The organism is Streptomyces sp. CBMA156 (assembly GCF_014596515.1).
Lineage (GTDB): Bacteria > Actinomycetota > Actinomycetes > Streptomycetales > Streptomycetaceae > Kitasatospora.
In genome coordinates this window covers 1-56,236 of sequence record NZ_MSJQ01000283.1, presented here as the reverse complement: position 1 = coordinate 56,236, position 56,236 = coordinate 1, and the positions used below count along the sequence as shown (strand labels likewise).

Genomic DNA, 56,236 nt, shown 5'->3' with positions numbered 1-56,236 from the left:
ACCGACCCGCCCCGACCGCATGCCCGGCGGTCTGCCGGCCGGCATGCGGTCGGGGCGGGTCGGTGCCCGGTGGCCCCCCGGCCTGCGGCCGGACCGGCCGCTGGTCCGGTCACCGGCGGCCCGCGGCCGGTACGGCCCGTCGCCGCCGGCCCCGGTCGTCACACCGCCCGCGAGCAGACGGGCCGCCACCCGGACGAGGCCCTGCCCGCGCCCGGAAAAGCGCTCGTCGCGGCGCGCGGGCACCGGCACCGCACCGGACAGGAGCCGCGAGGCCCGGGGACCTCGGCAGCCCGGGGGCTTCAGCGGCCCGCAGGGACGTCGGATCCGGTGCGGGCCGGCCCGGCCGCCTCGGGGCGCCGCTGCTCCCCGCAGCGAAGACGCCCGGGGATCCGAACACGAAAACGCGCGTGCGCACGTCGGAGAGCCTCCTGTACGGTGGCCTCCGTTCGTGTCCGACCAGGAGTTGGAGAAGCAGGGGAGGTGAGGTCGATGACCGTACCCAGGGCCACCGTGCGCAGCGTCCGGGTCTGCCTCGCGTCCCGGGCCGTGGCCTGACTTCGCCCTGCCCTGCCCTGCCCTGCCCTGCCCTGCCCTGCCCTGCCGGGAGCGTGAGCTCGCGGGGCGCCCACACGAACACCGTCCTGAACGGATCTTCATCCAGCATGAGCACCACCTGGACCACGCGCGCCGAGACCCGCGCCGACATTCCCGCCATCCGTGACATCAACCTCGCCGCCTTCGGTACCGAGGCGGAGGCCGATCTCGTCGACGCCCTGCGCGCCGACGCGGACGCATGGATCGACGGCCTCTCCCTCGTCGCGGCAGACGGGAACGGCGCCATCGCCGGCCACGCCCTGCTGACCCGCTGCCACATCGGCGACACCCCGGCGCTGTGCCTGGCACCGTGCGCCGTCAGGCCCGGGCAGCAGAGGAGCGGCGCCGGCTCCGCCGTCATCCGCGCCGCACTCAAGGCGGCCAAGGACACGGGCGAGCACCACGTCGTCGTCCTGGGACACCCGGCCTACTACCCCCGGTTCGGCTTCACCCGTGCCGGCGTCCACGGCATCGGACTGAGCATCGACGTCCCGGACGAGGCCCTGATGGCCCTCACCCTCGACGCCGGCCACCCGCTGCCCGGCGGAACCGTCCGCTACGCCGCACCGTTCGGCATCTGACCCGCCCCGCGGTGCGGGGCGCACGGCCGCGCCCCGCACCGCGGCCGCCGGCTGCGGTGCCCGCTGTGTCTCCTGTGGAGAGCGCCGCCCTCAAGGCCGTGCGCTCCCGGAGTCACCGGGCGCCGCCGCCGAACCGGGCGGCCCGCACCACGCGGACACCGCCCTCCCCGGGCCTACCGGGCCTCCCCGGGCCTGCCGGGGCCTGCCGGGTCGGCCCGGGTGCCGGGGCGGGCGTCACACCGCTGTGAACCGGCCGCTCACGTTGCCGACCCGGTCGGGCTCGGCCACCGGGTCGAGCCTGCGCTCCGGGCCGCCCGCCGCGAAGTCCAGCTGCGACAGCTCGGTCCACACCACGTTCGGGCTCGTGGTGGACTCGAAGAAGTACCGCCGCTCGGTCAGGTCGGCGACGGTGCGCCGGCGGGTGGTCGAGATGTTCGGCCGGTACTCGTCCGCCGTGCCGAACGGGGCCGAGGCGTCACGGATCACGCTGAACGCGTACGCCGTGGCCTCGCGCGCGTCCGAGGTGTCCGGAAGCCGTACGCAGTAGTACGCGGCGCGGGCGAAACGGTCCGGCGAGTCGACGCCTCCGGGCAGCGGCTGGTCGCCGCCGTGCGCCGGGTACCGCTGCTGCGGCTCCAACTGCTCGTCGTACACGGGCGAGTTCGCCATCACCGTGTACTGGGGACCGTGGTGCACACAGGTCCTGCCGTCGAGGAACTCCACGACGGCCGAGTCACCGCCCGGGTGAAAGCGCCGGGGTCACCGGGGTCGTGCGGGATGCTCTCGCGGGTCACACCGCGCGGACGCACCGCCAGAACCGTCCCGGTGTCCTGGTACCAGTCCATGCTCCGGCCCACCAGCAGGTTGCCCCGGCCGGGACTGCCCAGCGACGACCACAGGAATCGTGTGCACATGCCCCACAGCCTGATCGCCCCGCCACGAACCGGCCCCCGGACACCCGCCGGCTCACCCGTTCGGCCCGCGCGACACTCCCCGCAACCCCCACAATCCCAACACCCCGCAGCCCGCAGCCCGCTCCACGCACCACCGGGACCGCAGACGCCCCGGCACCGCGGTCCGGGTGTTCCCGGCACGGCGCACCGCAGCCACCCCGGCAACGCGTTCCGAAGCCGCCTCGTCCGGGCTCGTCCGGGCTCGTCCCGGTCCTGTGCGGGTACTGACAGCGGCGGCTGATACCACTGCCGCATGACCGACGACGAGATCATCGACCGGATCCGTGGACAGGCCCGGCCCGCACCGCTGCCGCCGCCCGCCCCGCCGCAGGCCGTCGCCGATCTGGAAGCCGCGGTGGGGCACCCCATGCCCGCGTTGCTCAGACGGATCTACCTCGACGTCGCAAACGGCGGGTTCGGACGGTGGGACAGCGCCCTGTCCCTCACCGAGGACGGGGACGAACCGCCCGTGCTGGAGGCGTACCTCGCCTGGCGCGAGGGATACGGCCAGGACTACCCGACGCCGGTGGTGCCGCTGCTGACCTGGGGCTGCGCGATCTGGTCACTCGTCGACTTCAGCACCCCCGAGGGACGGATGTGGGGCTGGGACCCGCACGGCGCGTGCGCGCGCCATCGCCTCTTTCCCGAACGGTTCACCCTGGCCGAGCGCCTCACCGGCTGGCTCGACGGCCGGGAGGACTTCCCGCAGCCGCCCGTCCCCACCGACTGCCCGCACTGCTGACCCAACACCCCTGCCGCCATGCCGCAACCACCGCCCGGCGCCACGCCCGTCCGGGTCGAGGCAGCCGAGACAGCCGAACCCGCCCGGACACCGAAGACCGGCTTCGGCGCACCCCCGCCCGCACGACACGACAGGACCGCCCCGGACACCCGGCAGGCACGACAAGGCCCGCCCCGCCCGGCACCCCTCAGACACGGGCGATCAGCGCGTACCGCTCGTCATCGACCGGGCCGCCCCACAGATCCGCGTCCGCACTCAGCGGCTCGATCCGCACACCCGCGACAAGCGGCAGCACCGCGTGCGCCAGGTCCTCGGCGCCCACCCCGCCCATCCACGGCAGCACCAACTGCCGCGCCCCGTCGGCATACGGCACACCGCTGCTCCCGCCCCACCGGCCCTCGACCAGCACCAGCCGGCCGCCGGGCCGAAGCCCGGCCACCCACTGCCGCAACGCGGCCACAGGGTCAGGCAGCGTCCACACCAGGTGCCGCGACAACACGACGTCGAACGCCTGCCCGCCGGTCGGCGGCGCCGCGGCGTCACCCACCAGGAAACGGCCCGGCACACCCGCGGCCGCCAGCTTCCCCTGCGCCTGACGGACCATCCCCGGCGACAGGTCCACACCCGTCACCCGATGCCCGGCCTGCGCCAGGAGCAGGGACAGCGAACCGGTCCCGCACCCGGCATCCAGAACATCGAGACCGCCGCCCACCGGACCCGCCGGCACCCACCCCCGAAGCCGCCGCGCCCACGCCGCACGCGTCGGCCCGGCCCTCAGCCCGTGATCGGGCCCGTCGTCGAAGGACGACGCGACCGCATCCCAGTACGCGGCGATGACATCGCCATGGGCACCCATGGCCGGCATCCTCCCAGCCACCACCGACACACCACCACCCCCGGCCCCGTCACCTCGACCCCCACACCCGGACCGGGCCGGCGTGGGCATGGGCCCGGCCGGCACCGGACACACCACCGCCCCCGCTGCCGTCACCTCGACTCCCCCACGCCCGGACCCGCCGCACTGCCCGCGCCCGGCCCGAACCGTCCCCCGCCACACCCGGCAGCCCGGCCGTGCGCCGCCACCACACCCGGGCCCACCGCCGTCGCCGCGGGCCCCCTACAGTGCAGCGCATGACGCACGCCCTTCCCCCCGACGTGGCCGGCATGCTCGACGCCCTGCTCCACGCCGACGACCCGGACCACCAGGCGCTGCGCGCACAACTGCCCCACCTGCGCATACAGGAACGCTGCGGCTGCGGATGCGGCACGGCCTCCCTCGAACTCGAACCGGACACCACCACCACGGTCACCGCCACCGCCACCGCCACGGCGCCGGCGGGCCCGGCAAAGGCCGTCATCGCGGCCGAAGCGGAACTGACCGGCCAGGACGGCCAGTGCGCAGGCGGGGTCCTGCTCTTCACCCACGGCGGCCGCCTGTCCCTGCTGGAGGTCTACTCCTGGACCGACGACAAGGTGACACTCGCCCAGGCCCGGCAGATGCTGCCCCGCCCCGCACCCGCCGACGACCACACACCCCGCTCCCCCGACTGACGCACACTGCCCGGGCCGGCCCCGGCGCCGCCCGCACCACCGGCCACACACCGTGCGGCACACCGGCCACCCGCGTCCCCCGGTACACCGCACGGCCCTACGATCGTCCGTCATGGCCTCCGCACTGATCCTCATCGACCTGATGCCACGCATCATCGCCCTCCCCCTCGCCCCGCACACCGGCGGCCAAGTACTCGCGCGCTGCCGCGCGTTGGCCGAAGCGTTCCGGGCCGGCGGCCGGCCGGTGGTGCAGGTCCGGGTGGAACGCCCGAACGTCGCCGAGCAGCCGCCCGGCAGCGACTTCGCCGACGGCCTCGTCCACGACGGCGACACCATCGTGGTCAAACACACCATCGGCGCGTTCCACGACACCGGCCTCGACGCGCAGTTGCGCACACTGGGCGCGGACACCCTGGTCATCGCCGGACTGGTCACCACGATGGGCGTCGAGTCCACCGCACGGGCCGCCGCCGACCACGGCTACCGACTGGAGTTCGTCACCGACGCGATGTCCGCACCGACCGCGGACGAACACGACTTCACCATCGAACGGATCTTCCCCCGCTTCGGCGAGGTACGGAATACCGCCGACTACACCTGACACCCACCCGGCGAACCGGCCCCGACAGGTACCGACCCGACACGGGACACCACAACGGTCCCTGCACGACCCCCCCTTGGGGGAATCGTGACCGCGAGGCCGGACACGTCCATGACGCCGATCACCCGGCTCACCGGAACGCCACGAGAGCGCCGACACCACCGGCTGAACACCGGAACAACGGGGCCCGCCCACAACCGGACCCCGCACACCCCACCGCCGAGACCCGCACAACCCGCTCCCGGCACACCACCGGAACGACAGCCCGCGACCGCACCGCACAACCGGCCCCCACACCCCGACAGACAACGGACACGACAGACCCACAGACGGGCGAGCGGACGCTCCGGCCCACCGGCCGGTGGGCGCGCCGGGCCCGCGGTCCGGCGGTCCGGCGGTCCGTGCAGCGGCGGCACAGGAAGAACCCGCCCCGCCCCACCCCGGGACCCGTCCCCCGGAGCCCGTCCCCCGAGGCCGTCCCGGGGCCCCGTCCCCCCGGGGGTGCGGCCCGCGGCGGGGACGGGACGGGAGCGGGCAGTAGGATCGGCGGCGTTGCATCCCGTACACCGCCGCTAGGAGGCTTTTCATGGCTCAGGTCACGCTGAAGGGGAACCCGGTGCAGGTCGGTGGCGCGCTGCCCACCGCCGGCAGCCAGGCGCCGGCGTTCACGCTCGTCGGCGAAGGACTCGCGGACGTGTCCCTGAAGGACTTCGCGGGCAAGCGCAAGGTCCTGAACATCTTCCCCAGCATCGACACCCCGACCTGCGCGACCTCGGTGCGCACCTTCAACACCCAGGCCGGCTCCCTCGACAACACCGTGGTGCTGTGCGTGTCCGCCGACCTGCCGTTCGCCCAGGCCCGGTTCTGCGGATCCGAGGGCCTGGAGAACGTCAAGACCCTCTCCACCCTGCGCGGCCGGGACTTCCACGACACCTACGGCGTGGCGATCGCCGACGGCCCGCTGGCCGGCCTGACCGCCCGCGCCGTCGTCGTCCTCGACGAGAACGACACCGTCCTGCACACCGAACTCGTCGCCGAGATCGCCGACGAGCCGAACTACGAGGCCGCACTCGCCGTCCTCAACTGACCCACCCGGCACCACCCCTGACCGGTGCCACCCCGTGTTCCCACGACGGCCCGCCCCTGCCACGATCCCCTTCCGAGGACACGGCCCAGGAGGCGGGCCGCCGCACACCCAGACCAGCCCGACGCACCCCGGACGGCCGCACCACCCCCGGAGGAAGACCCGCCCCCGGAGGAAGACCCGCCACCACCAGGACGACCATCCCCACGGACCGTCCACCCACCGACGTCCACAGGCCCGTACGGCGAACCCGCCCACCACCATGCCACCCGCCACCTGCCACCCACCGGCGTGACCACCGCAACACCACGCGCGGGACGCACACCCCGTACAACGGCCGAAGCCCCACACCACGCGACCGTGGAAGGCAAACAGCACCCGCAGCCGCGGCTGCGCGGCCTCGACCAGGTCACGGTCCACATACGGCGCCGGCCTGCGCCGGCAGGACTCCCCCCACGCACCCGAGCGCCCTCCCGCGCTCGTGAGCGCGAGAGCCGGCCGCCCGTGCCAATGCCTGCTACACGCCCCGCAGCGCGGGCCAGTACCCCTGCGTGGTGACAGGGGCGACATCGTACTTGAGGGTGTCGCCACTGGAATCGGTCTTCAAAGCCCTGCCGCCCTTGAAGAACCAGAAACCCCCGCCGGCCGCCGTGGCAGCATCGACACCGTCCTCGAACCCGGTCCCCCGCAGAGCAGGCCAGTACCCCTGCGCAGTGATGCTGTCAGGGTTGAACTTGAGAGTGTCGCCACTGGAATCGGTCTTCAAAGCCTTGCCACCCTTGAAGAACCAGAAACCCCCGCCGGCCTCAAGGACAGCGTCGACCCCGTCCTCGAACCCGGTCCCCCGCAGCGCGGGCCAGTACCCCTTCGTGGTGACAGGGGCGACTTCGTACTTGAGGGTGTCGCCACTGGAATCGGTCTTCAAAGCCCTGCCGCCCTTGAAGAACCAGAAACCCCCACCGGCCGCCGTGGCAGCATCGACACCGTCCTCGAACCCGGTCCCCCGCAGAGCAGGCCAGTACCCCTGCGCAGTGATGCTGTCAGGGTTGAACTTGAGAGTGTCGCCACTGGAATCGGTCTTCAGAGCCTTGCCACCCTTGAAGAACCAGAAACCCCCGCCGGCCTCAAGAGCAGCGTCGACCCCGTCTTCGAACTTTCCCATACCGCGCCTCACTTCTCCCGGTGCAACCCATAGTGCGCCCGATGGATCCCCGGTACACAACAGCAGAGGCCGCGACAAAACAGCAGCCCCCGGCTACGGCACCCGGCCGATTCCACCGGCCTGAAGCACATGGGCGGATGAGTGTTGAATACAGCCGGACCGGCCGCGGCAACACGATTCCACGCCCATCAGGCCGCCCCGCCAAGGACACGCCATGGATCGAGTACCAACTTTCACGGGAAGTGCCACCCCACGCCCAGGGGATGCCGCACACCGGCAATCACCACATCACCCAGGACCCGGACTCCCCGCCCCAGGACACGGCGCCCAGACCCCGGCGACCGGGCCGGCGACCGCTGGTTCGGCAGCAACCGCAAACGGCCACGCTCCCCCGGACTCACCAGATGAGGCGCCCGGCACGTGACCGCGGTTCGGCAACAACCCCACCAAGGGCATCCGCTCCCCGAACAGGCCGAACGGCAGGGCATTCGGCCCTCGACCGGCCGGTTCCCGCAGTGACCGACGAGACGTGCCCGACGCGCCCGCGGTCCTCCCGCCCCATCCCCAGACGCCCGCCTCCCGCCCCCGCACACCGGTCACTGCCGCGCCTGCGCCCCCATACCGCCCGCACACCTCCCACAGCGGCACGCCACAGGCCCGACACCGCGCACACCCTCCCCCGAACGACCCTCACCCGCTCCTGCCCCGGCCCGGCCCGGCATGTCCGTTCCCTCCCCGCCATGCTGACGCAACGCCAGGACCGGAGGCTCCCGCAACCACCCGACACCGACCACCAAGGCGATGCACCCGGCCACCCCACCCCGGCCACCCCACCCCGGCCACCGCCCTCGCAGGACCCGCCCCTGCCCGCAACCGCGATGCCACCGAAAGCCATGCCGCCCGGAACACCCCGCGCAATCCGGCATACCGGCATCACACGTATGCGAGCAGCTTCATCGTCCACTCCCGCTGCTCGGCCGTGTCCGGGACGGCGAGCCCGCGAGCGCGCTCGATCCGCTCCCAGGCGATGCCGGGATCGATGCCGTTGAGGATCAGGAGCGATGCGGCGAGCAGGGACGAGCGTCCGATGCCGGCCCGGCAGTGGGTGACGACGTGTGCGCCGTCGCGCAGCTGCCCCGCGAGCCCGCGAAGGACGGGCAGGACCGTGGCAAGGTCGGGAACCGTGCGGTCGGGGACGGGAATCGCGACGAACCGCAACCCGGCGGCGAGAGCCTGCCGGGGCTCGTCCACGAGACCGAGTTCGCCGGCTTCGGGACCGGTCAGCGCACTGACCAGGATGTCGACACCGTGGCCGCCCAGCGCGGCCATCTCGTCTTCGAGCCAGTCGAAACCACGAGGTCTGGCCATGGTGCTCAGCCGCCCCGGACCGGGGACGTCAACAGTGAAAAAGCCGGGTCGCATGTCAGCAGCACTTCCGGTCGATGGAATCAGACGGTGTCCGGACAACAGGGACAGAGGCCCGCCGGGCCCGGCACAAAACCCGCCCAAGCCCGGGACAGGGGGACGGCCGCCTCACACAAAACGCCGGAGAACCCGGCCGAGAACACCCTGACCGCCCACGGCGGCGGCACGTTCCTCCCCCGTGGCCACCAAGCCCACGAACACGCGCCGCAATCCGGCCCCGGACACGGCCAGCGGGCCTTCACAGAACCCCCGAGAGTGCACAAGCCGCAGCAGACGCACGCCATCCCGCACCGGCACCGCCCCAAGAACAGGCAGGAACACAACCCCCACCGGGATCGTAATACCATCCCGGTCCGCCACCGGCCACACCCCCGAAAACAACGACACCACAGGCGAAAACACCCGCACCACCGCCCCACCGACCCACCCCGCCGACCCACCCCGCCGACCCGCCCCGCGAAGACACCACAGCCCCGGACGGCGAACAACACACCGACACCCCACCCCCACCGCAACCGATGCGGCAGCCGGTGCGACGGCCCGCACGGAGACCGGTACGACGGCCCGTACGGAGACCGGTACAGCGACCGGTACGAGGGCCCGTACGGCAGCCCGTACGGTTCCACCACTCCACCGGCGACGACACCGCGCCGGACCACCGGCCGGCGACGACCCGGCCGCCGCCCTCCCGCGCGCCACCGCATCCGCCCCCCGCCCGGGAACCGGCCACGGCCCGGGACGTACACCCCCCGACCACACCCGCACCGGCCACACCCCCACGCGAAACCCCACCTGCGCGCCCACCCGCCCCCAGGCCGCCAACCGGCAACCGGCAACCACCACCGGCCACCGGCACCACCCTCACCCGGCCCCGGACGGCCTCGTGATCACACCACCGCCCGGACACCGGCACCCCCCGGGGGCGCGGAACACGGAAATGCCCCTTCCTCGTCCCGCCGGCACACGCCGGAACGAAGAAGGGGCACACCGGGGACAACCCGCGGACCGCGAACCCCACGGACCGGCGGACCGCACCGCACCGGCCGGCACCCGACCCCTGGCCGTGGCCGGGGCCGGGCCTTGGGACAGGCCGGGGGCCGGGCCGGTCAGGTGATGGAGGCGCCGGAGTCGATGCTGATGACCTGCCCCGTCATGCAGTCCTGGTCGAGGAACAGACCGATCGAACGGGCGACCTCACGCGGGGTCACGAACCGCGGCACCGGGACCTTCTCCCGCATCCCCGCCACCACATGCTCCGGCAGCGTGTCCGTCATCCCCGTGATCATGAACCCCGGCGACAGGGCGTTGACCGTCACCCCCCGCCGCCCGCACTCCGCCGCCAGCGTACGGGTCAGCCCGATCAGCCCCGCCTTGGACGCCGAGTACGCGGTCTGCCCCGCCGTGGCGATCAACGCGGACGGCGACACGACGTTCACCACCCGACCCCACCGCGCACGCAGCATCGCCGGCACACACACCCGCGCCGTGTGGAAGGAACCCACCAGGTTCGTGTCGATCACCTCCCGCCACTGCACCGGATCCTGCATCGCCATCAGCGAATCCCGGCGGATCGCCCCGTTGTTGACGAGCACGTCCACCGGCCCCAGCGCCGCCTCCACCTGCCCGTACATCTGCGTCACCGCATCCCAGTGCGCGACCGAGCCCGTGACCAGCACATGCTCGTTCACCAACCGGGCGGCGACCTTCTCCGCACCCTCACGGGAACTGTTGTAGTGCACCGCGACCCGGCAGCCCGCCGCGTCCAACGCCAGCGCCAGCTCACCGCCCAGCCCCCCGGACGCGCCCGTCACCAGCGCCACCGGCGCCTGCGGACGCACCCCGAACACGCCCCTGGCGCTCACCGGCCCGCACCTCCCCACGTCAGCAGCACCGAACCCCACGTCATCCCCGCACCGAACCCGGCCAGCAACACCGTGTCACCGTCCCTGATCCGCCCCGCGTCCAACGCCTCCGCCAACGCGATCGGGATCGACCCCGACGCCGTGTTGCCGTACCGCTCCAGATTCGTCACCAGCCGGTCCGCCGGAATACCCGTATGCGACAGCACCGAGTTGATGATCCGGATGTTCGCCTGATGCGGCACCACATGATCCACCTCCGCCGGCGTGATCTTCGCCTGCTCCAGCGTCTCGCGGATCGTACGCACCGTGTACCGCACCGCGTTCAGATAGATCTCGTTACCGTTGATCTGCGCGTAATGCAGACCCGCCGCGACGGTCTCCGCAGTCGTCGGCATCCGCGCACCCCCCGCCAGGACCTTCAGACTGTCCTTGCACGAGCCGTCCGCACCCAGGTTCCACGCCCGCACCCGCTCCACCGCACCCGGCACCAGGACCACCGCACCCGCCCCGTCCCCCACCAGGATCGACAGATCCCGGTCCGCCGGATTCGCGGTCAGCGTATGCGTGTCCGAACCGATCACCAGGATCGGACGCGGATCCATCCGCAACAGACCCACCGCCGTCACCAGCGCATACACGAACCCCGCACACTCCGAGTTCACATCATGCGCACTGCCCGCGATCCCCAGCCCGTCATGCACGAACGCCGACGTCGCCGGCGAAGGCTGCTCCGGAGTCGCCGTCGCCACGATCAGATGCGCGATATCCGCACCCGACAGACCCGCACGCTCCAACGCCCGACGCCCCGCCTCAACCGCCATCGACGCCGTGGTCTGCCCCACACCCACCGCCCGACGCTCACGGATCCCGCACCGCGACACGATCCAGTGCTCATCCACACCGAAACGCTCCGCGAGCTCCGCACTCGTCACCACCCGCTCGGGCACCGACATCCCCCAACCGGCGACATCGAAACCACTCATCACCCCACCCCTCTCCCCGACCCCCACCCCCCTCTCAGCGACCCGCCGACGGCACCAACGCCAGGATCCGCTCGTGCACCACCCGCAACGTCGTCGTGTCGTCGATGTCCGCGAACAACGACTCGTCCGCCGGAATGTGCGGATAGTCGTTCTGGAACCCGTACAACCACTCCATCAGATCCAGCGAATCCACATCCGCGATGTGCTGCAACGCCGCGTCCGCATCAATCTCCCGCGCACCCGACACCGCCTGAAGCTGCTCCGCCAGGTCCTCGATCGTGGGAATCCGAGACATCAGTGATCGTTCCTCTCCACGCCCACCTCCGTGAGCGCCGTCAACGCGCCGAAAGAACAGGTCAGGACGAACCCCCCAACACCCACACCCACCCAGCCCACCAACCGGCCAAACCGACCGGCGGGCCGACCAGGCCAACCGGCCAAGCCGACCGGCCAAGCCGGCCCGCGGGCCGACCAGGCCAAGCCGACCGGCGAACCGGCGAAGCCAACCGGCCCGCGGGCCGACCGGCCAAGCCGGCCGGGCCCACCGGCCGGCGAAGCCGACCCGGCAGGGACTGAACCACCGACAACCGGCAGAAACCGGCCAGCAGACGTTCAGGCGAGCAGGCGTTCAGGCGGACGAGTGCACGTCCTGGCAACACCCCGGGAACAACCAGGCACCCCGCACCCCGGGAACAACGGACAACACCACCCGGGAACCGAAGCACCCCCCGGGAAGGCCGTGGGGGCCGCGTGTCTTGCCGAAACCGCATGAAACCCGCCCCCACGCAACCAGCCCGCAACCCGCAACCCCCACACCCCCTTGCGGACCGCTTGCGAGACACACGCTTACCTGACCCCACAACACACCGCACCCGCCCGCACACCACCCCCACCCCGGCCCCGGCCCGCACAACCCACGCAACAACCCGCACCACCAGCCACCACCAAGCCACACCGGACACCCAACCCGGCACGGCACACACCAACGGAACGGGACGGCACGGGCCACGCCAACGCAGCGGCCCCGCAAGGCCGTTCACGCCGGACAGCATCCGCCGGGCAGCCAGCCCGGACCGGCAAGCCCAGGGCCACCGGCGGCCAGGCCGTCCACCCCGAACAGCACCACGCACCAACACGGCATCTCCGCAAAGCCGTTCGCTCCAGGACGGAAAGCCGCCGGGCATCCAGCCCGGCACAGCCCGGAGAAGGGAAGCTTCAACGGCCCTGGCCGCCCACACCACACGGCAACCCGCCGAGCACCCCGCCCGCCGGCACAGACCGCCCGACCGCACCACCCGGCACCACCCGCGGCTTCAGGCCACACCGGGCACCCAACCCGACACCGCACGGCAGGCGCACGCCAACGCAGCGTCCCCGCAAGGCCGTTCACACCGCGACGGGCACCCAGCCCGGACCGGCAAGCCCAGGGCCACCGGCGGCCAGGCCGTCCACCCCGAACAGCACCACGCACCAACACGGCACCTCTGCAAAGCCGTTCGCTCCAGGACGGAAAGCCGCCGGGCATCCAGCCCGGCACAGCCCGGAAAAGGGAAGCTTCAACGGCCCTGGCCGCCCACACCACACGGCACCCGCCGAGCACCCCGCCCGCCGGCACAGACAACCCGACCGCACCACCCGGCACCACCCGCGGCTTCAGGCCACACCGAGCACCCAACCCGGCACGGCACGGCAGGCACACGCCAACGCAGCATCCCCGCAAGGCCGTTCACACCGCGACGGGCACCCGCCACCCACACGGCGGCGGCCAGGCCCGACCCACAGCCCGGCCCGGACACCGCGCCACCCGCGGCTTCAGACCCGCCGCGATACGGGCCGCACCGGCACACAGCCCGCAGCCCGACCCACACCGTCCACCACCATCAACCGAGGGGCCCCATCCCATGACCACCGTCGAAGCCCGCTCCATCAACCCCGACGTCGAGGCCATCCGCCACCACTACGAGGTCCCCAACGAGCTCTACCGGCTCATCCTGGGCCCCACCATGATGTACTCCGGCGGCTACTGGGAGGACGGCGAAGACCTCGTCACCGTCCTCGACGAAGCCCAGGAACGCAAACTCGACGCCTTCACCGACCTCGCCCGCGCCGCCCACACCGACACCGTCCTGGACATCGGCTGCGGCTGGGGCACCATGCTCAACCGCCTCACCACCGTCCACGGCGTCAAAAAAGCCGTCGGCGTCACCCTCTCCCGCACCCAGGCCGACTTCGTCGACGCCCTCAACAACCCCGCCATCGAAGCCCGCGTCGAAAGCTGGGAAGACCACCGCCTCCCCGAAGGCCACGCCCCCTACGACGCCGCGTTCTGCATCAACGCCCTCGAACACTTCGTCCTCTCCTCCCTCACCCCCAAAGAGCGCACCCAGCGCTACCGCGTCTTCTTCAAGCAGGTCCACTCCCTCCTCAAGCCCGGCGCCCGCTTCGTCCTGCACACCATGACCGTCGAAAACCCCCCACTGCGCCGCCGGCTCCTCGACGACCTCAAATTCCTCCAGCGCGAAGAATTCGAAGGCTGCCACATCCCCCGCCTCCCCGAACTCGCCACCGGCCTCGACGGCCTCTTCGAAGTCACCGAAATCCGCAACGAACCCGAATCCTTCGCCCGCGCCTGCCGCGCCTGGCTCCAACTCCTCGCCACCCGCCGCGACGAAGCCGTCACCATGACCGACGAAACCACCGTCGCCCGCTTCGAGCGCTACCTCGACATCTTCGCCTACACCCTCGAAGACCACATCTTCAACAACTTCCGCGTCACCCTCACCCGCCGCGCCTGACCCCCAAGACCCACCGCGCACACCCGAAAAGAGGACACCGACGCATGACCACCACCCCCGCCCCCAACCCCACCACCACGGCCACCACCACACCGGCCACCACCACAACCCCAACGGCGGGGGTGACCCCCACCCCCCACACCAACACCACCAGTGCGAACACCACCCACACGGACACCGCAGACACCGCCACGAACACCACCCGCACGGGCACCACGGGCACGAGCACCACACACACCGACACCACCACGGGCGCGAGCACCGCGAGCGCGACGGGCACCACCACCGCCACCACCACCGGCGCGACCACCGCGGACAACACCACCACGGCCGCCACGGCCACGAACACCGCCACCACCGGCACGGGCACGGGTACCGCGGTCGCCGCGGGCACGAACACCGCGGGCACCATCACCCCGGACACCGCCACCGCCACGGGCACCGCCACGGGCACGGCCACCGCCACCGCCACGGGCACCGCGGGCGCCCGTCAGGACACCACCGCCACCACCTCAGCCGGCGACCTCGCCGTACGCCACCTCAAAGTCGCCGTCATCGGCGCCGGCATCTCCGGCCTCGGCACCGCCATCAACCTCCTCAAAGCCGGCATCGACGACTTCCTCGTCTTCGAACGCGCCGACGACATCGGCGGCACCTGGCGCGACAACACCTACCCCGGCTGCGCCTGCGACGTCCAGGCCCACCTCTACTCCTTCTCCTTCGCCCGCAACCCCGACTGGAAATCCACCTTCGCCACCCAGAACGAAGTCCACACCTACCTACGCGACTGCGCGAAGCGCTACGGCGTCGAACCCCACCTGCGCCACAACCACGAACTCCACAACGCCACCTGGGACGACACCCACCAGCACTGGAACATCCACACCACCCACGGCCACTACACCGCCCAGATCCTCGTCACCGGCACCGGCTACCTCTCCGACCCCCACACCCCCGACATCCCCGGCCTCGACACCTTCACCGGCACCGTCTTCCACTCCTCCCGCTGGCGCCACGACCACGACCTCACCGGCCGCACCACCGCCGTCATCGGCACCGGCGCCTCCGCCATCCAGTTCGTCCCCGCCATCCAACCCCACACCACCCGACTCCACCTCTACCAGCGCACACCCCCCTGGATCGCCGCCAAACCCGACAAACCCAACACCCCCCGCCACACCTGGATGCTGCGCCACCTCCCCGGCTACCAACACCTACGCCGCAACCTCAACAAACACGGCCGCGAAATCGTCGCGTTCTTCATGTCCCGCCCCACCCGCACCACCGGCATGAAGAACATGGCCGCCGGCCACCTCAAAAAATCCGTCCCCGACCCCACCCTGCGCAAACTCCTCACCCCCGACTACACCGTCGGCTGCAAACGCCTCCTCTTCTCCAACACCTGGTACCCCGCCATCCAACAACCCAACGTCGACATCATCACCGACACCATCACCCACATCGGCCCCACCCACATCACCACCGCCGACGGCACCCGACGCCACACCGACACCATCATCCTCGCCACCGGCTTCAACGCCACCGACCGCCCCATCGCCCACCTCATCCACGGACAACACGGCACCACCCTCGCCGACACCTGGAACCACCACGGCATGACCGCCCACCGCGGCACCACCATCCACGGCTTCCCCAACCTCTTCATGCTCCTCGGCCCCAACACCACCCTCGGCCACTCCTCACAAACCGTCATGATCGAAGCCCAGATCACCTACATCCTCGCCGCCATCAAAACCCTCGACACCCACCACCTCACCAGCGTCAACGTCCACCCCCACGCCCAGACCACCTACAACCACACCCTCCAGAACCGCCTCAAAAACACCGTCTGGAACACCGGCGGCTGCCACAGCTGGTACACCGACAACCACGGCAACAACCCCTCCATCTGGCCCACCTACACCTGGCGCTACCGCCAACAAACCCACACCTTCGACCTCACCAACTACCAAACCACCACCCACACCAACCACACCCCCTAACACCACCCCACCACCCCACCACCCCACCAGCCGGCCCGCCGGCACGCCGGCCCCAACACACAACACCAGGACACAACACCGGAAACGAGGCACAGCACAGGGCGAACACAACACCGGGGCACAACACCGGGAACGAGGCACAGCACAGGGCGGGCACCGCACACCGCAGGCACAACCCCGGGCACAGGACGAGCACCCCACAAGGCGGGCACGGCACACCACAGGCACAGCACCGGGCGGGCACCGCACAGCCCGGGAACCCCGGACACCGCGCCGGACACCACGCCGGCCCAGGACAACACAGACCAAGCCCACCACGGGAACCCCCGAGCCCGGCACAGAACCCAGCGAAACCCACAACGCCATACGCGGCCACGCCCAGCCCCACAACAGAACCCGGCCCACAACCACACGACACGACACGGGGCTCAGTACAGGACCGCACCAACACGGCACGAAAGCCCCGAACACAACGACGCCGGACACCAGACAGTCACACCACCGGCCAGAACGCACACGACACCACAACACAACAGACAAACCCGCACAACAACCAACAACACCAACACAGAACAGAAACCCCGGACACCACCCAACCCCCCCCCGGCCGGGGCCGCTTCACCCCCGCGACACCACAACCACCCCGAAACACACCGGACTTACAACACCACCCCACCCAGGACCACCGTCCCGCGCAGACCCGGCCACACCACCCCGCCCACGCCACCCACCAGGAGACCCCACCATGAACCACCGACCCACACCAACCAGGCGCACCATCCTCACCGGCGCCACCGCCACCGTCATCGGCTTCAACACCACCACCCGCACCTGGGCCACCACCACCGACACCCCCACCCCCGGACGCATCACCCCCCTGCCCCCCATCCAGGGCACCCTCACCACCGACACCACCACCCGCGACACCCACGCCCACGACTTCGGACGCCTCACCACCACCACCCCCTACGCCGTCCTCACCCCCACCGGCCCCGCCGACATCGCCACCATCATCAACTACGCCCGCCGCAACAACCTCAAAGTCGCCATGAACGGCCAAAGCGGCACCGGCACCGAACTCGAATCACACTCCAACTACGGCCAAGCCGGCGTCGCCGGCGGCATCAGCATCAACGCCCGCGCCCTCAACCGCATCCACGCCATCACCCCCACCAACGCCACCGTCGACGCCGGCGTCACCTGGGCCCAACTCACCGACGCCACCCTCACCCACAACCTCACACCCCCCTGCCTCACCGACTACCTCCACCTCTCCATCGGCGGCACCATCAGCGTCGGCGGCATCGGCTCCACCGTCCACAAACACGGCCTCCAAGCCGACACCGTCGAATCCATCGAAATCGTCACCGGCACCGGCCGCATCCTCACCGCCTCCCCCACCCACAACCCCACCCTCTTCCACACCGCCCTCGCCGGCGCCGGCCAAGTCGGCATCATCACCCGCGCCACCCTCAAACTCATCCCCGCCCCCAAAAACGCCCGCGTCTTCACCCTCACCTACAACGACCAACACACCTTCCTCACCGACCAACAAACCATCCTCAACGACGGCCGCTTCCCCTCCCAAATCGGCGAAATCCTCATCCAACCCAACGGACAACCCCCCCGCTACAAAATCGAAGCCGTCGCCCACTACAACACCACCACCCCCAACCCCACACCCCTCCTCACCAACCTCAACCCCACCACCACCGACATCACCGACCAGACCTACCACGACTACACCCACCGCGCCGACACCTTCGCCGACACCATCAAAAACCTCGGCTACTGGAACGCCCCCAAACCCTGGCTCTCCCTCTTCCTCCCCGCCACCACCACCCCCCAATTCCTCAACCACGCCCTCCCCCAAATCACCCCCCAAGACATCGGCGCCGGCCTCCTCCTCTGCTACCCCTTCCACACCAACAAACTCACCCACCCCCTCGCCATCACCCCCAACGAACCCACCACCTACCTCTTCGACCTCCTCACCTTCCCCCACCCCGACACCAACCCCCAACCCGCCCTCCAACGCAACCGCACCCTCTACAACACCGCCACCCAACTCGGCGCAAAACGCTACCTCGTCGGCGCCATCCCCCACATGACCCCCCACGACTGGCAAACCCACTACGGCCCCCACTGGACCACCCTCACCACCGCCAAAAACACCTACGACCCCACCCACACCCTCACCCCCGGCCAAAACATCTTCCCCTAACCAACCATTCTCTTTTCGTGAATGACGGGTGCTTTTCCTTAGTCGGAAATAGGAGTGGTGTTCTATCGTGCGCGCCCACCAGAACGCGGCCGGGGCCCGTCAAAAGGAGCCCCGGCCGACGAGCCCGGCCACCACGCCACCGGACGCTCCCGCGGCGGGCTGACCACCAGGATCCACCTGGCAGCGGACGGCCGGTGCCGGCCGCGCACCCGGCCCCTCGTGGCCCTGGCCGACCGGGCCTACTCGTCTCGGGCCATCCGCAAGCACCTGCGCAGAAGCGGAATCCAGGCGGTGATCCCACAGCCCGCCGACCAGATCGCCAACCGCAAGCGCTTTGCCGACGGCAAGCCGGGCAGTATGCCAAACCTCGGCCTGTCATGGCGCCAAACGTCCTGCCACAGCCACAAACGGGTCAAACCAGTGTCTTCGCGGCTGGATGTACGGCACCATCGAAGCCCACACGCAGGAGCAGTCTCCTGGGGGAAACGCATGACCACCACGCCGCCGAACGCGTCAGATGGATCCAGCCCCGGGGTGACGCCGGGGCAGCCCCCGGTTCCGCCGGTGCCCCCGGCATCGCCGTCATCCACGAACCTCCCCGATCCTGGTGCTGTCGCAGGGCCTGTCCTCCCGCCGACCGCCCAGCCGTTGTCGGCTCCCCCTGCCTTCCCGCCCCCCGTGCCGATCTCGGCCGCTTCCACGGCAGGGCGCCTTCTGGACGACGTGACCAGCGTGCTCGCCCCGGATGGGGCTGCACACCGTGGCGGCAGACGTGTCCGGTTCGTCGCCTTGACCGTGGCCGTCGCCCTGGTGAGCAGCACCGGAGGATGGTGGCTGGCCCACGAGCTCGACAACATGGGATCGGTAGACACCGCCCGTCATCAGGACGCGGCTCAGCAGGAAGTGGACGGCGCACGACCGCCGATCGACGTCACGGTGACCCAGGACACGTTCGAGGAGTACGACCCCGTCAGCTTCCCGAACACGTGGTACATCGTCCTCGACAAGCCGCTCTCCGCCCAGGCGCAGCAGGCACTGACCTCGATCCCGGTCAACCCGCGCGACTTCCGAGAACACGTCCGGAAGGTATGGGAGTTGTTGAGACCGATGGGCGGTCGGCTGCTGACCGACCAGCCAACGCTGGTCCGGGCGCCCGAGAACTTCACGTACAACGGCACTGCCACCTCCTTTCGACTGGGCTTGGAGAGCCGGAAGACGGCTCCCGTCAACATCGACAACATCACCGCCGACGACGTCAACTGCGTTCCCGCCGATGCCGCGGCGGTCGTGCGCTACCCCCCGGCGGGGGAATCCCCCATGAGGAATCTCGCGCTGGATCTCTCCGGACGCAGCAAGGTCCTGGTGGTCGAGGACGAGGGCGGCCAACAGGGCAAGCCGTACTTCCAGGGGGCGTCGATCGCCCTGGGCCAGAACCAGACCGGGACCAACCTCAAGATCGACGCGATCACCAAGAACGAGACCTGCACGTTCAAGCTCAAGGCCGCCTACCGCGTTGCCGGTGAGGCCGCGCCTGGCGCTCCACTGGAGATCCTTGCCCAGGGCAAGCCCTTCAAGGCCGAGGGTGTCCCGGCACGCGCCGTCCAGTACTTCGAACGCGGTTACGGGGATGTCCCCTGGTACTGCGCCGGTACGGTCGAACCGGGCATCTGCGACACCCCCGGATGGCTTCAGGCGCACGTCAAGTAGGGCTTGAGCACGCGGCTCGACCCGGACGTGGCACGTGTGGGGACGAAGGAGCCGCCCGGTACGCCGCCGTGAGGAGGCGGGCCCACCGGGTCAGGAGGCAGACGATGCGGGCGACTTGGTGGGGTCCGAGCCGCTGCGGGGCCCCGGCACCCCTGTCGAGCGGCGGTGCCGAGGCTCTGTCACGCGGTCACGCGACGTCAGCTGCCGATCGCGCCGCCGCGCACGGCGGTGGTGCGGGCCGGGCACTGCAGGGCGAAGTTGTGCTGGCCGCCGTAGTAGGTCTTGGAGATGTAGCGGTAGCCGTTCGAACAGTCGACGAACGGCTTGTACTTCTTGCCGTTACACGTCTCGTAGAACCAGCCGCCGTCGACGCGGGCGTTCCAGCAGCTGAGGGCCAGCGTCTGGCTGGGGCTCGCGCCGGCGACCGCTGCCGCGGACGAGTCGGCGTCCGCTGCGCCGGCCGACGTGCTCGAGAGGTCCTCGGCGGCGACGGTGACCACCGGCTCCGCCGCGTTCGCGACCGGGGCCATCCCGCCGACGGCCGCGAACCCGATCATCACCGTGGTGCCGAGCGCACCCACTGGCTTCGGGCCCGGTCCCGGGCGTCCCGTCCGAGGGCCTGGACGAACGGAGCGGGTGCCGGCGGGCGGCGATCGGATGCCGCCAGGGCAGGTGCGCGTCACAGGAGACGGCGGTGTTCCGGCCGACGACCGTATCGATGCGCAGTTCAGGAACGGCCGTTACTCCAGCCACGTCCCGTCGCGCATGATGACTCTGCCCCGCAGTTCCGGCTCGCCACGCCAGGCGCGCACATTCGTCGGCGCCACGCGCAGGTACAGGAAGGAACCCTCCTCCGTACGCGGGTCCCAGCCGAACTTGGCGGCGAACGCCTCCGCCGCGTCTCCGGGGACGTCCTGGTCCGGGAAGCACTCCGCCTCACCCTGGAGGAGCACCACGTCGAAGGTGTCGGGCAGCGCCAGGCGCACGCGCGGGTCCTCGCGGAGGTTCCGCGCAGTCACGGAAGTGGCACTGGTGCACAGCCACACGGCTCGCCCGTCCCACCGGAACCACAGCGGCACCTGGTGCGGCCCGCGCTCTGGATGCGCTGTCGATACCCACACGTCCCGCTCTGAGACGAGCCGTTCCAGAGTGTCGCGCCTACGCTCCGCCGTCTGGCGGCGAACAATCCCCGTGGTCTGCATGAGTGCCGACGTTAGCCAGCGGGTTCGAAGCGCGCATCAGGCGAGGGACCTACTCCCGGTGACCGATGAGCCCCTCGGCCTCCGCATCGGGAACGGCCGGTCGGGGCAGGTAGGCCCTGTGCGGCGAGGGCGAAGCCCGCACGCCGGCTGCGACACCGTCGCGAGAGACAGTCCGCGACCTGACGGCGTTTCAGTGTCAGTGCCTGCGAGCACAATGAAGTACCGCCGCCGGCTTGGGGGAAGAACTGGCGCGGCTGATCCCGTATCCCGCGAGCCCGTCGGTTCGGGTTCGCGGAGGCCGATCGGCCGCTGACCGTGGTGCACCTCGTGCGGCACATCATGGGGGGGAGCAGTCAGATGGGCTTCATCGTCATTCTTGTCATCGTCCTGATCGTCATCAAGGTCGTCAGCCTGATGCTGAGGAGCGACGACCCGAGCAGGAAATCCCGTCGCAAGCGTGGAGGTGGGGACAGCGGCGGCGGGGGCTGGGGCGACGGTGGGGGCGGGGGTTGCGGAAGTGGTTGTGGCGGAGACTGAGGCAGCCATCGCGGGGCGTCGCCGCATCCGAACCGGCTCGTGTGTGAGGGATGCGGCCACCGACGGACGTCAGTGTTGAGCCCGGATCACCACGGCGCCATCACCAGCTCGCCGATCACCTTCAGGCCGACCCGCGCCGCCAGCCATGGAGCACGTTCAGCCTCGGCCTGCTTGACGTGCACGAACACCGTGTGGTCGGCCGCCGGCTTCTCCAGGTCGACGTCCCGGGCATTCGCGCAGACGGTCACGTAGGCGCCCCTGGGACCCCCGGCGCCAAGGCCGATGTCAGGGGCCTCAGGCCAGCCGAGGAAGTCCCAGCGGACCGCCATCGGGCAGCTGCCCGCCGCCGCCAGGAGCGGTCTCACCATGTCCGCGTCCTTGCCCCAGCCTCTCAACCGGACCGGCAGGTGATCCACTGGAGAGTCCCCCTCGCACGAGGAGTCGTTCCCACCGCCGACGGCCCACCACTCCGCATCCGGCAGGAGACTCATGAGCGGCTCCAGAGCCTGTACGGAGTCGACGAGTGCCTCGACGTCGACTTCGAGCTGACGGGTGTCGGCGAGCTCCAGCAGCCGCGCGGCCACCTGCAGTGCCTCCTCGAGGTCCGCCGTACGCAGGATCGGTTGGGCATAGGAGTTGGACATGACGGGCAGTCTGCCAGGGCTTCACGCCCGGCCGTACCGATTAAACGCACGCCCTCGGTGCGGTCCCAGGCCCCAGCGAGGGCGTGTCGGCAGGGGGGTCTGAGTCTGAACGGCAACCCCGGCCGCCAGCGGCGGCGGCGGTGGCGGTGGCGGGCCCTGGAGAGGGCCGTCAGGTGATGGAGGCTCCCTCCGAGGCGCTCCGGGCGACGCGCGAGTACAGCGAGAGGATCCCGGTGGCGTGCCGCGGCCGCAGGGGCTTCCAGACGCTCCGGCGGTCCGCCAGGATCTCCTCGACCGCCTCCGGCGACCGGTGCTCGCCGTCCACGCCCACGACCGCCAACCGCCTCTCCGGCACGTTGATCTCGATGAGGTCGCCGTCCTCGACCAGGGCGATGGGGCCGCCGTCGATGGCCTCCGGTGCCACGTGGCCGATGCACGGGCCCCGCATGGCGCCGGAGTAGCGGCCGTCGGTGACGATCGCCGTGGTGGTGTTCAGGACGGGGTCCGCGGAGAGGATGGCGGCGGCGTAGTACATCTCGGGCATGCCGTTGGCGCGCGGTCCCTCGTACCGGATGACGAGGACGTCGCCGGGTTCGATCCGGCGGGAGACGAGCGCGTGGACCGCCTCGTCCTCGAACTCGAACACCCGCGCCGGGCCGGTGTGCACGTGCATCTCCCTGGGCACGGAGAACGTCTTGATCATGGCACCGTCGGGAGCCAGGTTTCCGTACAGCACCGCGACGCCGCCGTCGCTGCCGAACGGATCGTGACGCGGCCGGATGACGTCGTCCGCGGCCACCTTCACGTTGTTGAGGTAGCCGCGCCGTTCGGCGAAGTAGGACGGGCTGGCGGCGATGTCGTCGAGGTTCTCGCCCAGCGTCCTGCCGGTGACCGTGAGGCAGTCCTGGTGCAGCAGGTCCCGCAGTTCCAGCATGATCGCGGGGACACCTCCGGCGTACCAGAGGTACTCGACGGGGTACTTCCCGGTCGTCTTGACGTTCGCCAGCACGGGCACTCGCCGGTGGATGCGGTCGAAGTCGTCGATGGTGATGTCGACACCCGCTTCGCGTGCCACCACCGGCAGGTGCAGCAGGGCGTTCGTCGACCCTCCGACGGCGGCGTGGATGATGATCGCGTTCTCGAAGGCGTTGCGGGTCAGGATGCGCCGGGCCGTGAGGTTCTCCTGGATGAGGCGGACCGCCTGCTTGCCGGTCGCCCGGGCGTAGCGCAGCAGTTTGGTCAGGGGTACCGGAGTCAGCGCCGATCCGGGCAGCGCCAGGCCGAGCGCCTCGGCCAGGACCTGGCCGGTGCTCGCGCTGCCCATGAACTGGCACGCGCCGCAGGTGGGACAGGCCCCGCGCTGGGCGGATTCCAGGTCCTCGCGGGGGATCTCGCCGCGTTCGACCTCGGCGCCGATCGGCCACATCTCGTCCGAGGTCAGGTAGTCGGGGGCGTTCAGCTGCGTCCCGCCGGGCAGGTGGATCGCGGGCAGGTCGCAGCGGGCCATCGCGACCAGGTGGGCGGGGACGGACTTGTCGTTGCCGGAGATCAGCACCATGCCGTCGTGGGGATGGCCCAGCGCGTGGATCTCCACCATCGCGGCCATGACGTCCCGGGAGACGAGCGAGTAGCTCATGCCGTCGGTGGCCTGCACGACGCCGTCGCAGATGTCGCTGACCGTGAAGACGCCCGGCTTGCCGCCGGCCTCGTAGACGCCGTTGCTGACCTCCTCGACGAGGCCGCGGAAGTGGAACGTGCCCGGATGGCCCATGCCGTCGGCGCTGTCCACCAGGACCTGCGCCTTGGCCAGGTCCTCCTCGGTCCAGTTCATCCCCAGGCGCAGGGCGTCTCCCTGGTGGTTCACCAGGCGCAGCCGCTGGCTCCGCAACGACGGTCGGACTTCGGTCACGTCTGGCAGCCTTCCCTCGACCCTCTCGTCCCCCTCGATCACCTCGACACCATACGAGTCCGGACGGATACGGAGAGTGAGACGCTCCGGGCCGTCGGCCCCGTTCAGGTGCGCGGCGCGGCGGCCGGGACGACGTCGCGCGGCGTCCTGCCGAGGGAGCCCGCGATGGCGTTCTCGGCGGCTCGCCGTTTCAGTTCGGTGAACGATTCCTCGGAGTACCAGCCGGTGTGCGGGGTGAGCACGACGTTCGACAGCCCGAACAGGCGGTGCGACGGCGGGAGCGGCTCGTTCTCCACGACGTCCAGTGCGGCGCCGAGGATCCCTCCGCGCTCGATGGCGTCCGCCAGCGCCTCGGTGTCGACGACGCCGCCCCGGCCGGTGTTGACCACGACCGAGTCGGGCCGCATCCGGGACAGCGTCCCGGAATTGAGAAGGTGCCGGGTCGCGGGCGTCAGGGGGACGTGCAGGGACAGCACGTCGGCCCGGCCGAGGATGTCCTCGAAGCTCAGCAGCTCGGTTCCCCGCAGTGACGCGGGGACCTCCTCAACGACGGGGTCGTGCGCGACCACCTCGAAGCCGAGGGCCCGCGCCTTGCGAGCGGTGGCCCGGCCGATCCGGCCGAGGCCGACGACGCCGAACGTCCGGCCGCGGAACCGGTGGAGCGGCTTGACGGCGGCGACGTCGTACGAGCCCTGACGCATGCGGCGGTCGAGCCGCGGAATCCCGCGCAGCAGCGAGAGGGCCAGGGCGATGGCATGGTCGCTGACGTCCTCGCTCCCGTAGTCCGGCACGTTGCAGACCAGCACACCGCGGGCGTGTGCCGCATCGACGTCGATCGTGTCGACGCCGACCCCGTACCGGCTGACCACCTTCAGGCCAGGCAGGGCGTCGAGCACCGCGGCGGTGATCGGGGCGTACTGGACGATCAGCCCGTCGGCCCCGGCCGCGGCCTCGATGACGGCGTCCTCGTCGGCGCTGTCCGCCCGGACGAGGTCGATCCCGGCCTCGGCGGCGGCCAGCTGCTCCGGCTCGATGGTGTCGTGATCACAATCGGTGATGACGATGCGGACCATGCTGGCTCCCTGCTCACGTGTCGTGGTTCGCGTGTCGCGTGGACGGTGGGGACGTCGGACGGTGAGGGCGTCGGACGGCGCGGGCGTCGGACGGCGCGGGCGTCGGACGGCGCGGGCGTCGGTGCTTCAGCGCTCCTGCCGCAGCGCGGCGAGCCTGTCGAGCTGGCTGGGGTCCTCAAGGGCGGACCCGACCCCGACGACGCGCGCGCCGGCGTCCAGGAACCGCCTGGCGTTGGCCGCGTCCACTCCGCCGGTGGCGACGAACCGCGCCTGCGGGAACGGCCCGTGCATCAGCTTGATCCATCCGGCGCCCAGGACGGCGGCCGGGAAGGCCTTGAGCCACCGCAGGCCGAGGCGGTCGGCGGCCTGGATGTCGGAGGCGGTGGCCACCCCGGGCAGGTAGGGCAGGCCGGCCTCCAGACTGGCCGTGGCCACGTCGGGGTCCAGCCCGGGGGCCACCGCGAAGGCGGCACCCGCGCCGGCCGCCTGCCGCACGCGTTCCCGCGTGGTCACGGTGCCTGCCGCGACGGCGAGACCCCGCCCGCGGCCGGCCTCCACCGTGGCGGCCAGTGCCTCCACTCCGCTCGCGGACTGGATCGGCACCTCGACCCAGTCCATGCCCACGTCCCAGGCGCGCTCGGCCAGCTCGACGGTCCGCCGCAGGTCGAACCCACGCAGGATCGCCATCAGCGGGCGTCCGTCGAACGCCGTGTCGAACCAGCTGTTGCTGTCCATGGTCTCCTCCGTTCCTGCCACGGTCTGCCTTCCGGGGTGTCCGGCTTCCCTCCGGGATGTCCGGGTCAGCGGTGGACGTTCTCAGCGGTGTCCGGCTTCAGCGGTGGACGTCCTCGGTGCCGGACAGGAGGTCCAGCTCGCCACGACGGGGCAGTCCCTCCCAGTCCCCCGGGACGGACACCGCGAAGGCCCCGCACAGCGCGCCCCGGCGCAGCCGACCGGCGAGATCGAGTCCCTCCAGCCTGGCGCTGAGGTATCCGGCGACGAAGGCGTCACCGGCTCCGACCGGGTCCACGCAGCTGACCAGGACCGCCGGCACCGTGACGGACTCGGAGCCGGCCAGCGCCAGGGCCCCCTGGTCACCGCGCTTGACCACCACCTCCGCCGGGCCCAGGTCCCGGACGGCCGCGGCGATGGCCTCCGGTGCCGTCTCGTCGGTGAGCAGCCTCAACTCCTCCTCGCCGCCGATCACCACGTCCACCCGGTCGATCAGGAGCCGGAGCGCGGCGGCCGCGTCCCGCCTGCTCCACAGCATGGAGCGGTGGTTGACGTCCAGGACCACTGTGACGCCGGCCGCGCGGGCCAGCCCGAAGGCGTGCTCGACGGCGTCCCGGGCGGACGGGCTGATCCCGAGGGTGATCCCGGTGGTGTGCAGGGCCTTGGCGGACCGGACGAGGGCCTCGTCCACGTCGGCGCGGCACAGTCCGGAGCCCGCCGAGGCGCGCCGGTAGTAGGCGGCGGTGATGTGGTCGGCGGTCCGGTTGTACCGCAGCATGAACGCCGTAGGAGCGTCCGGATCGACGACGAGGCGGGACGGGTCGACGCCCTCCGCGCGCAGCCGCTCGCTGATCACCCGGCCCATCGGATCGTCCCCGACCCTCCCCAGCATCGCGACCCGGTGGCCGAGCCTGGCAAGTCCGATGGAGACGTTGCCCTCCGCACCCGCGATGGAGAAGACACTGTGTGCCCCGGGGGCCAGGGGGCCGATCCCCTCCCCCCGGAACAGGCCGAGGCTCTCGCCGATGGTGACGACGTCTGTCATGGAACCGCTCCTGAACCGCGGGTCCGGGAGGCGCTGCGGGAGGCTCCGTGCGTGTCTCCCACGCCTCTCGTGCCGCACGCTGTGACCCCGCGTACGACTACAAGGCTCACCCGGAACCGGATGTCGTGCATCCCCGTGGCAGGTGCCCGCGGGCCCGGACCAGCTCCGTGGGGGTGCCGTGGCGGGTCACCGGGCGGTGCGGCCGGGCGTGCCGTGCCCCTACGCCAGGTCCTTTCCCATGATCGTGCACATGGTCTCGTACCTGCGGATCGAGCCGTCCGGCGCCTCCTCGTCCCAGGCGTCGGGCTTCCGGTCGAAGGCCGTGTATCCGAGCCGCTCGTACAGTGCCCGGGCCCGCGGGTTGTCGTCCTCCACGGCGAGTTCGGCCCGCCGGAGGCCTCGCGCCAGGATGCGGTCCTCGGCGGCCCGGACGAGCAGGGTGCCGAGTCCGCGGGACTGGAGGGCCGGGAGCACGGCGAGCTGCCACAGTGTGCCCGCGCCCGGGGCAGCCCGGTAGTCGACGCCGCCGATCGCCACGGGGAGGCCGGCGGCGGTGCACACGGCCAGGTAGTCCACCTCGCCGGTCTCCGCCCGCACCAACTCCCCTGCGACGTGGCGCAGATGGGTCGCGGATCCCGACCAGGTGCAGGACGGCAGGTCGGCGGGCGTCAGATCGCGGACGTGGACGGGTACGACGACCTCGGTCGGTTCGGCGGGAAGGGAAGTCATGCCTCCATCCCACCAACCCGAGGGCGTTCCCGCGACGGAATTCCACCGTGCGCCCGCGACGTGCGCCGGCAACTGCGTTTTCCGGCGACCGCGTGTTCTGCGCGGCCGACCGTCGGCTGTGCTGATCGCCGCCGGCACCGCGACGTCGGCCCTCACCGCCCGAACGGGGCCGCGAAGACCGACGTCACGGCCGGGGCTCAGCCGCCTGCCGGCAGTGTCCGGTCAGGTGGGCCGGCCGTCACCTCTTGGCCAGCGAGCGGACGTAGACGTGCCAGTCAAAGCCCTCGCCGCCCGGGAGCAGGTCGGAGCTGTTGTCGCCGAACAGCACTGTCCTGCCGTCGTCGGCCACGAACGGCTCCAGGGCGGCGCCGTCCTGCTCCCCGCCGTCGGGTGCCGTGCTGAGGAGTTCGGTGCGCCCGGTCCTGAGCTCCTGCCGGTACAGGTCGTGGCGCGCCTGGCCGGCCCTGATGATCGTGTCGGAGCAGCCGCCGGAGAAGTAGATCCACCGGTCGTCGGCGCTGATGGCCGCCGACGCGTCCCCCCAGCAGATCGCGTCCGGGTTGTCGGACGTCCTGATGCTCAGGACCCGGTCCGTCCGCAGGTCGTGGACGAAGAGCTCGGTGCGGGACTTGCCACCCGGCAGCGGGGTCGCGCTGAGGCCGTACGCGGCGTAGCGGCCGTCGGGGCTCAGGCGGAAGTGCGGGTCCGCCGAGCCGGGCGTCCCGTCGGCGGCGAGGCCCGCGACGACGGTGGTGCCATTGTTCAGGTTGGTGGCGTAGACGGTGGTGTAGCGCGGCCGGAGCAGGCCGGCGGTGCCGGCGTCCGTCGCCGGCAGGAGGTTCGTGGCGTGGGAGCTGAAGCCGACCGTCCTGCCGTCCCCGCTGATCGTCGGGTTCTCCGAGGCGCCGTCCGCGGCCTGTCCGTCGGCTCCGCGGCTGACCAGGCGGGTGGCGCCGGTGACGCGGTCGGTGACGTAGACGTTCCGGGTGTTCGGCGCGACGGGTGCCCCCGGCACGACATCGGGGCGGGCCGAGGTGAAGACGATGCGCCGGCCGTCGGCGCTGATGGCCGGATCGAAGGAGCCGTGTTCGCCCTCGCCCTCGCCGGACGCGGTTCCGTTGGTGACGGCGCGGGTGTGGCCCGTCACCCGGTCGCGGAGGTAGACGTTGAACACCCCGTTCGCCTCGGCGGAGAACACGATGTAGCGACCGTCGCCGCTGATCCCGGCCGTCTCGCCGGTCGAGGTCAGCGCGGTGCCGTCGTCGGCGCGGCTGACGAGTTCCGTCCGGCCGGTCCGCAGGTCGCGGACGTACAGGCCGAACAGGAGGCTCGCGCCGTCCGGCACCAGGTTCGTCGCGGACGAGCCGAACAGCGCGTACCGGCCGTTGCCGCTGATGCCGAGGCTCACGGAGCGGTTGTTCGCCCGGGTGCCGTCCACGCCGAGGTCCACCTGGGCGATGGGGCCCCACGCCGGAGCGGCCTGGGCAGGTGCGGCGGTGACGGCGACGGCCGCGGCCATGGCGAGCACGCCGACGGCGTGCGCCAGTCGACGGGTGCGGGTCGTTCTGTTCGTCGGTTGCATGGTGATGTGTCCTCCCCGGGTGGTTGGTCGGGCCCGCTTCTGCTCCCCGTGTCGGCGGGCCCGGGGGAGAGCCAAGTGCCGGACGCCACCCGCAGTCAACGGTGCGGGCGGAAACCGATCGAGAATACGCCGTCGGTCAGGGCCCACGGCCCGGGTCGTCAACTCCCGGCCCGCGCACGGCTCCTGGGCGACATCGATACGGGCGTCAGCGGGCACGCGGACGCCAGGTCCGACTGTGACGGGCGGCGGCGCGGGCGCCGGCCCAGGTGGCCAGGGCCGCGAGGGCCGCGCTGCCGGCCAGGGCCGCGAGGACCAGCGCGAAGGACACCCTGGCCCCGTGCTCGGCATCGACGACGGGCTGGGCGATGACGACGTACCCGGTGACGCCGACGACACCCGCGAGTGCCAGCGGCATGCCGAGCATCCAGGACGCGAGGTCACGGTAGATGCGGGTGTGACCGGTCAGCACGACGAGGGGCGCCAGAGCGGCGGCGAACTCGACGAACTCCGATGTCGCGACGAGCAGCATCGCGCCGAGCAGCACAAGTGCGCCGATGGCACCGAGGAACGGGGCCCAGCGGGCCCGGTAGCCGTTCTCGAAGGACGAACCGCCCGCTTCGGCCAGGGGCCGGACGTTGGCCTTGGTGCTCAGGTGGAGGTGGGCCGCACGCTTCACGGCGGCCAGGTCCAGCGGGTGGTCGGGGCTGTCGAAGACCGTCGTCCACAGGGTCCCGTCCGCCGCCAGTTTGGCCAGGGGCCCGGTCCGGACCAGAGTGGGGGTGGATCCGTCCGGGGAGAAGTTCAGGTGCCGGAAGCGGGTGTCCAGGTCACGGTGGGCGATCGTGACCGTCTGTCCCTCCGCCGGGCAGGGCAGGCCCAGCGCGGTGAGGTCGGGACAGGGCGCCTGGATGACACGCGCCCCGGGGCCGCCGCTCGCGGCATCGGGAAGCTCCCCCTGGGAGACCACATGGGCCCCCTCGGGCAGTGCCGCGACGAAGGCCCCGTCGAGCAGCGCCCGGGGGGACGCCTGGACCAGCGCCATGCTCCGTCCCTCGGCGGAGTGGAGCTGTGCCGCGGTGCCCGAGCGGCTGGACAGCATGCTGCCGATCAGCTGGCCCTGGCCGACCACCGCTATCGCGAACACCAGGGCCGCCGTCAGTCGCACGACGGCGCCGGGCCGCGCGGCAGCGGTGCGTGCGGCGATCAACTGTGACAGGTCTCCGCTGCGCCGGGCCGCGGCGGTGGCCCGGCGGCCGATGCGGCCGGTGAGCCACCCCGTGACGGCGGGCAGGGTCGTCCAGGCTCCGGCCGCGCAGGCGAGGTAGGCGACGGACGAGCTCTGAAAGCCGTCGAACAGGTGCCGGGAGGCGAAGGCGAGCAGGACGAACAGGGGGAAGGCGATCGCGGCGGCTGTGCGCAGCCGGACCACCGGGACCACCCGTCGTCGCGCGGAGGCGCGACGGTGTCCCACGGCCGGGTGCCGACCGCAGGCGAGGAGGAGCATCGCGGGCACCGTGGCGGCGATGGCGCCGAACAGCGCGGCGGCGTCGCGGCGCAGGTCCGCCGCCGCGAGGGTGTAGTCGATCCAGGGCAGACGGACATCGGTGGTCAGCGCGACCGCACTCAGCGCGGCGGCCAGGCCGGCCCCGGCGAGTACGGACGGGATGGCCTCCCCACGGTCCAGCCGCACCCTGGCCCGGAAACCGGCACCCAGCATGCGCAGCCGCGCGTCGCGCCGGTCCCGGCCGGCCGCGCCGACCCGGGCGGCGAGCACGGCGAAAGCCACGGCGGGGAAGAACAGCAGGGACGCCATCGCGGTGAGGATCATCCAGCGCGGTGCGACGTTCTTGGGATCGCCGAAGCCGGCGCCGGTCGACGATCCGAACCCGGTGATCGGTGTCAGGGAGGAAGTGGAGAGCATCTCCTGCGTGGGCCGGACGTAGGCGATCCGTTCGCCCGGCGAGGCGAGCCCGGCAGCTCCGATCAATCCTGCCACCGTGCCCCAGCGGCCACGGAAGTCCTCGGCCTCGGGGGCGTCGGCCAGGGCGGGTGAGAGCAGGACCTCGCCCGGGCGCGGCCAGGACCGGACCCCGGGCGGCAGCGGCGCGGACCCGGTCAGCGGTGCGATCACCACGACGCTGAACTGCCGGCCCCGGAAGCTGTCCCAGTACCGGGAGTGCAGGGCCAGGGGCTGTTCTCCGGAGGTCGCGAGGACGGGCCCCCGGGCATACCCGCGAGCCTGCCTGCCCTCGTAGGTCGCGTAGGCCGCCACGAAGGCGCCGGCCACCAGGCCCAGGACCGCGGTGGCACTCAACAGCGCCACGAACCGCGCCCAGCCGAAACCCGCCCGACCGGAACGCCCGGAGCCGGACCGGGCCGACCGCCCCGCGGCCCGGTCGATCCGCGGCAGCTGCCGGGGCAGCGGCCTGCCGCTCACCGCACGCCACCGTGCGCGAGTTCGACGAGGCGACCGCTGCGCAGTTCCACCACGCGGTCCGCCCGCACGGCTACCGATGGGTCGTGGGTGGCGACCACCATGGCGCACCCTCGCCGTGCCGAGGCGGCGAAGAGGAGGTCCGCCACCCGGTCGCGGGTGGCTCCGTCGAGGGCACCGGTGGGATCGTCGACCAGCAGCAGCACCGGTGATCCCGTCAACGCCCGGGCCACGGCGAGGCGTTGGCGCTCGCCGCAGGAGAGTTCCGAGGTGGGGGCGGCGTCCGGGTCGACCCAGAGCTCCTCCAGCAGGCTCGACGCCTCCCGGTAGGCGGCTGCCGGGGAGACTCCGGCGAGAAGCGCGGCGAGGGCCACGTTCTCGACGGGTGTCAGTTCGGGCAGGAGTTCCCCGGACTGGAAGACCATCCCGATCGCCTCACGGCGGACGGCCGCCAGTTCGCCGTCGCGCAGCCTGGCCAGATCCCGGCCCGCGAGCCGGATCTCACCGGACCGTGGGCGCAGCAGGCCGAGCAGCAGCGACAGCAACGTGCTCTTCCCCGAGCCCGAAGGGCCCATCACGGCCACCGCGCGGCCGGCCGCCACGATCAGGTCGACGCCTTTCAGCAGGTGCCGCTCCCCCGCCTCGTAGGTCAGACCGCTCACTTCCAGCACTGGCTGTCCCCGCACGTGTCCCTGTCCTTCCCGGTACGAGGGGCCGCACGGGCCCGGGCTCGTCGCCCGGCACGTGCGGCCCCCGCGCTTCACACCTGGTTCGTTCCTGACCTCAGACCTTCAGGCCCGTGCGGCCCGTGCGGCGCCGGGTCGTGCCCCGGGCCCCGCGTGTCACTGGTCGTCGGACCACCAGACACTGCAGTCGTCCGGGGCCGCCCAGATGGAGGTGCAGACGCGCAGGTCCCAGACGCGGCTGCCGACGCCGCTGTAGGTCGTGGTGCCGTTGCCGCTCTTGTTCCACAGGGTGTACAGCGACGTGCCGCCGGCATCGCGGTTGTACTCGGCCTTGACCGGGTTGTCGTCGGCCCTGGTGTCCTGCACGGCGACCTGGCTGTCCCCGTTGGTACGCCAGGCGTGGGCCCCAGAGGTGTAGCGGTCCATGTCCGCGAACGCCGTCGTGCCGCCCGCCGCGCCCGCCGCCAGACCGAGCCCGGCCATGACGGCCAGGATCCGTGCCGCGTTCTTCGCCTTCATCAACGAATACCTCCTGTGAGTGTGCCGCCCTCGGGGCGGCGCGATGGTGAGTACGCCAGACGGTCGGGAGCACCGGTACGAGGCCCCCAACCGCCGGAACGAGCGAGACCTGCGGCCGTCCGAACGGTCAGCCGCACGGCAGGCTCGCTACCACGTACGCCTCGGGTGCCGGCGCTCTGCGCTACGAGGCCGTCCGAGGCGCCCCCGTGCCAACAACCCTGTGGCGGCGGCGCATTGTCCGAAAGAGCACTCTGGGCAGGACATTCAAGTCGGACAATGATGTGGGCGGGGCGGGAGGGGCTCGCCGGGGGTGGTGACGTGGACGCGCGGCCGAACGGAACGAGGCGCAAGGCCCGGCTGGGCAGGCCGGAGCGGTTCGTGGATCCACAGGCCGGTCCGGTGGAGCGGCTCGCCTGGGAGCTGCGGCAGTTGCGGGACCGGGCGGGCGCCCCGAGCTATCGCGTGCTGGCGAAGGCCTCGCACTACTCAGCCAGCACGCTGGCGGAGGCCGCGAAGGGCGAACGCCTGCCGTCGCTGGCCGTGGTGCTCGCCTACGCGCGGGTGTGCGGCGGCGAGCCGGCGGAGTGGGAGGCCCGTTGGCTGGCGGCCTCCCGGGCGATCCAGGGCCCGTCCGCCGCGGCGGAGGCCGGCGGTGAGGAGCCCGTGGACGGAAGCACGCCCGTTCGCGCCCCGTACCTGGGGCTGGCCGCGTTCGGCACCGCGGACGCCGACCTGTTCTTCGGCCGGTCGGAGCTCGTGGGCGACCTGGTCCGGCTCGTGGACCGGCACCGGCTGACGGCGGTCGTCGGCGCCTCCGGCAGCGGCAAGTCCTCGCTGCTGCGGGCCGGGCTGCTCCCCCGGCTCGACGAGTCCTGGCACGCCGCTCTGCTGGCCCCCGGCGACCACCCGCTGCGGGCGCTGGCCTCGGCGGTCTGCGCCCTGACAGGTGGTGACGCCGAGGCGCTGTCCGGTGTCCTGACCGCCGAACCCGAGGCGCTGGGGATCGCGCTGGACACCTGGTTGGTCACGCAACCCGCCGACCGACGCGTCGTCCTCGTCGTCGACCGGTTCGAGGAACTCTTCACCACCTGCGCGGACGCCGGGGAACGGGATGCGCTCCTGGCCTGCCTAGCTCTGGCGTCCGACGACCGCACGGCCTGCGACCCCGTGGCCGACGACCGGGCCACCGCAGCCCGGGTGCGGTTCGTCATCAGCGTGCGCGCCGACTTCTACGACCGCTGCCTCGCCCACGCCGACCTGGCCGACGTCCTCCGCCGGGGCGCTCAGCTACCGGTCGGCACCCCCACCCGGGCCGAGTTGCGGGACATCGTCGCCGAACCCGCGGCCGCAGCGGGAGTCGCCGTGGAACCCGAGCTCCTTGAGGCCGTCCTCGCGGAGGCCGCCGGCCAGCCCGGCGCCCTGCCGCTGGTGGCCCACGCGATGCGCGAGGCGTGGACCAGGCACCAGGGGAACGTCCTGCGACTGGTCGACTACCAGGCCACCGGCGGCATGCGGGGAGCCATCACCCAGACCGCCGAGGCGGTGTACGCCGGCTTCCCCCCAGAACACCAGGAGGCCATGCGGATGCTGTTCCTGCGGCTCACCGCCCCGGGCGAGGGCACCGAGGACACCCGCCGCCGGCTGGCCCGCGGGGAACTCGACGGCCTCGCCGACGCCGGGACCATGGACGACCTCCTGCACCGGCTCGCCGCAGCCCGGCTGGTCGTGCTGTCCGACGGCACCGTCGACGTCGCCCACGAAGCGGTCATCCGCGCCTGGCCGCGGCTGCGCCACTGGCTCGACGTCGACCGCGAGGCCCTGCGCGCGCACCGTCGACTCACCCAGGCGGCCCTGACCTGGCACGAACTCCACCGCGACCCGGGCGCGTTGTACCGGGGCGTGCAACTCGCCGCCGCCCAGGGCCGCCCCCGTACCGGCGGTGCGACGCTCAACCGCCTGGAGTCCGCCTTCGTCGCGGCCAGTGTCGCGGCGGACGGCCGGCGTGGCCGCCGGAGGCGTTGGACGGTCATCACTCTGGCCGTGCTGACGGCACTCTCGCTGGTGCTGGCCGCGACCGCGTACGTCCAGAAGACGCAGTCCGACGCCCAGCGCCACATCGCGGTCTCCCGCGAACGGGCCGCCCAGTCCCGGCAGTTCCTGGAGAAGGACCCCGAAACCGCCGCGCTGGTCGCGCTGGAGGGCTACCGGGCGGCCCGCACCACCGAGGCGCGCGGCAGTCTGCTGAGTGCCTACAGCGCCTACTCGTCAAAGCAGTTCACCGGTCACACCGGTGCCGTGGTGACGGTGGCGTACGCACCGGACGGCCGTACCCTGGCCACCGGCAGCGCCGACCACACCGTGAAGCTGTGGGACACCGCCACCCACCGCATGCTCGCCACCCTGACCGGCCACGGCAGCAGCGTCATGACCGTCGCCTTCAGCCCGGACGGCCGCACTCTGGCCAGCGCCGGCGCCGACCGCACCGTCCGACTGTGGGACGTCGCCTCCGGCCGCACGACCGACGTCCTCGCCGGCCACACCGGCGCCGTCTGGTCGGCGGCGTTCTCACCCGACGGCCGGACCCTCGCCACCGGCAGCGCCGACCACACCGTCCGACTGTGGGACGTGAAGTCCGGACGCACCCTCAGCACGCTCGCCGGCCACACCGACACCGTCCGGTCGGTGGCGTACGCACCGGACGGCCTCACCCTGGTCACCGGCAGCGCCGACCACACAGTGCAGCTCTGGGACACCATCGGCCCCCAGGTGACGAGCACCTTCACCGGCCACACCGGGGCCGTCGGCACGGTCGCGGTCAGCCCCGACGGCCGGACCCTCGCCACCGGCAGCGCCGACCGCACCGTCCGACTGTGGAGTCTGACGTCGCACAAGGGGACGGCCGTCCTCAACGGGCATGCGCAGGAGGTGAGCCAGGTCGCATTCACCGCGGACGGCCGCACCCTCGCGACGATCAGCCAGGACAGCACCTTCGCCCTGTGGGACGTGGCCGAGCAACGGATGACCGACACGCTCCACGAGACCAACACGGCCGCTCCCGCGCTGGCCCTCTCCCCGGACGGCACCGAACTGGCCACCACCGCCGCCGACAACATCGTCCACGCGTGGAACGTCAGGGACCGCCGGGCCACCGCCACCATCGGCACGACGAACGACATCCCCACCGCCGCCGCCTACGCTCCCGACGGCCGGACGCTCGCCGTCGGCCACGCCGACGGCTCCGTCACCTCCTGGGCCACCGACCCGCCGCACCCCCTCGCGACCTTCACGGCGCACAACCAGGACATCATGCACCTGGCGTTCTCCCCGGACGGACGGCTGCTGGCCACCGCGAGTTCCGGGAACACGGTGCGGCTGTGGGACGCCGCGTCCGGCCGCCCGGTCGCCCCGCTCGAAGGCCACACCAGTAACGTGTCGAGCGTCGCCTTTGCCCCCGACGGCCGCACCCTGGCCACCAGCAGCTACGACCGGACCGTCCGCCTGTGGGACGTGGCCACCCACCGGTCGACGGCCGTTCTCCAGGGGCACACCAATCTGGTCGCCAAGGTCGTCTTCGCCCCCGACGGCCGCACCCTGGCCAGCGCCGGATACGACCGGACGGTGCGCCTGTGGGACCTGGCCTCGCACCGTGAGCTCGCCGCGCTGCCCGAGGACACCGCCGCCGTCGTCGCCCTGGCATATTCCCCCGACGGCCGTACCCTCGCCACCGGCGGGGGCGACGCGACCGTACGGCTGTGGGACGTGGCGCAACGCCGGACGATCGTTACCCTCACCGGCCACATGAACACCGTCTTCTCCGCCGCCTTCAGCGCCGACGGCCGCACGCTGGCCACCACGGACGCCGGCGGCGCGGTGTGCCTGTGGGACGTGGCCGCACATCGGCTCGCCGCACGGCTGGTCGGCCACACCAGAGGCGTGCACGCGGCCGCCTTCAGCCCGGACCGGAGCGCGCTCCTCACCGCCGGCTCGGACGGCATCCGACTGTGGGCCACGGACGTGGACCGGATCGCCGACCGCGTCTGCGAGCTGAGCCGGACCAACCGGTGGCTCGGGCTCTTCCCCGAAGCGACCACGGGCGACGCCTGCCGCTGAACGGAGTGGACGGCCCCGGCTGTGTCCCGCTGCCGGCGCACCCGGCGGCGGCAGGCGCCCGGTCAGGCGACCAGGCGCGGCCGGGCCGACGCGAGTACGGCGTGGAACATGCCGGCATCAAGGCGGGCGCGGGGCCCGTCGGGTGCGGGGCGGTCGGGCCCGATCCGGCCGAACCGGTAGGCCACCCCGTCGACTCGGGCGTCGACACTGACGCCCCACCACTCGACCGGCGAGCCGGGCTGCCACTAGATTGTCAGGTTCCCGACATCGTGTCGGGGCAGGTCGCAGACCGCTTTCCGGGAGGACGCCCGTGCACCGCACCGCCGCCAGAACCACCACCGCCCTGCTCGCCGCCGTACTGGCCGGGACGGCCCTCGGGGCCGCGCCCGCCTGGAGCCGTCCGGCCGAAGGCCCCCGGGCGGTACACCAGGTGGAGGTGTTCGCCGAGGACGGCGGCATCTCCCGCGCCCAGGCCCCGGCCGGCTCCCCCTACCTCGCCGACCGCCCCCAGGGCCTGGCGCCGGTGCGGGGCGACGGCGAGGTGACGGCGCTGGTGCACAACGGCGAGCCGGCCGCCAAGCTGGACGTGGTGGTGATCGGCGACGGCTACACCGCGCAGGAGCAGGAGAAGTTCCGCGCCGACGCGACCGCGAAGTGGCGCGAGCTGACCGCCGTCGAGCCGTACGCCGCCTACCGCGGGCTGTTCAACGTCTGGGCGGTGTCGGCCGTTTCACCCGAGTCGGGGGTGACCGGCGATCCGGACCAGGCAACGGTGCGGCACACCGCGCTGGGCTCGTACTTCTGGTGCGACGGCGTGGAACGACTGCTCTGCGTGGACGAGAAGGCGGTCGAGTCGTACGCCGCGAAGGCCCCGCAGGCGGATCTGGTGCTCGTGGTGGCCAACACCACGAAGTACGGCGGCGCCGGCTACAACGACGTCAAGTCCCCGCTCGGTTACGAGGGGATCGCCACCGTGGCGGGCGGCAACGCCAAGTCCGGGCAGATCGCGGTGCACGAGATCGGGCACTCGCTGGGCAAGCTGGCCGACGAGTACGCGTACGACGACCAGGGGACGTACCAGGGCGACGAGCCCGCCGAGGCCAACATCAGCACGCTGACCGCCGACCGGATGCGGCAACAGGGCACCAAGTGGTCGCGCTGGCTGGGCCAGACCTCGCCGGACGGCGGCACGGTCGGCACCTACGAGGGCGGCGGCTACTACCCCGCCGGACTGTACCGGCCCACCGAGAACTCGATCATGCGCTCGCTCGGACGGGAGTTCAACCTGCCCGGACGCGAGGCGATGATCGCGGGCTTCTACCGCCACGCCACCCCGCTCACCAGCCCCACCCCCGCCGGCAGCCGGCTCACCGCGGCGGACCGCCTCAGCGTCGGGCTCCCGGTGTCCGGCACCCGGCTGCGCTGGTACCTGGACGGACGGGAGCTGCCCCGGCTGGGCGGCCGCACCGCGCTGGACCTGGCCGAGCTCAAGCTGACCGGTCCCCGCTCCCGGCCGCACCTGCTCACCGCCGTCGCCACCGACCCGACCCCGGCCGTCGCCGACCCGGCGCTGCGCGCGAGGCTGACGGCGAGCCTGTCCTGGACGGTGACGCGATAGCCGGTCCTCCGGCCGGGAAGCCTTGCCCCCGTGCCCGTCGGCCCATCCCACGATGGGCCGACGGGCGCGGGGTGCCGCCGTCCGGTCAGCTGCACCAGCCCGGGCCGGTCCCCCACCAGTCGCCGGAGTTGTAGTCCCGGCCGCCGAAGTAGATGCACTGTCCGGGTGCGTACAGGTAGGCCGTGGCGTAGTAGCTGAAGTTCGCCAGTTCCTCCTGCCTCCCGCTGCCGTCGCCGAAGGTCAGGTAGGCGCCGGTCAGCGTCGGGGTTCCGATCCTGGTGTTCTTGATGGTGGCGACGCAGTTCTTGCCGGTCGACCTGCTGTAGGTCAGGTAGACCGTCGAGGTACCGCCCGGCAGGTCGAAGGAATGGACCGTGGCGTAGCTGGACCCGCAGGCCGTCTGCGGGGTGTAGCCGGTGGTGGTCGCGCCGGCGGCCGCGGGCACCGCCAGCAGCATCGAGCCGGTCGTCACGGCGAGGGCCACGGCACGAGCGGATTTCCTGCGGAACATCCTGCCTCCTTCGTACGACTCGCGTTCCTGGGAGTTGACGTGCCGGATCAGGACAGCAGGAACGCCCGGCGGTGACCGGTCGAGATCCGCGCGATTGTCCGGATCGGCGCCAGGACGGGCCGGTTCCGCGCAGGCTTCCCACGTGACGGCCTCGTCCGGCACCGGTCCGCGGGAGGGCGGCACTCAGCCCTGAACCCGGCTCAGCGTGCGCAGACGGTCGACCAGTTCGGCAGAACGAGCCCGGTAGCGCGCGACCGAGGCCAGCTTGATCTCCTCGTAGCCGCGCACGGTGTCGGGCAGTGCGGCGATCTCGACGGCCAGGCCGTGAACATCCTCGCCGAGGAGCCGGCAGACCTCGGCCACGGTGGTCTCGTACTCGGCCACCAGGGCCCGTTCGGTGCGTCGCACCCGCGCCGCCCCGAACGGGTCGAGGCGGGTGCCGCGCAGGCCGCGCATGGCCGCGAGGGTGCGGAAGGCGGGCTTGAACCAGGGCCCGAGTTCGACCTTGCGCTTCATCCCCAGGGCCCGCAGCACGGGCGGGTGGAGCCGGTAGGACATCCGCGCGCCGTCCCCGAAGCGGGCCCTCACCTCGCGCTCCACCTCGGGGTCGAGGGAGAGCCTGGCCACCTCGTACTCGTCCTTGTACGCCATCAGCTTGTACAGGTACGCGGCCACGGCCTCGGTGAGAGCGGTCGAGCCGGGCACGCGTTCCTCCTCGACCCGCCGCACCTGTTCGACGAAGCGCAGGTACCGCGTCGCGTAGGCGACGTTCTGGTACGCGATGAGCTCCGGGACACGGATGTCCAGGAGCCGGGCGAGCTCCGACCCCGGGGCGGCTCCGGCCGGCGCGAGGACGCGGCGGGCCGCGGGGGTGAGGCGGCGCCCGGGCCTCGCCGGAGCGTCCCGTCCGTCCAGGAGGGCGGCGAAGCCCTCGGGGTCGGCGACGGTCTGGCGGCCGAGGCGGAACGCCTTGAGGTTGGCCTCGACCTTGACGCCGTTGAGGCTGATCGCCTCCTCGATGGCGTGCGCCGGGATCGGCAGCCCGCCGCTCTGGTAGGCCGCGCCCGTCAGCAGGAGGTTGGCGAACTGGTCCTCGCCCAGCAGGTCGGCGGCGAGCCGCCGCGCGTCCAGGAAGACGGTCTCCCTGGCCCCTGCCCGGATCCGCTCCCTGAGCGGTTCGGCGGGCGGGAACGACACGTCCGGGTCGATCACCATCCGGCCGGTCGGGACCTCCGCCGTGGAGACGACCGCCACCGTTCGCGCCGGGGCGGTCGCCGACAGGTTGCCGGGGTCCGCGGCCACCAGCAGGTCACAGCCGAGGTACAGGTCGCACTCCTCCAGGGCCGCCTTGCCCGCCTGGTCCTTCGGCTCCGCGGTGATCTTGATGTCGGAGACCACCGCGCCGCCCTTCTGGGCCAGGCCGGTCTGGTCGAGAGTCCGGACGTGCAGGCCCACCAGGGAGGCCGCAGTGCTCAGGATCTGCGCGAGGGTGACCACACCGGAGCCGCCGATGCCGGTGATCCGGGTGGTGTGGGACGTCAACGGGGCTGGTTCCGGATCGGGCAGGGCGGCGCTGTCCGGCATCGGTACGGCGGTGAAGGCGCGCTGCCCGCCGGCGGGGACGACCGTGAGGAAGGAGGGGCAGTCCCCCGCCAGGCAGGCGTAGTCCTTGTTGCAGGAGGACTGGTCGATCCGGGTCTTGCGGCCGAACTCGGTGTCGACGGGCTGCACGGAGAGGCAGTTGGACTGCTGCCCGCAGTCGCCGCAGCCCTCGCACACCCGCTCGTTGATCACCACCCGCTCGATGGGCTCGGGTACGAGGCCGCGCTTGCGCTTGCGCCTCAGTTCCGTCGCGCACTCCTGATCGTGGACGAGCACGGTGACGCCGGGGGTCCGGGCGAGCACGTCCTGGGCCTCGGGCAGCCGGTCGCGGTGCCAGACGACGACGCCCTTCGGAAGCGCGACCCTCCGGTAGCGCTTGACGTCCTCGGTCGTGACGATGACGCGCCTGACGCCCTCCGCCAGCAGCTCCTGGGCGATCGCGGGCACGGGCATGACGCCGGCCGGCTGCTGACCGCCGGTCATCGCCACCGCCGAGTTGTGGAGCAGCTTGTAGGTGACGTTCACCCCCGCCGCGACCGCCGCCCTGATGGCGAGGCTGCCGGAGTGGTGGAAGGTGCCGTCCCCGAGGTTCTGGATCAGGTGGTCGCGGGCGAGGAACGGTTGCATCCCGATCCACTGGGCGCCCTCACCGCCCATCTGCGTCATGCCGATGACGTCCCCGGCCTGCGCCGGATCCATGAGCGTGACCATGGCGTGGCAGCCGATCCCGGCTCCGACGGCGGCGCCCTCGGGCGCCTTGGTCGAGAGGTTGTGCGGGCAGCCGGAACAGAAGTAGGGGGTCCGGGTCGCCACCGGCAGGAGTGGCAGCGACCCGCGCCGGACCGCCGGCGGCTTCTTGGCATCCAACCAGCCTCGTACGGTGGGGAATTCGGCCAGTTCGACCAGCCGGGGGGCGAGCCGGGCGGCAACGGTGTCGGGGTCGAGTTCCCCGTCGAGGGGGAACAGGGCCGATCCGCCGGGTGCGCGCTTGCCGGAGACGGACGGCCGGTCGCCGCAACCGTAGAGCTGCTCCTTGAGGGCGGTCTCGATCAGCGGCCGCTTCTCCTCGACGACCACGACGTGCCGCAGTCCCCTCGCGAACCGCTCGACGACCGTGGGTTCCAGCGGGTGGATCATGCCGAGGTGGAGCAGGCGCACCCCCCGCCGCCCCAGTTCGGCGTCGTCGAGCCCGAGGATGCGCAGGGCCTGGCGGACGTCGAGGAAGGTCTTGCCCGCCGCGACGATGCCGATGCGGTCGTCGGGCCCCGACACGGTGATCCGGTTGAGGTCGTTGGCGACGGCGTAGCGGCGGGCGATCTCCAGTCGGGCGCCGTCCCTGGTCCGTTCCAGGTCGCCGAGGGCCGGCTGCACCATCCGGCTGCCGACGGTGTGACGGTACGGCACTCCGTCGACGACGAGGTCCGGTTCGACCGGTGAGACCCGGCCCGCACTCACGTCGACGGTGCCGGAGCCGTCGGCGACCGCCGTGACGATCTTCAGCGCCACCCAGAGGCCGGACGCCCGGGACATCGCCACCCCGTGCAGGCCGAAGTCGAGCGCCTCCTGCGGGTCGGACGGGTAGAGCGTGGGCAGCCCGAGGTCGGCGAGGAGCAGTTCGGAGGCGCCGGGAACGGTGGACGACTTGGCGGCGGGGTCGTCGCCGACCAGGGCGAGCGCGCCCCCGGCCGGGTGGGTGCCCATCAGGTTGTTGTGCCGGATGGCGTCCGAGGCGCGGTCCAGCCCCGGCGACTTGCCGTACCAGACGGCCGTGATGCCGTCGACCCGCTTGTCCGGCTGCGCCGCCGCGAGCTGGGTGCCCTGGACGGCCGTCGCCGCCAGTTCCTCGTTGACGCCGGGGCGGAAGACGATGTCGTACTCGTCGAGGAGGGGCCGGCAGCGCGCGAGCTCCATGTCGTAGCCGGCGAGCGGCGAACCCTCGTACCCGGAGACGAATCCCGCGGTGCTGCGGCCGGCCCGGCGGTCGGCGCGGCGGATGTCGAGCGGCAGGCGGGCGAGGGCCTGGATGCCGGTGAGATGGACGGTGCCTTCTTCGCGGACGTGTCGGTCCTGGAGCGAGGGCCGGGGCCCGGTCGTGTTCTGAGGGGTCACCACTGTGTTCCTCCGGGTGGGGCATCGGTGGCCGGCGGGGGCGGGCGCGGGCCCGTCAAGCCACTGGGGGCGGGGAGCCGGGGCGATGGACGGGGAGCGCCGGACGCGAGGACCGGCGCTCCCCCGGGGTCCGCACCAGGACGGGGCCGTGACCGCGGCCGCCGCCCGGGAGCGGACCCGACGAAGCACTACCGGGCGGGCCGCTCGGCTCCGTGGAGCAGGTCGGCGAGCGCCGACACGGGGGTCGAGCCCTCGGTGCTGTGCCACGCGATGTGACCGTCCGGCCGGACGAGGAGGGCTCCGCCGTCGCCGATCCCGAGCAGTTCGGGGCAGCGGCCGTCCGGGCTGGTGACGTCACGCCCGAGGACGACGGTCCGGTGCGCCAGGCCGTCACCGGTGAAGGACTCCGCGAGGCCGTCCGCCCAGCCGGCCCCCTCCGGCCCGGTGATGAGGGTGAAGCCCGGCCCGAGGAGGTCGTGGGTGGACACCCGCGCCCCGTCACGCTCGACCCAGGCGTGCGGAAGCCGCGCTCCGGGAACGGCGGTCGGCGTGTAGTCGGTGGCCGAGGGCGGGGTGCCGCCCACGCCGTGGGCCTGCCGGGCCGCTCCGTAGCGGTACCCGATCTCCTGGTTGAGCGCGTCGAAGTGCGGGCGCTGCCGGGGCACGGCCTCCGCGATCCGCCGGCGTTCGGCCGCGGCGACCGCCCGGTCCGGACCGGCGAGGCGCGCGGCGATCGCGGCCGTCTCGGGCCCTGCGCCGACCTCCGCCATCCTGATGGCGTTCAGCATGCTGTGGCGGGCGTTGTCGAGGGCGACGGGGCGGCGTTCCCTCTCGTAGCTGTCGAGCAGGGCTTCGGAGGCGCAACCGCCCAGCACGGCGGCGAGCTTCCAGCCGAGGTTGTCCGCGTCGGCGAGGCCGCTGTTCATGCCCAGGCCGCCCGTCGGCGGGAACTGGTGGGCCGCGTCACCGGCGAGGAGGATCCGGCCGCTGCGGTAGGTCCCGGCGGTCCTGGCCGTCATGGTCCAGGACCCCACGGACCGGACGTCCACGTCGAGTTCGGTGGTGCCGACGGCGTCCCTGATGATCCGGGCGCACCGTTCGGGCGGGTAGTCCCGCGGCGATTCGACGGCCGGGTCGAAGCTCCGCTGGAAGGTCCACCGGCGGGCGCCGTCCATCCCGATGAGGACGCCCGGAGAGATCTCGTTGATCAGCCAGACCAGCAGGGCGGGGTCCCGGTGCGTCCACGGGGAGAGATCGGCGTGGAAGTAGATGTTCAGCTGGTGGCCGAGGACCGGGGAGCCGTCCATCGCGATGCCGAGCCGGTCGCGGATGCCCCCGGTCGCCCCGTCCGCCGCCACGACGTAGCGGGTGCGCAGGACCTGCCGGCCGCCCGGGCCGTCCACGGTGACGTCGACGGAGTCACCGTGGTCGGTCACCTCCAGGACGGTGGTGTCGTAGTGGACGGCGGCCGCGCCCTGGGCGAGGACCGCGTCCAGGAGGTGCTGCTGCACCCGGTCCTGGGCGCAGGAGGCGAGCTGCTCGGCGGAGGCGTGCGCCCGCTGCCGGAGCTGGCCCTGCGGACCTTCGGCGAAGTCGATCCGGCCCAGCGGGTCCCCCGCGAGGGTCTGCTTCCACAGGATGGTGCCGGCCACCGCCGGGTCGACCGCGTCGGCCCGGACGGCGTCCGCGATGCCCCAGGCGCGGAACAGCTCCATGGACCGGGTGTTGACGACGTGGGCCCGGGGGTGGGGGTTGATCCCGCCGAACTGTTCGCAGACGACGCTGCGGACGCCGTGCCGGCCGAGGACGAGTGCGGTAGCCAGGCCCACCGGGCCGGCCCCGATGATGACGACCGGGGCGTCGATGTCCTTCATGCGCGCCTGACCAGGTCGGCGAGGGCCTCACCGGATTCGAAGCGGCGCACCAGACCGTCGGGGTCGAAGTCGACCCCGATCGGGTTGGCTTCGAAGGCCCCGGACCGGAACCACTCGTCGAGGTCCTCCGCGGTGGCGAAGTTGTCGATCTGGAGCTCGACGTGGTTGCCGTCGGGGTCCTCGAAGTACATCGAGGTGGTCGGCCCGTGGTTGACGCACCAGAAGGGGTGGATGCCGTCCCCCTTCAGCCGCCGGTACGTGCCGAGCAGGTCCTCGATCGTCGCGTAGGTGAACGCCACGTGGTGCAGACCGGTGTGCGCGTCCGTCGGACGTTCGGTCGCACCGGTGGCGACCAGGGCGACCCGGTGGTGCTCGTCGTCGTAGGTCAGGAAGGCGAGGGCCTCGTTGGCGAAGGTGACGCGGCCTTCGAGGACGCGCACGTACCAGTCGGTCATGGCCGGCAGGCCGCCGGTGCGCAGGACGACGTGGGCGAGTTTGTCGGGAGAAGCCATGGAGTGGCGACCTCCTGTGTGAGGGCACGGCAGCCCTCTTGGCTGCCGCACAAGAGAAACTTAGGCAGGCTCTTGTACGGCAGTCAAGAGATGGCTCAGCGTGCCGCCGCGACAGCGACCAGTGCCTCCATCAGCAGGCCGACGAGCTCCTCGGTCGACCGGTCCAGTGCCCGGGTGCTGACCAGCAGGCCCTCGAAGAGCACGTGTGCCACGTCCGCCACCGGCGCGACGTCCGCCCCCTCGGGCAGCCGGCTCGCCACGGCCGCGAGCAGGCGGCCCTCCAGCCACTCCTGCATGCGGGAGTAGGCGTCGGCGAGGGCGGGCGACTCGCCCATCCGGTCGTACGCCTCCCGGTGCAGCCCGCGGTAGGCCTCCAGGTCGACGAGGAACGTCACCAGCTGCCGCCGGGGGTCGCCCGCGATCGCGGGATCCGCCTCGACGCGCTCCCGCTCGCGCAGAAACAGGCGGTCCAGCGCGGCGGCGAACAGTTCGTCCTTGGTCGGGAAGTACCAGCGCACGGCGTTCGCCGCGACGCCCGCCGCCTTGCCGACCTCGGTCAGACTGGTCCCCTTGTACCCCTGGGCGGCGAAGAGTTCCCAGGCACTTTCGACCAGGACGGCCTCGCGCTCGGCTTTCGGGATCTGTTGACGGTTCCTTGGCATGACAGCCAAGCCTAGGCGGCGCCCCCGCACACCCGTCCGCGCCCCCGCCCAGACCATCCCGCCCCGCCCGCGCCCGCACCCTGCCTGCACCCCGCCCGCACCCCGTCGGCAGCCCGGGAGAACAGGGACCCGGCGGCCGGTGAACTCTTGACTACGGGACAAGAAAGCTCTTGACTCTTAAGCAAGAGAATTCCCTTCCCCCGACCCGCCGGAGTCATTGATGCGCCTCTACAGCACAGCCCTGGGCATCGCCAGGGAGGACAGCCCCGGTGAGCTCTCCCTGCTCGATCTCCCGTTCACCGACCTGGGCGCCCTCCTGCGCGGCCCCGGGATCGCGGCGGCCCGGGCGGCGGCGGTCGTCCGGCGGGTCGCGCTCGACGGGGTCCGGGTGCACGCCCCCGTCCGCCGGCCAGGGAAGATCCTGATCGTCGGCCTGAACTACCGCAGTCACGCGGCGGAGGCCCTGGAGATGTTCGCCGCGATGGGGCGGCCCGGCATCACCCTGCCCACCGAACCGAACTTCCAGGTGGTCGCCGGGTCCGCGGTCGTCGGCCCCGGCGAGGACATCCGCCTCCCCGCGGTCGCGGCCGGGCAGGTCGACTACGAGGGCGAGGTGGCCGTCGTCATCGGCAGGTCCGCGACCGCCGTCCACGCCGCCGAGGCGGTGGGCCACCTGGCCGGCCTGACCGTCGCCAACGACGTCTCGGCGCGCGACATCCAGCAGCGGGTGATGTCCGGCGATCCGACCGCCTCCATCGGCGTGTCCAAGAGCTTCGACACCTTCAAGCCGCTCGGCCCCTGCCTGGTCACCCCGGACGAGTTCGACGAGCCGCTCGACCTGCGGCTGCGCACCCTGGTCAACGGCGAGGTGCGGCAGGACGACCGCACCGCCGGCTTCATCCACGGCGTCGCCGAGCTGGTCTCCTTCCTCTCGCGTTACCAGACCCTCGAACCCGGCGACGTGGTCCTCACCGGAACGCCCCGGGGCGCCGGTGTGTTCTCCGGTCGTCACCTGCGCCCCGGCGATGTCGTGGAGGTCGAGGTCGAGGGCATCGGCGCGCTCCGCAACCGGGTGGCGGCCGCCCCCGTGGCCACGAATGCCGGTCTCCCCACGAGTGCGGGGAGACCGGCACCGTGAGCCGGGCCCGTTACGGCAGCGGGATGCGCACCACCTGCGGGTCGTGGTCGCTGAGCTGGGTGCCGAACTCGCTGTTGATGTGGACGATGTCGTAGGCGTACGACGTGGCCGCCAGCGAGCGGGAGATCAGGATGTGGTCCAGCACCTGCGAGTTGCCCTCGTACACGTAGGTGTAGCGCTCGGGCAGCGGCAGGGTGCGCGGCAGGTCGGTGAACGAGCCGCCGGCCGTGAGGATGTCGGCGGTCTGGGAGAACTCGAAGTCGTTGAGGTCGCCGAGCACGATGACCGAGGCGTTCGGGTCCACGGCCAGGATCTGGTCGGTGAAGCCCTTCACCACCGTCGCCTGGGCGTGCCGCTGGGTCTCCGAGGGGTGGCTCGGCTGCTGGTAGCGGCCGAAGAGGGGCTGGTCGCCGCCCTTGGAGTTGAAGTGGTTGGCGATCACGAAGACCGGCTTGCCGTTCCAGCGGAACTCACCGGCCAGCGGCTTGCGGCTGGCGTTGAACGCCGCGTTGCCCGGGTCGATCCGCCCGGGCGAGTACGCCAGCTGCGGCGTGCCGCCCGCGTTCACCACGGAGTCGGCGGTGGTGGAGCCGGCGCCGGGGCGGTCGGTGAAGGAGAGGCCGCGGTCGGTGCGGAACAGGAACACCTGGCGGATGTTGCCGCCGGGCTGCCCGCCGTCCTGGTCGTTCACCGGGTCGATCGCGCGGTAGGAGTAGGCGGGGCCGCCGGCCGCGGTGATGGCCGCGGTGAGCTTGGCCAGGGTCTGGGTCGCGCTGACCGTGCCGTCGTCGGTGGCGCCGGTGTTGTCCTGGATCTCCTCCAGGGCCACCAGGTCGGGCGAGCGCAGGTTGGTGACGATGCCCGCCGCGAGGCCGTCGAACTTGCTCTGCGGGTCGGACGGGGCGAGGTTCTCCACGTTGAAGGTGGCCGCGGCGAGCTGGCCGGCCGTCGGCGCGGCGGTGACCTCGGGGGCGATGCCGCCGGAGGTGACCGCCGGGGTCGCCGTGACCTGGAGGGTGAAGTTGCCGAAGGCGTAGTCGAGCACGCCGACGGTGGCTCCGGTCAGGGTGTCACCGACGTTGGCGGTCGGGGTGGGCGCGAGTGCCTTCCCGAGGACGACCCGCTCCGGGTTGCCGTCGTTCGCCTGGAGCAGGATGCCACCCCGGTTGGTGCGGGTGGTGCTGCCCTGCGGGACGACGGGGACCTCTCCGAACTTGTTGGTCGGGCCGACCACGGCCGCGTTGTCGATCTCGACCCGCATGCCCTCCAGGGACTCCCAGAAGTCCAGGCCGTCGGTGGCGGGCTGGAAGTTCCCCGCGGTCTCGACGTCCCCGGAGGTGACGCTGGAGATGACCGCGGACGGGGGTATCCGCCCGCCCGGGCCGACCAGGGTCGCGGCCGGCAGCGGCGCGTTGTGGGCGACCACCGTGACGGTGGGCCCGGTCAGTTCGGTGATCGACAGGTTGGTGGTGCCGCCGGTGCCGCCCGGGCGGTACTGGCTGACGGTGGCGCTCACCGTCACCGAGTCGCCGACCGCGACCGAGGGCGCGCCCGCGGTGTAGACGTAGACGCCCTCGCTGGTGCCGGGGTCGTTGTCGGGCTGCGGGTCCTGGTACCAGAAGCCGCTGGGGCCGACGGCCGTCACCACGCCGGGCACGGCGCTGACCGCGCTGCCGGCCAGCGGGGAGGTGCGGGCGGCACCCTGGATGTCGTGGATGCGGGTGCCGCCGGGGTTGCCGCCCCCGCCGGTGAAGGAGGAGTTCCGCGGCGTGGGCGCGGTGACCGCGAAGTCCGCCGCGTTGTTGTCGGTGTCGGTGGCGCCGCCGCCCGCGCGCAGGGCGGCGGTGGCGTTCGCCAGGTTGCCGGTCGGCGAGCCCTCGGCGGAGCTCGCGCCGCTGCCGTAGCCGACGAGGTCCTTCACCCCGGACTGGCCCGCGCAGCCCGAAGCACAGGTCAGCGCCGTGCCGTTGGTGACGAGGGCGACCTTGCCGGAGGTCGCGGACATCGCGATCGTGCCGGTGGCGTCCGGCGTCGGCAGCGCGGTGCCCGCACCCGCCCCGGCGGCCTCCTGGACGAGGAGGTAGTGGCCGGGCGCGATCGTCCCGGAGAGGGCGGTCTTCGACCAACTGGCGCCGGCCGCCGAGGCGTACTGCACCGTCCAGCCCGTGACGGACACCGGGGTGGTACCGCGGTTGTACAGCTCGACGAAGTCGTTGGCGTACGGGGCACCGGAGTTGCCGCCACCGCCGTACACCTGGCTGATCACGATGTCGGGCGACACCGCCTGCGCCACGCCGCCGGGCAGCGCCACCAGCGCCGCCACCACGGCCGCGGCGGAGGCCGCCGCCAGCGTCCGGCGTCGCACGCGCGGCACGCTCGGGGTGATCCGGGGATTCAAGGTGCTCCGCATGAGGCTTCCTCCTGACCGCCGTCCGGGCTCGCGGCCCGGCGGTGTGACCACGGATGGGAAAGGTTCGGCGCTGAGGTTGTAGCAGTGCCACCAGATCCCTACCGTTCGCTTCGGGCAACGGCCAGAGGTACGGCGGAAGAACGTTTCTACGCGCGACAAGTGGGAGGCCGTGCTCCGCATGACCGCACGCGCTGTCAGCGGCGGGGCCCGGTCTGCCGGGGCGACCCCCGGAGCCGGGCCCGCACCGCCAACACCTCGCTGTGACAAGGGACTTGAACGACAGAGCCCGGGTCCGGCAGCACCCTCGCCGCCGGACCCGGGCCGGTCCGCGTCACCGCGCGCGGCACTCCGCGCATCGCTCCGCCGGGTGTCAGTCCGGTCGCCGTTGCACCGGCGCCGCCAGGGGCGGGCGCCGGCGCAGGGGTGCCAGTTCGCGCTCCAGGGTCCGGACGTCCAGCGCTATCCGCGTCGCGATCTCGCGCGGACCGGTGCCCAGGGGCAGCCGGCGCGACCAGGAGCGCGGCTTGGCCGGGCCGTCCTGGACCATGTCGAAGTTGAGTCGCACCGCGTCGGCGGCGTCGGCCAGGCTCACCAGGATCCTGGTGTCCGCGAGGTCGATGCTGACCTCGTTCCCGATGCACGAGCAGGCCACCAGGCCCTCGATGTCCTCCTCCGCCAGGTACCTGGCCAGGGGTACCGCCCTTCCCCTGACCAGAAACGGACGTTCCACCGGAGTCACCGGAACCGCCTCCTCCCCCAGCAGTCGTACGGCGCCTCGGCCGCGGCGCAAGCGCGCCGCAACAGACCGGGCCCGGCCCATGCTCCACCACATCCGCGTGGATAGCCAACGGGGTGTCCGAACTGGCCAATTGGGTGAACGCACCGACCCGGCGCACCGGCGCACGCCCCAGCGCACCGACCTCGCCCGACGGCCTGGTGGCAAGGACGTCCCGCACCGGACGGGAACGCGCGAGTGCCCGCCCGCACGAGGCGGACGGGCACAGCGGCGGTGCGCGGTCCTGCCGGACCCTGAGCCCGCCGGGCTCGGCGGGCGACCAGGGCTCGGCGGCCGGCCGGGGCTCAGCAGCGGGCCAGGGGTTCAGCGGCCGGCCGGGGCTCAGCGGCTGCCGCGGCCGTGCAGCACCAGGGAGCGGGTCAGGGCGAGCAGCCCGCCGGTGCAGAGCGCGGTGCGGAGCATGTTGACCGGCACCCAGCTGTCCGCGAACTTGGCGCGCACGGCGGCGAGGTCGTGGATCCGGGACGGGTCGCCGGCCGCCGCCAGCTCGTTGTTCAGCGGGATGTTGACGCCCATGGTGACGATCAGCGCCACCACGTACAGCGCCGTCGCGGCCGCCGCCCACAGCGCCGCCTGGCGCCGGCCGGCCCTGTGCTGGAGCCAGGCGGCGATGCCGGTGGCGAGGAACGCCCCGATGAAGACCAGGCCGAACAGGCCGTTCCCGTCGATCGCCTTGTTGATGTGCTGCATCGCCGTCACATAGGTACGGTCGTCGCCCGCCGCCAGGCCCGGCATCACCGACACGTCGAAGGCGAAGAACAGCCCCGCCATCAGGCCCATCGCGATGGTGGCACCCACCAGCAGCGGCCCCGCGGCCCTGCTCTGTCCGACGGCCCGCACCGAACTCCCCACCCTCGCACCTCCGATGGCCGACGGTGTCGCGTACGACAGCGGACCCGTGCTCTGATCCGAACGCATCTCAGGACCCCTTCACTCTCTCCGGCGCCGCGGAGCGCGGTGCCGACGGACGTGGAACACTCGACACCGCCCACCGTGCGGCGAGTCGCGCAACGGAACCGCGACAACCGGAACCCCGTTCCCCGGCACGGCACTTGCGGCCTCTCGCGGTGCCGCGCCCAGGAGGCCGGCCGGGGCCCGGCACCGGATACCCCGGCCGGCCGGCCGGAGCCCCGGTGCCCGGCCGGCTCAGAGCACCGGGGTCAGGCCGCGCCGGTACCGCCGGTCCAGGACCGTCCGCCCGAGCAGCCGCACCGGCGCCGGGATGGTCGCCGAGACCGCCCGCACCGAGGCCGCGTCCGCGCCGTCGAACATCCAGGGCTGGAGGTAGGTCATCACCTGGGTCGGGGCGCTCCCGATGATCCGGCGCTCGACCCGCAGGTACTCGTCCACCGGCAGGGCGGCCAGCGCCGGGAAGACCACCGGCTCCTCGTGCCGCAGGTGCTCGCGCACCAGGCTCTCGAACGCCCGGGCGGCCTCCGGCAGTTCGGCGCGCAGGCCGGAGCCGAGCACCCCGGCCACCCGTCGCATCGTGGCGTCCAGGGCCTCGTGGTCCCGCTCCAGGACCCCGCTGCCGTCGAAGTCCGCCGCCCGGCCACGCAGGTACGGCCAGAGGATCTCGTCCTCGCTGTGGTGGTGCCAGTCGATCACCGCGCGCAGCCGCCCGAACCACTCGGCGAGCGCCCCGGAGGAGCCCGTCGCGCCGCGCTGGGCGACGGCGGTCAGCCGAGCCGCGTCCCTGCGCATCGCGACGTGCATCAGGCCGAAGCCCTTGAGCTGTTCGGGCAGGACGCGGAGTCCCTGTTCCGTCGACCACACCGTCGTGCCGTCCGTCATGACCAGACCTCCAGAGTCCGTTCAGAGTCTCGACCGCCGCCCGCCCTGGGGCGGTCGGTCGGAGCCGCCCGGGACGGGCCGGCTCACGTGTTCCACACGCCCGTGGCGGCGGCGGCCCGGGCGTAGTCGGCGAAGTCCCGCGGCTCACGCCCCAGCGCCCGCCGCACCCCGTCACCCAACGAGGCGTTGCGCCCGTCCAGGATCACCGAGAACAGCTCCGCGAAGTCCGCCGGCAACCCCGCCTCCACCAGCACCTTCCGATACGACTCCGCCGACACCGCCACGAACCGCACCTCACGCCCCGTCGCCCGCGACAACTCCACCGCCACATCCGCGAACGACAACAGCCGCGGCCCCGTCAGCTCGTACACCTCCCCCGCGTGCCCCGCCTCCGTCAACGCCGCCACCGCCACATCCGCGATGTCCTCCACATCCACGAACGGCTCCACCGCACCACCCACCGGCAACGCCAACTCCCCCGCCAGCACCGGCTCCAGGAAGAACGACTCGTCGAAGTTCTGGTCGAACCACGCACACCGCACCACCGTCCACGCGGCCCCCGACTCCATCACCGCCTTCTCCCCCGCCTCCGCGGCCTCCTCACCACGCCCCGACAACAGCACCAGCCGCCCCACACCCCGCTCCGCCGCCAACCGCGAGAACGCCCCCACCGCCTCCACCGCACCCGGGAACGCCAGATCCGGGTAGTACGTCAGATACGCCGCACTCACACCCTCCAACGCCCCCGCCCACGTCCCCTCGTCATGCCAGTCAAACGGCACCGCACCCGAACGCGACCCCACCCGCACCTCGTAACCCCGGGCCGTCAGCCGCCCCGCCACCCGACGACCCGTCTTCCCCGTCCCTCCGACCACCAGCACGACACCGGACCCGACCGCGAGATCCACCACACCAGCCATCACGAACACCCTCATTCCAAGACTCGAAGGAATCACCGGAAACCGATCCTCGAAGGCGCCGGTCGCGCCTGATCGGTTCGTCGTCGTGGCACCATTCAAATCCGCCTGGGCCGGACGATCCATAGCCGCCGCTCTCAGTTCCATGTGCGAGCGTCTACGGCACCGTGACGACACCGGTCGGCGGCGCTCCGCCCACCCGCGGCCACGGAACCGCCGGCGGCCGGGGCTCCCCCGCCACCCACCACAACACACCCCTCCGCGGCCCGAAAGCCCTTTCCAGCACCTCTCGACCCCTCCTCGACCGATCTCGGCCGGCACGGCGCATTTGCGGGCGGACGGTGCCGGGAGGGAGCCCACACGAAGCCCGGAAGACCGTTCGCCGGAAGCGGGTGGATCACTTCCGTGCCCCGAACCCCGGCCCCGGCCTCGCTCGGCCACGAGGCCCCGCCGGAGTGCCCGAACGCGCTTGCACCCAGAGGTCAGCCGCACGACTGGAACGCATCGAATTCCTGCTCGCACATACTTGACTGATCATCAGACTTCTTGCCCCATAGGGAGATTGTCCGTGCACGTGCTCCCGATCCATGGATAGCATCTGAATTCCATTCTGTTCGAGCGCTAATCGCCTGGGAGGGGCGGCGCCGGGCAGACCGACAGGAGTCTTCAAAATGCGCGTGTCCAAGCACGTCCACCCCGTCAGCAACCGCCCGACCGCGGCCGACGTAGCCCTGCCACCGGCGCTGCCCTACCCCGACGGCTGGTCCGCACTCGCCTTCTCCGCCGAACTCAGGCCCGGCACCGTCCTGACCCGCCGGCTCGCGGGCGAGGACGTCGTGCTCTACCGGCTGCGCAACGGCCGCCTGCGCGCGATCCGCCCGTACTGTCCGCACCTGGGCGCCCACCTCGGCCTGGCCTCGGTCGAGGGCAACGACCTGGTCTGCCCCTTCCACCGGTTCGCATTCGACGCCGACGGCCGCTGCGTGCGCACCGGGTACGGCAGCACCCCGCCGCCCAAGGCCACGCTGGCGCAGCTGCCGGTACGCGAGGTGAACGAGGCCGTCTTCGTCTGGCGCCACCACGACGGCCGGGAGCCGGACTGGGAGATCCCCGCCTGGCACCGGCTCGGCGACGGGCGGCAGCCACTGCGCTACGCCTCCTTCGAGATGCCCGGCTACGCCCAGGACGTCATGGAGAACTCCTTCGACCTGGGCCACTTCGTCACCCTGCACGGCTGGCCGGAGGGCGAGTTGGCGGCGCCGGTGGAGTTCGACGGCACCGGCTTCCACATCTCGATGCTCGTCCGGGAGACCTTCCCGCTGCTCGGGATGCGGGAGGTCCACGTCGAGGTGGACGGGTACGGCCTCACCGCACTGCACACCGACGTGCACACGCCCTCACTGGGCCTGGAGATCTGCTCGCTGGTGATGGCCACCCAGGTCGCCCCCGGCCGGATGCAGCTGCGACAGGCGAGCCGCTTCGTGCTGAACGAGCCCGCCGGGCTGCCGCCGGCCCTCGCCCGGGCGGTCAGCCGGTCGGTGACCAGGCTGCTGTCGGGCTTCATGTTCAAGCGCAACCTGGAGTTCACCTCGGCGGACTTCCCGATCTGGTCCACCAAGCGGTACGTGTCGCCGCCCCGGCTCGCCCCGGGCGACGGGCCGATCGGCGCGATGCGGCACTGGGCCCGGCAGTTCTATCCGCAGGACCACCAGGCGCACCTGCCCGGGCCGGGGTCGCTCGCCGACCGCAACGGGCAGGACGCGCCCGCCCCCAGCGGGGTCTCCCAGGGCTGAGCCGGCTCTGCCTCCCGCCGCCGGAACCCGTCTGGATCCATCCGGACCCGCCCCTCGGCCCGCCCCTGATCCGGCCCCTGATCCGCGCCGACGGCCCGGACCGGAACCGGGCGTCCCGGCGGTACCGTCTGCGTGGAGTACGGACGGGCGGGGCGGGCGAGGGGAGTCGGCGTGGAGGCACTGGGGGACGGGGATCCGCGGCAGGTGGGCGAGTACCGCCTGCTGCGGAGACTCGGCGCGGGCGGGATGGGCCGGGTGTACCTGGGCCGGACGGCGGGCGGCCGTACCGTGGCGGTCAAGCTGGTGCACGAACAGTACGCGGCGGACCGGGAGTTCCGGGTCCGGTTCCGCAACGAGGTGGCCGCGGCCCGGCGGGTCGGCGGGCAGTGGACGGCCCCGGTGCTGGACGCGGACACCGAGGGTTCCCAGCCCTGGGTGGCCACCGGGTACGTCGCCGGGCCCTCGCTGGCCACCGCTGTACGGGAGTTCGGCCCGCTGCCCGTCGCCGCCGTCCGCTCGCTCGGGGTGGGGCTCGCGGAGGCCCTGCGCGCCGTGCACGCCCAGGGGCTGGTGCACCGGGACGTCAAGCCGTCCAACGTGCTGCTGGCGCTGGACGGACCGCGCCTGATCGACTTCGGGATCACCCGGGCGCTGGACGCGACGACCGCGCTGACGCGGTCCGGCTTCGTGGTCGGCTCCCCCGGCTACCTCTCCCCCGAGCAGGCCGGGGGCCGCAGCACCGGGCCCGCCTCGGACGTCTTCTCGCTGGGCGCGGTGCTCGCCCACGCGGCCACCGGCACCGCGCCGTTCGGCTCGGAGGTGAGCGCGGCCGTGCTGCTCTACCGGGTGCTCCACGAGGAACCTGAACTCGACATATCCGACCAGGAGTTACACGCCCTGGTGACGGACTGCCTGGCCAAGGACCCGGACCGCCGCCCCACCCCGGCACAGCTGCGCGAGCGGCTGACGGCCGCCGATCCGGCGGCGGGCGAGCGGCTGGAGCGGCGGGGCTGGCTGCCGCCCGCGATCGC

The 56,236-nt window shown here is 72.2% G+C and carries 43 protein-coding genes and 2 pseudogenes; 16 read left to right on the top strand and 29 right to left on the bottom strand.

Annotated features, from left to right (window positions below; genetic code table 11):
• The first annotated feature begins 662 nt into the window (after window positions 1-662).
• Entirely contained in the window at window positions 663-1,175 is a 513-nt protein-coding gene (locus tag BU198_RS24235) for a GNAT family N-acetyltransferase (RefSeq protein WP_188298061.1), read from the top strand.
• Between the two features lie 234 nt (window positions 1,176-1,409).
• On the opposite strand, the pseudogene BU198_RS24230 reads toward BU198_RS24235, so the two are convergent.
• Window positions 1,410-1,901, bottom strand: a pseudogene (locus tag BU198_RS24230) (linear amide C-N hydrolase); the annotation flags it as partial.
• A gap of 480 nt (window positions 1,902-2,381) precedes the next feature.
• Between BU198_RS24230 and BU198_RS24225 the strand changes: the two are divergent.
• Window positions 2,382-2,870, top strand: coding sequence for an SMI1/KNR4 family protein (locus tag BU198_RS24225; RefSeq protein WP_188298063.1), 489 nt, complete (start codon window positions 2,382-2,384; stop codon window positions 2,868-2,870).
• Window positions 2,871-3,057: 187 nt separating this feature from the next.
• Here BU198_RS24225 and BU198_RS24220 read toward each other — a convergent pair whose 3' ends face one another.
• Window positions 3,058-3,726 carry a class I SAM-dependent methyltransferase gene (locus tag BU198_RS24220; RefSeq protein WP_188298064.1) on the bottom strand — a complete coding sequence of 223 codons (669 nt, stop codon included), beginning with the start codon at window positions 3,724-3,726 and terminating at the stop codon, window positions 3,058-3,060.
• Window positions 3,727-4,001: 275 nt separating this feature from the next.
• Here BU198_RS24220 and BU198_RS24215 point away from each other — a divergent pair, with 275 nt between their 5' ends.
• The 3 genes from BU198_RS24215 (at window position 4,002) to tpx (ending at window position 6,109) form a co-directional block, all read left to right on the top strand.
• Entirely contained in the window at window positions 4,002-4,421 is a 420-nt protein-coding gene (locus BU198_RS24215; protein ID WP_188298065.1) for a hypothetical protein, read from the top strand.
• A gap of 112 nt (window positions 4,422-4,533) precedes the next feature.
• Window positions 4,534-5,022 (top strand): isochorismatase family protein, encoded by a 489-nt coding sequence (locus BU198_RS24210; protein ID WP_188298066.1) that lies wholly within the window; start codon window positions 4,534-4,536, stop codon window positions 5,020-5,022.
• 586 nt (window positions 5,023-5,608) lie between these two features.
• Window positions 5,609-6,109, top strand: a complete 501-nt coding sequence (gene tpx / locus BU198_RS24205; protein ID WP_188298067.1) for a thiol peroxidase — start codon at window positions 5,609-5,611, stop codon at window positions 6,107-6,109.
• A 514-nt stretch (window positions 6,110-6,623) separates the two neighbouring features.
• Here the strand turns inward: tpx and BU198_RS24200 are convergent.
• From BU198_RS24200 to BU198_RS24180, 5 genes are all read right to left on the bottom strand, one after another.
• On the bottom strand, window positions 6,624-7,268 hold the full coding sequence (locus tag BU198_RS24200; protein WP_188298068.1) for a hypothetical protein: 645 nt from the start codon (window positions 7,266-7,268) through the stop codon (window positions 6,624-6,626).
• Window positions 7,269-8,201: 933 nt separating this feature from the next.
• Window positions 8,202-8,690 carry a tyrosine protein phosphatase gene (locus BU198_RS24195; protein WP_188298069.1) on the bottom strand — a complete coding sequence of 163 codons (489 nt, stop codon included), beginning with the start codon at window positions 8,688-8,690 and terminating at the stop codon, window positions 8,202-8,204.
• Between the two features lie 1,109 nt (window positions 8,691-9,799).
• Window positions 9,800-10,555 (bottom strand): SDR family NAD(P)-dependent oxidoreductase, encoded by a 756-nt coding sequence (locus tag BU198_RS24190; RefSeq protein ID WP_188298070.1) that lies wholly within the window; start codon window positions 10,553-10,555, stop codon window positions 9,800-9,802.
• A complete protein-coding gene (locus tag BU198_RS24185) occupies window positions 10,552-11,538 on the bottom strand; it encodes a 3-oxoacyl-ACP synthase III family protein (protein ID WP_188298071.1) in 987 nt (328 codons plus the stop codon). Before BU198_RS24185 ends, BU198_RS24190 begins: the two co-directional genes overlap by 4 nt.
• Before the next feature lie 34 nt (window positions 11,539-11,572).
• Entirely contained in the window at window positions 11,573-11,833 is a 261-nt protein-coding gene (locus BU198_RS24180; protein WP_188298072.1) for a hypothetical protein, read from the bottom strand.
• Between the two features lie 1,606 nt (window positions 11,834-13,439).
• On the opposite strand from BU198_RS24180, the gene BU198_RS24175 reads away from it, so the two are divergent.
• The 5 genes and pseudogenes from BU198_RS24175 (at window position 13,440) to BU198_RS24160 (ending at window position 20,267) form a co-directional block, all read left to right on the top strand.
• A complete protein-coding gene (locus tag BU198_RS24175) occupies window positions 13,440-14,333 on the top strand; it encodes a class I SAM-dependent methyltransferase (protein ID WP_188298073.1) in 894 nt (297 codons plus the stop codon).
• 44 nt (window positions 14,334-14,377) lie between these two features.
• Window positions 14,378-16,336: a flavin-containing monooxygenase gene (locus BU198_RS24170; protein WP_188298971.1), complete on the top strand. Its 1,959-nt coding sequence runs from the start codon at window positions 14,378-14,380 to the stop codon at window positions 16,334-16,336.
• A 745-nt stretch (window positions 16,337-17,081) separates the two neighbouring features.
• The gene (locus tag BU198_RS24165) at window positions 17,082-18,560 is read left to right on the top strand and encodes an FAD-binding protein (RefSeq protein WP_188298074.1); all 1,479 of its coding nucleotides are present in this window, start codon (window positions 17,082-17,084) and stop codon (window positions 18,558-18,560) included.
• 61 nt (window positions 18,561-18,621) lie between these two features.
• Window positions 18,622-18,923 (top strand): annotated as a pseudogene (locus tag BU198_RS44295) (IS5/IS1182 family transposase); the annotation flags it as partial.
• A gap of 315 nt (window positions 18,924-19,238) precedes the next feature.
• The gene (locus tag BU198_RS24160) at window positions 19,239-20,267 is read left to right on the top strand and encodes a hypothetical protein (protein ID WP_188298970.1); all 1,029 of its coding nucleotides are present in this window, start codon (window positions 19,239-19,241) and stop codon (window positions 20,265-20,267) included.
• A gap of 197 nt (window positions 20,268-20,464) precedes the next feature.
• On the opposite strand, the gene BU198_RS24155 is transcribed toward BU198_RS24160, so the two are convergent.
• Together BU198_RS24155 and BU198_RS24150 are read right to left on the bottom strand one after the other, a co-directional pair.
• Complete coding sequence (locus BU198_RS24155; protein WP_188298969.1) at window positions 20,465-20,824, bottom strand: hypothetical protein; 360 nt, start codon at window positions 20,822-20,824, stop codon at window positions 20,465-20,467.
• A gap of 183 nt (window positions 20,825-21,007) precedes the next feature.
• Entirely contained in the window at window positions 21,008-21,469 is a 462-nt protein-coding gene (locus BU198_RS24150; RefSeq protein ID WP_188298968.1) for a pyridoxamine 5'-phosphate oxidase family protein, read from the bottom strand.
• A gap of 357 nt (window positions 21,470-21,826) precedes the next feature.
• Between BU198_RS24150 and BU198_RS24145 the strand changes: the two genes are divergently transcribed.
• Entirely contained in the window at window positions 21,827-22,006 is a 180-nt protein-coding gene (locus BU198_RS24145; protein WP_188298967.1) for a hypothetical protein, read from the top strand.
• 86 nt (window positions 22,007-22,092) lie between these two features.
• Here the strand turns inward: BU198_RS24145 and BU198_RS24140 are convergent, their stop codons facing one another.
• The 10 genes from BU198_RS24140 to BU198_RS24095 form a co-directional block, all read right to left on the bottom strand.
• Window positions 22,093-22,650, bottom strand: a complete 558-nt coding sequence (locus tag BU198_RS24140; RefSeq protein WP_188298966.1) for a hypothetical protein — start codon at window positions 22,648-22,650, stop codon at window positions 22,093-22,095.
• A gap of 169 nt (window positions 22,651-22,819) precedes the next feature.
• Window positions 22,820-24,559 carry a dihydroxy-acid dehydratase gene (gene ilvD, locus BU198_RS24135; protein ID WP_317620297.1) on the bottom strand — a complete coding sequence of 580 codons (1,740 nt, stop codon included), beginning with the start codon at window positions 24,557-24,559 and terminating at the stop codon, window positions 22,820-22,822.
• Between the two features lie 104 nt (window positions 24,560-24,663).
• The gene (locus tag BU198_RS24130; protein ID WP_188298965.1) at window positions 24,664-25,632 is read right to left on the bottom strand and encodes a C-terminal binding protein; all 969 of its coding nucleotides are present in this window, start codon (window positions 25,630-25,632) and stop codon (window positions 24,664-24,666) included.
• Window positions 25,633-25,758: 126 nt separating this feature from the next.
• Window positions 25,759-26,367 (bottom strand): bifunctional 4-hydroxy-2-oxoglutarate aldolase/2-dehydro-3-deoxy-phosphogluconate aldolase, encoded by a 609-nt coding sequence (locus BU198_RS24125; protein ID WP_188298964.1) that lies wholly within the window; start codon window positions 26,365-26,367, stop codon window positions 25,759-25,761.
• A 97-nt stretch (window positions 26,368-26,464) separates the two neighbouring features.
• Window positions 26,465-27,409: a sugar kinase gene (locus tag BU198_RS24120; protein WP_188298963.1), complete on the bottom strand. Its 945-nt coding sequence runs from the start codon at window positions 27,407-27,409 to the stop codon at window positions 26,465-26,467.
• Between the two features lie 219 nt (window positions 27,410-27,628).
• Window positions 27,629-28,138 carry a GNAT family N-acetyltransferase gene (locus tag BU198_RS24115; protein WP_188298962.1) on the bottom strand — a complete coding sequence of 170 codons (510 nt, stop codon included), beginning with the start codon at window positions 28,136-28,138 and terminating at the stop codon, window positions 27,629-27,631.
• Window positions 28,139-28,376: 238 nt separating this feature from the next.
• Entirely contained in the window at window positions 28,377-29,720 is a 1,344-nt protein-coding gene (locus tag BU198_RS24110; protein ID WP_188298961.1) for a PD40 domain-containing protein, read from the bottom strand.
• A 205-nt stretch (window positions 29,721-29,925) separates the two neighbouring features.
• Window positions 29,926-32,034: a hypothetical protein gene (locus BU198_RS24105; protein WP_188298960.1), complete on the bottom strand. Its 2,109-nt coding sequence runs from the start codon at window positions 32,032-32,034 to the stop codon at window positions 29,926-29,928.
• 119 nt (window positions 32,035-32,153) lie between these two features.
• Complete coding sequence (locus BU198_RS24100; RefSeq protein WP_317620296.1) at window positions 32,154-32,840, bottom strand: ABC transporter ATP-binding protein; 687 nt, start codon at window positions 32,838-32,840, stop codon at window positions 32,154-32,156.
• A gap of 156 nt (window positions 32,841-32,996) precedes the next feature.
• Window positions 32,997-33,359, bottom strand: coding sequence for a hypothetical protein (locus tag BU198_RS24095; protein WP_188298959.1), 363 nt, complete (start codon window positions 33,357-33,359; stop codon window positions 32,997-32,999).
• Between the two features lie 378 nt (window positions 33,360-33,737).
• Between BU198_RS24095 and BU198_RS24090 the strand changes: the two genes are divergently transcribed.
• A complete protein-coding gene (locus tag BU198_RS24090; RefSeq protein WP_188298958.1) occupies window positions 33,738-37,469 on the top strand; it encodes a helix-turn-helix domain-containing protein in 3,732 nt (1,243 codons plus the stop codon).
• A 310-nt stretch (window positions 37,470-37,779) separates the two neighbouring features.
• Window positions 37,780-39,087: a M64 family metallopeptidase gene (locus tag BU198_RS24085; protein WP_188298957.1), complete on the top strand. Its 1,308-nt coding sequence runs from the start codon at window positions 37,780-37,782 to the stop codon at window positions 39,085-39,087.
• A gap of 85 nt (window positions 39,088-39,172) precedes the next feature.
• Here the strand turns inward: BU198_RS24085 and BU198_RS24080 are convergent, their stop codons facing one another.
• From BU198_RS24080 to BU198_RS24060, 5 genes are all read right to left on the bottom strand, one after another.
• On the bottom strand, window positions 39,173-39,598 hold the full coding sequence (locus BU198_RS24080; RefSeq protein WP_188298956.1) for a spore-associated protein: 426 nt from the start codon (window positions 39,596-39,598) through the stop codon (window positions 39,173-39,175).
• Between the two features lie 183 nt (window positions 39,599-39,781).
• Window positions 39,782-43,309, bottom strand: a complete 3,528-nt coding sequence (locus BU198_RS24075) for an indolepyruvate ferredoxin oxidoreductase family protein (RefSeq protein ID WP_188298955.1) — start codon at window positions 43,307-43,309, stop codon at window positions 39,782-39,784.
• A 188-nt stretch (window positions 43,310-43,497) separates the two neighbouring features.
• Window positions 43,498-45,183: an FAD-dependent monooxygenase gene (locus tag BU198_RS24070; protein ID WP_188298954.1), complete on the bottom strand. Its 1,686-nt coding sequence runs from the start codon at window positions 45,181-45,183 to the stop codon at window positions 43,498-43,500.
• The gene (locus BU198_RS24065) at window positions 45,180-45,695 is read right to left on the bottom strand and encodes a VOC family protein (protein WP_188298953.1); all 516 of its coding nucleotides are present in this window, start codon (window positions 45,693-45,695) and stop codon (window positions 45,180-45,182) included. Before BU198_RS24065 ends, BU198_RS24070 begins: the two co-directional genes overlap by 4 nt.
• 95 nt (window positions 45,696-45,790) lie before the next feature.
• Window positions 45,791-46,357 carry a TetR/AcrR family transcriptional regulator gene (locus BU198_RS24060; protein ID WP_188298952.1) on the bottom strand — a complete coding sequence of 189 codons (567 nt, stop codon included), beginning with the start codon at window positions 46,355-46,357 and terminating at the stop codon, window positions 45,791-45,793.
• Between the two features lie 220 nt (window positions 46,358-46,577).
• On the opposite strand from BU198_RS24060, the gene BU198_RS24055 reads away from it, so the two are divergent.
• Window positions 46,578-47,495, top strand: a complete 918-nt coding sequence (locus tag BU198_RS24055) for a fumarylacetoacetate hydrolase family protein (RefSeq protein WP_188298951.1) — start codon at window positions 46,578-46,580, stop codon at window positions 47,493-47,495.
• Between the two features lie 10 nt (window positions 47,496-47,505).
• On the opposite strand, the gene BU198_RS24050 is transcribed toward BU198_RS24055, so the two are convergent.
• The 5 genes from BU198_RS24050 to BU198_RS24030 form a co-directional block, all read right to left on the bottom strand.
• Window positions 47,506-49,905: a lamin tail domain-containing protein gene (locus BU198_RS24050; protein WP_188298950.1), complete on the bottom strand. Its 2,400-nt coding sequence runs from the start codon at window positions 49,903-49,905 to the stop codon at window positions 47,506-47,508.
• A 370-nt stretch (window positions 49,906-50,275) separates the two neighbouring features.
• Entirely contained in the window at window positions 50,276-50,635 is a 360-nt protein-coding gene (locus tag BU198_RS24045; RefSeq protein WP_188298949.1) for a hypothetical protein, read from the bottom strand.
• A 387-nt stretch (window positions 50,636-51,022) separates the two neighbouring features.
• Complete coding sequence (locus BU198_RS24040; RefSeq protein WP_317620295.1) at window positions 51,023-51,553, bottom strand: DUF1772 domain-containing protein; 531 nt, start codon at window positions 51,551-51,553, stop codon at window positions 51,023-51,025.
• Window positions 51,554-51,847: 294 nt separating this feature from the next.
• Complete coding sequence (locus BU198_RS24035) at window positions 51,848-52,495, bottom strand: hemerythrin domain-containing protein (RefSeq protein WP_188298947.1); 648 nt, start codon at window positions 52,493-52,495, stop codon at window positions 51,848-51,850.
• Between the two features lie 83 nt (window positions 52,496-52,578).
• A complete protein-coding gene (locus BU198_RS24030; protein WP_188298972.1) occupies window positions 52,579-53,415 on the bottom strand; it encodes an NAD(P)H-binding protein in 837 nt (278 codons plus the stop codon).
• 668 nt (window positions 53,416-54,083) lie between these two features.
• Between BU198_RS24030 and BU198_RS24025 the strand changes: the two genes are divergently transcribed.
• Window positions 54,084-55,205 carry a Rieske 2Fe-2S domain-containing protein gene (locus BU198_RS24025; protein ID WP_188298946.1) on the top strand — a complete coding sequence of 374 codons (1,122 nt, stop codon included), beginning with the start codon at window positions 54,084-54,086 and terminating at the stop codon, window positions 55,203-55,205.
• Between the two features lie 171 nt (window positions 55,206-55,376).
• Window positions 55,377-56,236 (top strand): serine/threonine-protein kinase (locus tag BU198_RS24020; RefSeq protein ID WP_188298945.1); only part of this gene is annotated, 860 nt, incomplete at its 3' end.

Excerpts from the sequence above, each read along its gene's own strand:
- BU198_RS24050 (WP_188298950.1), bottom strand. The coding sequence starts at position 49,905 with ATGCGGAGCACCTTGAATCCCCGGATCACCCCGAGCGTGCCGCGCGTG.
- BU198_RS24115 (WP_188298962.1), bottom strand. The coding sequence starts at position 28,138 with ATGACTTCCCTTCCCGCCGAACCGACCGAGGTCGTCGTACCCGTCCAC.
- BU198_RS24125 (WP_188298964.1), bottom strand. The coding sequence starts at position 26,367 with ATGGACAGCAACAGCTGGTTCGACACGGCGTTCGACGGACGCCCGCTG.
- BU198_RS24175 (WP_188298073.1), top strand. The coding sequence starts at position 13,440 with ATGACCACCGTCGAAGCCCGCTCCATCAACCCCGACGTCGAGGCCATC.
- tpx (WP_188298067.1), top strand. The coding sequence starts at position 5,609 with ATGGCTCAGGTCACGCTGAAGGGGAACCCGGTGCAGGTCGGTGGCGCG.
- BU198_RS24080 (WP_188298956.1), bottom strand. The coding sequence starts at position 39,598 with ATGTTCCGCAGGAAATCCGCTCGTGCCGTGGCCCTCGCCGTGACGACC.
- BU198_RS24210 (WP_188298066.1), top strand. The coding sequence starts at position 4,534 with ATGGCCTCCGCACTGATCCTCATCGACCTGATGCCACGCATCATCGCC.
- BU198_RS24060 (WP_188298952.1), bottom strand. The coding sequence starts at position 46,357 with ATGCCAAGGAACCGTCAACAGATCCCGAAAGCCGAGCGCGAGGCCGTC.
- BU198_RS24195 (WP_188298069.1), bottom strand. The coding sequence starts at position 8,690 with ATGCGACCCGGCTTTTTCACTGTTGACGTCCCCGGTCCGGGGCGGCTG.
- BU198_RS24030 (WP_188298972.1), bottom strand. The coding sequence starts at position 53,415 with ATGGCTGGTGTGGTGGATCTCGCGGTCGGGTCCGGTGTCGTGCTGGTG.
- BU198_RS24185 (WP_188298071.1), bottom strand. The coding sequence starts at position 11,538 with ATGAGTGGTTTCGATGTCGCCGGTTGGGGGATGTCGGTGCCCGAGCGG.
- BU198_RS24165 (WP_188298074.1), top strand. The coding sequence starts at position 17,082 with ATGAACCACCGACCCACACCAACCAGGCGCACCATCCTCACCGGCGCC.
- BU198_RS24235 (WP_188298061.1), top strand. The coding sequence starts at position 663 with ATGAGCACCACCTGGACCACGCGCGCCGAGACCCGCGCCGACATTCCC.
- BU198_RS24140 (WP_188298966.1), bottom strand. The coding sequence starts at position 22,650 with ATGTCCAACTCCTATGCCCAACCGATCCTGCGTACGGCGGACCTCGAG.
- BU198_RS24170 (WP_188298971.1), top strand. The coding sequence starts at position 14,378 with ATGACCACCACCCCCGCCCCCAACCCCACCACCACGGCCACCACCACA.
- BU198_RS24225 (WP_188298063.1), top strand. The coding sequence starts at position 2,382 with ATGACCGACGACGAGATCATCGACCGGATCCGTGGACAGGCCCGGCCC.
- BU198_RS24035 (WP_188298947.1), bottom strand. The coding sequence starts at position 52,495 with ATGACGGACGGCACGACGGTGTGGTCGACGGAACAGGGACTCCGCGTC.
- BU198_RS24055 (WP_188298951.1), top strand. The coding sequence starts at position 46,578 with ATGCGCCTCTACAGCACAGCCCTGGGCATCGCCAGGGAGGACAGCCCC.
- BU198_RS24025 (WP_188298946.1), top strand. The coding sequence starts at position 54,084 with ATGCGCGTGTCCAAGCACGTCCACCCCGTCAGCAACCGCCCGACCGCG.
- BU198_RS24070 (WP_188298954.1), bottom strand. The coding sequence starts at position 45,183 with ATGAAGGACATCGACGCCCCGGTCGTCATCATCGGGGCCGGCCCGGTG.
- BU198_RS24180 (WP_188298072.1), bottom strand. The coding sequence starts at position 11,833 with ATGTCTCGGATTCCCACGATCGAGGACCTGGCGGAGCAGCTTCAGGCG.
- BU198_RS24150 (WP_188298968.1), bottom strand. The coding sequence starts at position 21,469 with ATGCAGACCACGGGGATTGTTCGCCGCCAGACGGCGGAGCGTAGGCGC.
- BU198_RS24130 (WP_188298965.1), bottom strand. The coding sequence starts at position 25,632 with ATGGTCCGCATCGTCATCACCGATTGTGATCACGACACCATCGAGCCG.
- BU198_RS24145 (WP_188298967.1), top strand. The coding sequence starts at position 21,827 with ATGGGCTTCATCGTCATTCTTGTCATCGTCCTGATCGTCATCAAGGTC.
- BU198_RS24065 (WP_188298953.1), bottom strand. The coding sequence starts at position 45,695 with ATGGCTTCTCCCGACAAACTCGCCCACGTCGTCCTGCGCACCGGCGGC.
- BU198_RS24120 (WP_188298963.1), bottom strand. The coding sequence starts at position 27,409 with ATGACAGACGTCGTCACCATCGGCGAGAGCCTCGGCCTGTTCCGGGGG.
- BU198_RS24215 (WP_188298065.1), top strand. The coding sequence starts at position 4,002 with ATGACGCACGCCCTTCCCCCCGACGTGGCCGGCATGCTCGACGCCCTG.
- BU198_RS24155 (WP_188298969.1), bottom strand. The coding sequence starts at position 20,824 with ATGATCGGGTTCGCGGCCGTCGGCGGGATGGCCCCGGTCGCGAACGCG.
- BU198_RS24220 (WP_188298064.1), bottom strand. The coding sequence starts at position 3,726 with ATGGGTGCCCATGGCGATGTCATCGCCGCGTACTGGGATGCGGTCGCG.
- BU198_RS24095 (WP_188298959.1), bottom strand. The coding sequence starts at position 33,359 with ATGAAGGCGAAGAACGCGGCACGGATCCTGGCCGTCATGGCCGGGCTC.
- BU198_RS24200 (WP_188298068.1), bottom strand. The coding sequence starts at position 7,268 with ATGGGAAAGTTCGAAGACGGGGTCGACGCTGCTCTTGAGGCCGGCGGG.
- BU198_RS24110 (WP_188298961.1), bottom strand. The coding sequence starts at position 29,720 with ATGCAACCGACGAACAGAACGACCCGCACCCGTCGACTGGCGCACGCC.